The 52,373-nt window shown below is 71.6% G+C and carries 38 protein-coding genes and 1 tRNA gene; 20 read left to right on the forward strand and 19 right to left on the reverse strand.

The genetic code is table 11. The features are described 5' to 3' along the window. Positions 1 to 762 precede the first annotated feature (762 nt). Positions 763 to 1,524 carry a hypothetical protein gene (locus tag ACIBCT_RS37990; RefSeq protein WP_399196863.1) on the forward strand — a complete coding sequence of 254 codons (762 nt, stop codon included), beginning with the start codon at positions 763 to 765 and terminating at the stop codon, positions 1,522 to 1,524. Positions 1,525 to 2,303: 779 nt separating this feature from the next. After that, on the forward strand, positions 2,304 to 2,714 hold the full coding sequence (locus ACIBCT_RS37995) for a PASTA domain-containing protein (protein ID WP_399196864.1): 411 nt from the start codon (positions 2,304 to 2,306) through the stop codon (positions 2,712 to 2,714). 494 nt (positions 2,715 to 3,208) lie between these two features. Here the strand turns inward: ACIBCT_RS37995 and ACIBCT_RS38000 are convergent, their stop codons facing one another. The 6 genes from ACIBCT_RS38000 to ACIBCT_RS38025 form a co-directional block, all read right to left on the reverse strand. Continuing rightward, entirely contained in the window at positions 3,209 to 3,799 is a 591-nt protein-coding gene (locus tag ACIBCT_RS38000; RefSeq protein ID WP_399196865.1) for a hypothetical protein, read from the reverse strand. 322 nt (positions 3,800 to 4,121) lie between these two features. Then, positions 4,122 to 4,202 (reverse strand) — tRNA-Tyr (locus ACIBCT_RS38005). A 497-nt stretch (positions 4,203 to 4,699) separates the two neighbouring features. Next, positions 4,700 to 7,861, reverse strand: coding sequence for an ATP-binding protein (locus tag ACIBCT_RS38010; protein ID WP_399196899.1), 3,162 nt, complete (start codon positions 7,859 to 7,861; stop codon positions 4,700 to 4,702). Between the two features lie 2 nt (positions 7,862 to 7,863). Continuing rightward, on the reverse strand, positions 7,864 to 8,460 hold the full coding sequence (locus ACIBCT_RS38015; protein ID WP_399196866.1) for a hypothetical protein: 597 nt from the start codon (positions 8,458 to 8,460) through the stop codon (positions 7,864 to 7,866). 44 nt (positions 8,461 to 8,504) lie between these two features. Continuing rightward, positions 8,505 to 9,497: a DUF559 domain-containing protein gene (locus ACIBCT_RS38020; RefSeq protein ID WP_399196867.1), complete on the reverse strand. Its 993-nt coding sequence runs from the start codon at positions 9,495 to 9,497 to the stop codon at positions 8,505 to 8,507. Positions 9,498 to 9,935: 438 nt separating this feature from the next. Further along, a complete protein-coding gene (locus ACIBCT_RS38025; protein WP_399196868.1) occupies positions 9,936 to 12,047 on the reverse strand; it encodes a hypothetical protein in 2,112 nt (703 codons plus the stop codon). A gap of 382 nt (positions 12,048 to 12,429) precedes the next feature. On the opposite strand from ACIBCT_RS38025, the gene ACIBCT_RS38030 reads away from it, so the two are divergent. Together ACIBCT_RS38030 and ACIBCT_RS38035 are read left to right on the forward strand one after the other, a co-directional pair. Beyond that, entirely contained in the window at positions 12,430 to 13,377 is a 948-nt protein-coding gene (locus ACIBCT_RS38030; protein WP_399196870.1) for a TauD/TfdA dioxygenase family protein, read from the forward strand. A 255-nt stretch (positions 13,378 to 13,632) separates the two neighbouring features. Then, a complete protein-coding gene (locus tag ACIBCT_RS38035) occupies positions 13,633 to 14,595 on the forward strand; it encodes an NAD(P)H-dependent flavin oxidoreductase (protein ID WP_399196871.1) in 963 nt (320 codons plus the stop codon). Between the two features lie 32 nt (positions 14,596 to 14,627). Here ACIBCT_RS38035 and ACIBCT_RS38040 read toward each other — a convergent pair whose 3' ends face one another. Beyond that, positions 14,628 to 15,602 (reverse strand): GlxA family transcriptional regulator, encoded by a 975-nt coding sequence (locus tag ACIBCT_RS38040; RefSeq protein WP_399196872.1) that lies wholly within the window; start codon positions 15,600 to 15,602, stop codon positions 14,628 to 14,630. A 369-nt stretch (positions 15,603 to 15,971) separates the two neighbouring features. Between ACIBCT_RS38040 and ACIBCT_RS38045 the strand changes: the two genes are divergently transcribed. The 3 genes from ACIBCT_RS38045 to ACIBCT_RS38055 are packed head-to-tail and all read left to right on the forward strand — an operon-like array spanning position 15,972 to position 17,299. Next, positions 15,972 to 16,334: an ArsR/SmtB family transcription factor gene (locus ACIBCT_RS38045; RefSeq protein WP_399196873.1), complete on the forward strand. Its 363-nt coding sequence runs from the start codon at positions 15,972 to 15,974 to the stop codon at positions 16,332 to 16,334. Then, positions 16,331 to 16,885, forward strand: a complete 555-nt coding sequence (locus ACIBCT_RS38050; RefSeq protein ID WP_399196874.1) for an SRPBCC family protein — start codon at positions 16,331 to 16,333, stop codon at positions 16,883 to 16,885. The genes ACIBCT_RS38045 and ACIBCT_RS38050 overlap by 4 nt, the downstream gene beginning before the upstream one ends. Positions 16,886 to 16,891: 6 nt before the next feature. After that, positions 16,892 to 17,299, forward strand: a complete 408-nt coding sequence (locus tag ACIBCT_RS38055) for a VOC family protein (RefSeq protein WP_399196875.1) — start codon at positions 16,892 to 16,894, stop codon at positions 17,297 to 17,299. Positions 17,300 to 17,498: 199 nt separating this feature from the next. Here the strand turns inward: ACIBCT_RS38055 and ACIBCT_RS38060 are convergent, their stop codons facing one another. The 4 genes from ACIBCT_RS38060 to manA form a co-directional block, all read right to left on the reverse strand. Then, complete coding sequence (locus ACIBCT_RS38060; protein ID WP_399196876.1) at positions 17,499 to 17,711, reverse strand: hypothetical protein; 213 nt, start codon at positions 17,709 to 17,711, stop codon at positions 17,499 to 17,501. Between the two features lie 366 nt (positions 17,712 to 18,077). Further along, a complete protein-coding gene (locus tag ACIBCT_RS38065; RefSeq protein WP_399196877.1) occupies positions 18,078 to 20,234 on the reverse strand; it encodes an alpha-galactosidase in 2,157 nt (718 codons plus the stop codon). Between the two features lie 113 nt (positions 20,235 to 20,347). Then, the gene (locus ACIBCT_RS38070; protein WP_399196878.1) at positions 20,348 to 21,052 is read right to left on the reverse strand and encodes a hypothetical protein; all 705 of its coding nucleotides are present in this window, start codon (positions 21,050 to 21,052) and stop codon (positions 20,348 to 20,350) included. A 399-nt stretch (positions 21,053 to 21,451) separates the two neighbouring features. After that, positions 21,452 to 22,597: a mannose-6-phosphate isomerase, class I gene (manA, locus tag ACIBCT_RS38075; protein ID WP_399196879.1), complete on the reverse strand. Its 1,146-nt coding sequence runs from the start codon at positions 22,595 to 22,597 to the stop codon at positions 21,452 to 21,454. Between the two features lie 272 nt (positions 22,598 to 22,869). On the opposite strand from manA, the gene rfbC (ACIBCT_RS38080) reads away from it, so the two are divergent. Continuing rightward, positions 22,870 to 23,469, forward strand: a complete 600-nt coding sequence (rfbC, locus tag ACIBCT_RS38080; protein ID WP_399196881.1) for a dTDP-4-dehydrorhamnose 3,5-epimerase — start codon at positions 22,870 to 22,872, stop codon at positions 23,467 to 23,469. 195 nt (positions 23,470 to 23,664) lie between these two features. Here rfbC (ACIBCT_RS38080) and rfbB read toward each other — a convergent pair whose 3' ends face one another. Continuing rightward, complete coding sequence (gene rfbB / locus ACIBCT_RS38085; RefSeq protein ID WP_399196882.1) at positions 23,665 to 24,636, reverse strand: dTDP-glucose 4,6-dehydratase; 972 nt, start codon at positions 24,634 to 24,636, stop codon at positions 23,665 to 23,667. 358 nt (positions 24,637 to 24,994) lie between these two features. Between rfbB and rfbA the strand changes: the two genes are divergently transcribed. Together rfbA and ACIBCT_RS38095 are read left to right on the forward strand one after the other, a co-directional pair. After that, a complete protein-coding gene (gene rfbA, locus ACIBCT_RS38090; protein WP_399196901.1) occupies positions 24,995 to 25,867 on the forward strand; it encodes a glucose-1-phosphate thymidylyltransferase RfbA in 873 nt (290 codons plus the stop codon). A 91-nt stretch (positions 25,868 to 25,958) separates the two neighbouring features. Then, entirely contained in the window at positions 25,959 to 26,306 is a 348-nt protein-coding gene (locus ACIBCT_RS38095; RefSeq protein ID WP_399196883.1) for a DUF5988 family protein, read from the forward strand. Between the two features lie 100 nt (positions 26,307 to 26,406). Here the strand turns inward: ACIBCT_RS38095 and ACIBCT_RS38100 are convergent, their stop codons facing one another. Continuing rightward, positions 26,407 to 27,195, reverse strand: a complete 789-nt coding sequence (locus ACIBCT_RS38100) for a TetR/AcrR family transcriptional regulator (RefSeq protein ID WP_399196884.1) — start codon at positions 27,193 to 27,195, stop codon at positions 26,407 to 26,409. A 521-nt stretch (positions 27,196 to 27,716) separates the two neighbouring features. Here ACIBCT_RS38100 and ACIBCT_RS38105 point away from each other — a divergent pair. Next, positions 27,717 to 29,261: an MFS transporter gene (locus tag ACIBCT_RS38105; protein WP_399196885.1), complete on the forward strand. Its 1,545-nt coding sequence runs from the start codon at positions 27,717 to 27,719 to the stop codon at positions 29,259 to 29,261. 354 nt (positions 29,262 to 29,615) lie between these two features. Here the strand turns inward: ACIBCT_RS38105 and ACIBCT_RS38110 are convergent, their stop codons facing one another. Next, positions 29,616 to 32,378, reverse strand: coding sequence for an AAA family ATPase (locus tag ACIBCT_RS38110; RefSeq protein WP_399196886.1), 2,763 nt, complete (start codon positions 32,376 to 32,378; stop codon positions 29,616 to 29,618). 603 nt (positions 32,379 to 32,981) lie between these two features. Here ACIBCT_RS38110 and ACIBCT_RS38115 point away from each other — a divergent pair. Then, positions 32,982 to 33,830, forward strand: a complete 849-nt coding sequence (locus ACIBCT_RS38115) for a thioesterase II family protein (RefSeq protein ID WP_399196887.1) — start codon at positions 32,982 to 32,984, stop codon at positions 33,828 to 33,830. Positions 33,831 to 34,141: 311 nt separating this feature from the next. Here ACIBCT_RS38115 and ACIBCT_RS38120 read toward each other — a convergent pair whose 3' ends face one another. From ACIBCT_RS38120 to ACIBCT_RS38135, 4 genes are all read right to left on the reverse strand, one after another. Beyond that, the gene (locus tag ACIBCT_RS38120) at positions 34,142 to 35,029 is read right to left on the reverse strand and encodes a 3-hydroxybutyryl-CoA dehydrogenase (protein ID WP_344903816.1); all 888 of its coding nucleotides are present in this window, start codon (positions 35,027 to 35,029) and stop codon (positions 34,142 to 34,144) included. Next, a complete protein-coding gene (locus ACIBCT_RS38125; RefSeq protein WP_399196888.1) occupies positions 35,026 to 36,039 on the reverse strand; it encodes a 3-oxoacyl-ACP synthase III family protein in 1,014 nt (337 codons plus the stop codon). Before ACIBCT_RS38125 ends, ACIBCT_RS38120 begins: the two co-directional genes overlap by 4 nt. A 6-nt stretch (positions 36,040 to 36,045) precedes the next feature. Next, positions 36,046 to 37,419, reverse strand: a complete 1,374-nt coding sequence (gene ccrA, locus ACIBCT_RS38130) for a crotonyl-CoA carboxylase/reductase (protein WP_399196902.1) — start codon at positions 37,417 to 37,419, stop codon at positions 36,046 to 36,048. Positions 37,420 to 37,648: 229 nt separating this feature from the next. Further along, positions 37,649 to 39,070: an acyl-CoA carboxylase subunit beta gene (locus ACIBCT_RS38135; RefSeq protein ID WP_399196889.1), complete on the reverse strand. Its 1,422-nt coding sequence runs from the start codon at positions 39,068 to 39,070 to the stop codon at positions 37,649 to 37,651. A 932-nt stretch (positions 39,071 to 40,002) separates the two neighbouring features. On the opposite strand from ACIBCT_RS38135, the gene rfbC (ACIBCT_RS38140) reads away from it, so the two are divergent. Genes rfbC (ACIBCT_RS38140) through ACIBCT_RS38155 form a run of 4 tightly spaced genes read left to right on the forward strand, consistent with a single transcriptional unit; the run spans position 40,003 to position 43,758 of the window. Next, a complete protein-coding gene (gene rfbC / locus ACIBCT_RS38140) occupies positions 40,003 to 40,611 on the forward strand; it encodes a dTDP-4-dehydrorhamnose 3,5-epimerase (RefSeq protein ID WP_399196890.1) in 609 nt (202 codons plus the stop codon). Between the two features lie 31 nt (positions 40,612 to 40,642). Further along, entirely contained in the window at positions 40,643 to 41,764 is a 1,122-nt protein-coding gene (locus ACIBCT_RS38145; protein WP_399196891.1) for a DegT/DnrJ/EryC1/StrS family aminotransferase, read from the forward strand. Between the two features lie 9 nt (positions 41,765 to 41,773). Then, entirely contained in the window at positions 41,774 to 42,673 is a 900-nt protein-coding gene (locus tag ACIBCT_RS38150; protein ID WP_399196892.1) for a proline iminopeptidase-family hydrolase, read from the forward strand. 2 nt (positions 42,674 to 42,675) lie between these two features. Beyond that, on the forward strand, positions 42,676 to 43,758 hold the full coding sequence (locus tag ACIBCT_RS38155; RefSeq protein ID WP_399196893.1) for an ACP S-malonyltransferase: 1,083 nt from the start codon (positions 42,676 to 42,678) through the stop codon (positions 43,756 to 43,758). A gap of 40 nt (positions 43,759 to 43,798) precedes the next feature. Here ACIBCT_RS38155 and ACIBCT_RS38160 read toward each other — a convergent pair whose 3' ends face one another. Beyond that, a complete protein-coding gene (locus tag ACIBCT_RS38160) occupies positions 43,799 to 44,047 on the reverse strand; it encodes an acyl carrier protein (RefSeq protein WP_344903792.1) in 249 nt (82 codons plus the stop codon). Positions 44,048 to 44,309: 262 nt separating this feature from the next. Here ACIBCT_RS38160 and ACIBCT_RS38165 point away from each other — a divergent pair, with 262 nt between their 5' ends. The 4 genes from ACIBCT_RS38165 to ACIBCT_RS38180 all read left to right on the forward strand — a co-directional run. Then, complete coding sequence (locus tag ACIBCT_RS38165) at positions 44,310 to 45,953, forward strand: AMP-binding protein (protein WP_399196894.1); 1,644 nt, start codon at positions 44,310 to 44,312, stop codon at positions 45,951 to 45,953. Positions 45,954 to 46,085: 132 nt separating this feature from the next. Continuing rightward, positions 46,086 to 47,615, forward strand: coding sequence for an AMP-binding protein (locus tag ACIBCT_RS38170; RefSeq protein ID WP_399196896.1), 1,530 nt, complete (start codon positions 46,086 to 46,088; stop codon positions 47,613 to 47,615). Continuing rightward, positions 47,612 to 48,850 carry a type III PLP-dependent enzyme gene (locus ACIBCT_RS38175; RefSeq protein WP_399196897.1) on the forward strand — a complete coding sequence of 413 codons (1,239 nt, stop codon included), beginning with the start codon at positions 47,612 to 47,614 and terminating at the stop codon, positions 48,848 to 48,850. The genes ACIBCT_RS38170 and ACIBCT_RS38175 overlap by 4 nt, the downstream gene beginning before the upstream one ends. Positions 48,851 to 49,121: 271 nt before the next feature. Then, positions 49,122 to 52,373, forward strand: a 3,252-nt coding sequence (locus ACIBCT_RS38180; RefSeq protein ID WP_399196898.1) for a type I polyketide synthase, incomplete at its 3' end; no start/stop codon positions are given.

The following is a 52,373-nucleotide window of genomic DNA, read 5'->3' on the forward strand; positions in this document are numbered from 1 at the left end:
CCACCATCCCCCTTGTAAACCGCTCTGTAAGGGCATCTACCTGGGGAAATAGGCCGAATGATCTCCTACTTGGTACATCATAGACAGACTGGGGGTCAAGGGGTCGCAGGTTCAAATCCTGTCGTCCCGACGGTCGAGCAGCAGGTCAGGGCCTCGTATCACTTCGGTGAGACGGGGCCTTTCTGCTGTCCGTCTCACAATTTCTCACCTTCGCTCTTCGATCACCCGAACAGCTCGTCGAGCTGCTTCGTGGCCGCCCGCAGATGACTCGGGCCCGGGTGGATGCACCCGCTCGGCCGACGTGCCGCCGTCCGCGTGTCCGGCCCAGGCCGTGAGGATCACGTCCGGCACTCCGGCGCCGGTCGGGAAGGTCGGACAGGAGTGACGGCGGTCGGCCGGGGTTCGGGTGTCCTTCCCGCGACCGGCGCGAAGGAAGGCGACAGCACCAGGGGCGGCGTCGAGGTCTTCGTCGACGCCTGGTGAAAGGCGCCCAAGACGACTCCGAGGCGGCATCGATCTCCTTCATCGGCGAGGATACGGTCGCTGAGGTCTGGACTGAAGCCGGCCCACATCGCTCGCCACCGCCCGGCCCGCGTGCTGCGCGAGCCCGAGGCCGAGCCCGAGCCCGAGCCGAGGCCGAGTGAAATTGTCAACGGCCAAGTGCATCCTTCAGCTGGTCACCTCTGAGGACTTTTACGTGGTCACGGACAGGAGTCGGTGCTTAACGTTCTGCTCAAGTAACTTCTAACCGCAAGGAGTGGCATGAAATTACTCGCAGCCATCGCCGCCACGATGGTGCTCGGCTCCTCTCCTGCCGCGGCCGAACCCGAGGAGAGCGACAGGGAGATCCCTCTGGCGCACATCGAATACACCACCGGTCTCACCGTGAGCTTCTCCGACAGCCAGCCCTCCAACGAAGTGGGGATGTCCCAGCTCGGGATCATCGGCGGCGCGCCGCTCATCGACTGGGAGCGGAGCAACAGTTACCTGCAGACCTACCTGGAGATCACCCCGCCCGATGTGCCGGTGCCCCAGCGCCTCGTCGACGACCACGGCACCGACCTCCCCGCCGAACTGCGGGGGCGACGGATCACCAGCGAGCCGGTCACCGTACGTGGCCTGACCGCTCCGGCCGACGCCGTGCTCTCCGCCTCGTGCACCGCCGAACACTGGGGCTGGCACCAGTGGCACGACAACGCCCAGGCCGGCCTGGCTCCCAAGTCGTACACCACCCATGACTTCGGCGGTTTCAAGGAGCGTCGCGCGGAGAGCTTCATCTTCAACTGCCTGCCGCTGGGCTCGCCGAGTCATCTGTGGGCCCGGCACCGGCTGTACTACTGGAACGGCACCAGTTGGTGGAAGCATGCGGAGGTGAAGGTCGCCCCTGGGCTTCAGTCGGAAAAGGTCAAGGGCAGCCTTATCAAGCGCCACCGCAGGGTCACGTATGACGACGGCTGGGGATCCAGCCCTAACTGCCTCATGGGGACGTGCAAGTACACCCGTGAGGGACGTTTCACCAGCTGACGGGTGAGTGCGGGAGCTGCGAACCACCTGCACGCCGCCGGTCTGTACCGGGTCGCCCCTGACATGGTGGTGCTCGCCGTCTCCGCTGGGGGAGACCTGGCGGCGGCCCGGTGGGCGACCATGGACCGGGCGTCCGGATGCCGGTCATCGCCGACCCGGCTTCGCCAGCCGACCTCCCGGCCGAGGCGCCGACGCCGGTCATCGCCGCTCTGGCCGCGGCCGGGCCGCTGATGGAGCAGCCCGACCTCGTCGAGCACAGCACCGAACGCCCGGACACGTCAGTGCGCCGCGCCTACGGCAGGGCAGGGCAGGAAACCCGAGGTGACGGTGGTGGATTTGCGTCATCGGTACATGCCGACCGACCGGGAAGCAGGACGACGAGGCTCCGGGGCGCCGATACCGGCACGGTGGGTCGTGTCGGGGCACTGGAGGAATCAGGCACACGAACCGGACCGGTCACTGCACCGGCAGACCTGGATCCCCCGTACGTGAAAGGTCCGGATCGGGCACCGCTGCCGGTGACCGAGAAGGTCAACGTGTGGCGGCGACAGCCGTCCCCGGCTGGGTGAAGTGCTCGCCCGAAACGATAAGCCGTGTCTGCCTGCGGTCGATCACCGTCTCGGGTGAGCGAAGTAGCGGAATCGGTGGACGCCCCTGCCCTTCGGGGTGGGGGCGTCACCGTGTCCTGGCGCTCCAACAGAACGACGTTCATCGGCCAACCAGCCGCCGTCCTCGGCCGTCCCCACCTACCCGCCCACCACAGCCAGGAGCACCCCTGCATGAGGATCACCAGTCTTGCCGTCACCGCCGCGCTCATCGCCGCCCTCGCCGGATGCGGTGCGGGCGCCGACACTGCGGTGCCCGCCGTGACCGTCACCGCGCCAGCACCGACGGAGAAGACCCCCGAACCGGTCGAGGAGGACGACAAGGAGTCCGCGCCAACTGAGGAGCAGGAGGAGGCGGCAGAGAAGAAGACGCTGCCGGACGTTGTCGGCATGAACCTACAGGAGGGGCAGGACACCATGCAGGCCGCCGGGTTCCTCCTCCTGAACGACAAGGACGCCACTGGGCAGAACCGGCTCCAGGTGTACGACCGCAACTGGGTGATCACGAAGCAGTCGCCTGCCGCTGGGCGGAAGGTGCCGGTCGACACGCTGGTCACCCTGTACGCGAAGAAGAGCGGCGAGTAGGGGAAGATCTCGCTGCGCCCCTGCCCCTTCCGGGTGGGGGCGTTGCTGTGTGCAAGACCGATTCGCGTTCTGCCAACCAGCCGCCCCCTGCCAGCGCCTTACAGGGTGAAGCCCGTCGGCGTGCGGCTGGCCGGGCTGGCGTCTCCTCCTCCGGGTGGCCGCTTCCAGCGGAGAGCGGCCACCCGGAACCGCCTGCGGACGATCAGCGGCTGGGGTGAGCATGGGCGGTATGGATCCTGAGCTGAACGCCGCGGTCAGAGCCCTAGCCAGTCTCGACGCCGACGCCGACGCGGCCCGAGCGCGACTGGCGTGGGCGGCAGATGACACCTGAAAGGGTCCGATCATCATGAACCCGGAAAGGGAGGCAGAGTTTTTGATCTCGGTGGGGGACTCCCGCTGTGCTCCGGCATGGGGGGTTCTTCTGCGACTCCGCCGAATCCAGCCGGACCCTTGTGGCCTTTACGGCACCGGTCGTTCGCGGCTCACCGCCCTCCTCAGAGACCTGCCGGATGCGTGGACAGCCAGGTACGGTGTCGGTCCCTGAGGGCATCACGTTCGGCCCGCGTGGGCAGGATCACGTCGGCGCCGCCGTCGTAGGGGTGGTACAGCCAGCGGAGATCCGCAGGACCGAGGAGCACGTTGCCGATCTCGTCGTCTGCGACCGCTCGAAGCACGGCGTCGACGATGCCGGGCCGCCACGGTCGTGCCTCGGCGTAGAGCCGCGTCCAGGTACGGAACTCGGGCTCCTCGTCGGGCTCTTCGATGAGGGTCTGCCAGTGTTGTGCCGCCGGTGCCACCTCCGATCGTCTCGGCCACCGCTGAGGGGTGAGTGCTGGACTGTCCGTCCATTCGGTCGTGATGACCAGAAGATCCGAGCCTGGATTGAGCTCGGACAGCACGGTGTGGTGGCGATCGAGTACGACGGCGTACTCCGCCTCATCGTCCGGGTGGCGCTTCGACTCCGGCAAGCTGTGAAACCTGATCCAGCGATCCGGATGGTGGCCGCGCAGCCGATGGGCGACCGGCGGGCACTCGGGCCACTGCTGCTCCCAAAGGCGGCTCAGTGCTCGTGGATCGAGGGTCACCGTGCCTTCTGTCCGGTGGTCCGGTGGGCGGCCAAACGATTTTAACGAGAGCACTGACGGACCGATGAACGATCGTCCTCGACGAACACGTATCGACCGAGGCCCGGTCGTGCGGTCGCATGTCCGGACCCCCGTCGGCTCAGCGGGAGTTCGATCGGTTCGGCCCGGAGGCGCGGAAGCTGCTCGACCCGGTGGCCGGGAACGCGCAGAAGCCCTCGCCGTCCAAGACGAAGAGGCCTCCCAACGCACTCCCGACCGGATTCGAACCGGCGCCCGCCACCTCGAGAGGCGTGTGTCCTCGGCCGCTGGACGACGAGAGCGGTGCAGGAGGACGGAGTCGAACCGCCACAGCCGAAGCGTCCGGGTTACAACCGAATGAGCTCGCCACGTGCTCAGCCCCTGCGTGCCGAGACGAGACTACCGAGCGGGCCCCGGCGGTCTCATCCCGTTTTCACGCGTCTCCTCGCTCCCGGAACGTGGTGGGAGCAGGGAGATCACCGCGTGAGCCGGACGAGACGACGCACACGGCGTCGCGGACACCGGACATCTCCGCCGACCGCACCGTCCGGTGTGCCCGCGTGGCCCAGGCGCGGCTCACGCCCTACGCCGACGTCCCCGAGGTGAGAGCCGCTGACGCGCTGGCCCAGGAGTTCCTGCCGCCTCTGTCACAGCGGTCCCGCCGTACGTTGTGAGAGTTCGGGGGAATGCCGACGAGGGAGGCGAGGACGAGATCGTTCTCCACCCACCTCGTCCACGTCACCTCGTTCCCTGACGTGCCGGGCCCGGTGCTCCCGCAGGCCGGCATCGCCGTCACACGAGCGCCCGCACGAACGTCGTGACGGCACGCACGATCCTCTCCGCGAGGCAACAGGCTCCGGACGAGACGGCTGACCCACAGGGTCATCGGCTCGCCCGGGCGATGACCTCCTCGGTCGTCAGCGGCGCCCTGGGGTGACGGGTCAGGCACATAGGCGTACGCACCTTCGTGAACCTCGCGCCCTCAGGTGCGACGTAGAACTGACCGCTGCGAAGCGAACCGATGTCATCGGCCCTGCCGCCCTTGACGCGGGCCATCGCCTTCGCGGCCTCGATCTGCACATCCGCATTGAGCAGGCCGTAGAACTGTGTCGCGGCGTTGCCCGGGATCCGGTTGTGCAGGCCCTTGGGTGCCTGGGTCGCGAACACCAGCCCGAGCCCGTATTTCCGGGCCTGGGACGCCAACGCGAGTGTGCTCTGCGTGCACGCGGTCACGGCGCCCGAGGGGGCGAAGGTCTGCGCTTCGTCCATGACGAAGAGCCCACCGAGGGGCCGATCACCGGCGGGGTTCTTCTTGATCCAGGCGAACAGCGCCATCTGCAACTGGTTCACGAAGGACTGCCGCTCGGAGTCACCCTGCAGCCCCACGAAACTGATGACCGAAACCCGCGCCCGCTTTCCCGCGGCTGGAGTGAGGAGCCGCCCTGGATCGACCGGCTCGCCTTCTCCTCCGAACAGTGGATCGGTCACGGCAGCGGCCCGGAGCACCTGGGCGAGCCCATCCGCGATCTTCGCCGCCCCGCTGATCTGGCTGATGTCCTCGGGGAAGTCCGAGAGCAGATGTATCAGCCCGTCGAGGCCGCCGTTCTTGTACTTTCCGAAATGGACGACCGCCTCCATGAGCACCGCCCGGGCGACCTGGGACTTGCTGCTGCCGCCTTCCGCCTTCGCCCGTGGGGTGAGCGCCGCCATGGCGGCGTGAACGGCTTCGTTGAACTCGTCGACGTCGTCCCGGACGCTGGAGAAGTCGGGCAACGGCTGGAAGGCCAGCGGACGACCCTTCTCCCTGCGTGGTGTCCAGACCACGACATCGGTGTCCGCGATGTAGCGAGCCGCCCGGTCCTCATCCCCCGGGCCCCAGGCGGAAGGTGCTTCCGGCCATGCGTCACCGAGACGGGCGAGGTCGTTGTTCGGGTCGAGCACGATCGAGGACACGCCCTGAAGGGCACACTCCTCGATGATCCGCCTGATCAGGACGGTCTTCCCCGAGCCGGATCCCGCGAAGATCGCAACGTGCTTACGGAGCGCCTCCAACTCGACGGAGACCGGATGCCCGCCATCGTCCGAGCGTCCCACGGTCAGCGACGGCACCGCGGCCGGCCTGCTTTCCGGAGAGCCGTCCGAGGTGCCGGTCTCGTGAGCCGGAAGAGGCTTCGCCCGTGCGGGTGGCTCCTCGGGGGATTTCGGGGCCCGAGGCTCCTGCGGAGCGGTCGGATCCGGCCAGTCACCCAGGGCGTCCTTGAGGAACCTGAGGTCGCCGACGGGTTTCCTGCTGGCGATCCACTGGTCGAGGTGCGCGACACTCTCCGCGAAGAGATCCCGCAGGGCGCACAGCACCTTGAGGTCCTCTTCGTCGGCCGCGATCACCCGGCCACCCCTGGCGTGGAAGCCGGCGACCGCTTCCTGGGTGACCGGCCCGGAGTTCCACGGAATGTTCCGGACGATGATCAACCGGCGCTTGGGGTTCTCCTCCGCGAGACCGGCTTTGAGCACCGCCTTCCGGAGCCGGGTCAAGGCCGCGAGATGGTGCGTGGCGGCGATGCCGCGGAACGCCCAGTGGACCTCGTCCTCGGTCGCCTCGTTCAGGACCTGCCTGAGACCGGCGTGAAGAGAGGTCTTCCGGCCCATCGGCGGGTCGACCCGGTAGCGCGCGGACGTCCCGCGCTGCTCCACGATCCAGGCCCGGAGGCCCGCCGAGATCAGGCCGGGAAGAACCGTGTCCTCCCGTTCGGCGTCCAGCGCCCCACTGACGTCGGCCGAATCGGCCAGCATCGCGAACTTGATGTCGATCGCCTGAAGCGCTTGCTCATCGGGAGCATGCTTCACGGAACGATCGTGCACGGTCGAGGGCGCGTCGAGGCCGGCCAGCTCGGTGATCTCGCCGTCCTGGTACAGGCACTTCTGGATGTGCCTGTAGAGACATTCCAGGACCTCACGCGGGGTGTAGAACGGGGCTTGTGCGAAGGCCTCCGGCTTGATCGGCCACGTCGGGTACGGCCGGTCGAAGCCGATGTCCTCGAAGTGCTCAGCGAGTCGTACGGTGACGAGCTCCGCCCCGACCTCGGGGGTCGGGATGCGCCGAAGGAACGTGGCCTTCCGGAAGCGGTCCTTGAAACTTCTGACAGCCAGATCCTCGAGGATCATCCACGTCTCCGGCAGGCAGGAGAGAACCGTCAGGGTCCGGCTGGACACCTCGCGGAGGTTGGTCAGCCCGTGAACGAACCGGAGAACCGCCGAGGTCGCCGGACCGCTGGAGCCGCCGTCGGCGAAGAGGCTGCTCTGCGCGATGAACGCGTCGAGCTGGTCGAAGGCCATGACGCTCGGGCCGGTCAGCGCCAGCAGCCGCGAGATGTCACGGACGATCTCCTGCGGGGATTTGCGGACCTGCCGGAATCCCCACCCCTGCCGGTAGCTCTCGCCGTCCTCGATCGAGCAGATGTAGGACTCGCCGATGTCCATCAGGGCGTTGTCACTGGCCCCCAGGAGCACGAGGGCCCGGGCGACGTCCTGTGCCTCTCTGCCGACCCGGCGATCGATTCTGCCCAGGGCCTCGATGAACCGATCGAGGTCTTCGCGGGTGAGCGCCTGGTTACCGATGATCGTCTGCTGGGTCTTTCGCGGGAGCTGCATCAGGCCCGTCAGATTGCGCAGAAACCGCTTGAGCTGGGTCTCCTCGTCCGCGCCCACCCGGGCCAGCCCGTCCTGGATGGACACGACGGCGCTTTCCCAGAAGTTCCGGGCGTCGAGAACGCCCATGAGGAAGAAGTAACCGTCGCGCTGGACGGTCTGCTCGCGCAGCCAGCTCATCAGGTGCGTCTTCCCGCTTCCGGCGCCACCTTCGAGGACCACCCCGATCGGGCTGGTCACGGGAGAGTCGGCGGCGGCGTCCAGTCCCGAGCGAAGAGCGTGGGAAGCGGCCGGGTGCATCCCGGGCACGTGGAACGGAACCGGCTGCCAGACATCCTCGCTGGCGTTGACGGTCGAGAAGCTCTTGAGACTTTTCAGCGCGTACCATTCGGTGACCATCGTCACGCTCCGACGCGGAACTGATGGTTGGGCGTGCTGCCGATGACGATCGCGGCGGCGTGGTCCTCGGGCCTCAGGTCGCCCACGATCGCGACGGGCTCGATGTCCGCACGCCCCTCCAGCATCATGGTGCGCAGAACGTCGTCCTGGAGATCCCGATCGATGTCGGTCAGGAGGGCTCGCAGCTTGGTCATCGAGACCCACCGGCCGGCACCGGGTGTGATCTTCGCATAGGCCTTGCGAATCCGGCCCTCCACCTCCTCCGGCGACACCGGCGACACCGGCGACACCGTCGTCACCGGTGCCCGAACGGGTTCGTCGATGGCCGAGGTCGCTGTTTTGGACACCAAGAGGGACCGCAGGTACAGAAGGGCCAGCGCCTTGCCCGACCGGGAGGACACCGGGATTCCCTTGCGCACCTCCTCGACGGCGCGATCTTCACCGGCCGGGGTGATCGCGTACCACAGAGCTCGTGTTTTGGTCTCCGACTCGATCAGCTTGGCGTCGACGAGACCCGCACGGTTCTTGGCGTCGAGCTCCAGGCCCCATTCAGCCTTCAGCTCCTTGTGGGGCAACGCGGTTCCGAGCTCCCTCAGCACGAGCAGAGCTGCGACCTGCCGGTACGTGAGTCTTTCTTCGGACATCAGCCTGCTCTTTCGCTCATTCCGAGACGCCGTGCCCGGAGAAAATCGTTGATCTGGTGCAGAACTCCCCTTATGTCGCTCATCACCTGCTGGTTGGTGAATCGCAACACCGTGAACCCGTCACGCTCCAGGTGCCGGTCGCGAATCCGGTCACGCTCTCTCCGGGCGGACGTCGCGTGTTCCGGGCCGTCGAGTTCGACGACGCACTTCTCCCGGACCCATATCAGGTCCGTGCGGATCATGACGAACAAAGGGTCTTTGGATTTGTACGTCTGATTCCAGGTTCGGCCGTGAGCCCAGTCGCATTCCGCCAAGGCCGCCTCCAGCGCCTGTTCCACCGCACTGCCCGCGTGCGGCCTTCCGGCTATCGGCGGCACTCCCACCGTCGCGGTGGGTGGCGGTGCCGTCATCTCTTCGGCCAGTCTCCTGACCGCTGCGGGTACCTCCAGGTAGAGGGTTTCGACGCGGCGCAGTTCGAGGCCGACGAGCCAGACCCCCATGCCACTCCGGTGTGCCAGCCATTCGTATGCGGCAACCAGGATCGTCTCTCCATGGGAGGTCGGCTTCTCCGGCACGTAGACGACCAGCGCCGCCGATTCGCGGCCGAACGTGGAGGCGATGACCCGGGCCAGACCGGCGGCCCGCGACTCCGCGGGGAACGATCGTCCCTTCGGACCGGGCCGTCCGGGGACCAGCGGGCCGCGGTGCTGAATGGCCCGGGAGGCGAGATCGGCCAGGAACGGTCCGAAATGACGGGTGCCTGATGCGAGACGCATCGCGAGGATCCTCGCCGCCGCCACTCCGCCACCGCCGGGGCCGGGGCCGGAAAGCTTCTCCCCTCTGGGTAACCAGGCCGGGAAAAGCCCGATGGCCAGCGTTTCCAGATCGCAGAGAATGGAGTCCACCATCCCTGAGACGGAATGACCTTCGGTTGCGGTGTGGGTGATGACGGCGGGCCCGGTCTCGGGGAGCGGATTCAGCACCAATTCCATAACATTGATGTCGATGGTGGAATCGACTCCGGCGAGGCGGAGCAGGCTCCCGACCGGGAGATCACCCCACGACAATGGCACGCCGGCCCCCTTCGGACACTCCGCTGAAACGTGACTTTGCGAAGGGTATAGGGCACGCGAGATGACGGGCGAGAAATCCAAAGATGTCTTTTGTTTCGGAGGTTACAAAACCGTCTCAACGGTCACCCTGGGTGTGCGTGTCCCCGACGAGCGGCGGTGGAGCGGGGGCCGGTCGTGAGGAGGGCTCGAGAGCTGAGACACCACCAGTGGGCCCGTTCGGGCCCACCTGGAATCGAACCAGGTAGAAGGAAGCTCCCCAATGGCCTCACGACCGGGACGCGAGGAAGGCGGGAAGGCTGGATCTTTACCGGAAGAGTGAGAAGGAAGCCCTCCCATGGCCTCGCGACCGCCACGTTATCAGGCGGGGATCAGCTCGTGCAGCGTCCCGGGCGTGTACACCCGCGTGCCCGCAGGCAGGCCGGCGGGTGCCTGCAGGCCGATGTAGGTGGTGTGCCCGCCCCCCGGCCCCTTCCGTCGCAGCAGGCCGGCCAGGTACCGGACGCGCAGGTGGTCGCGTTCGACGATCGAGCGCACCAGCAGGGAGGTCGTGAGGCGGTTGCCCTCGACCTGGTTGAAGCGGGGAGCGCCCCTCAGGTAGAGGTGCAGCCACTTCACCCGCCAGGCGCCGTCGTCACCGCGCAGGAGGACGAACGGCAGGGCGACCCGTCCCGACCCGCGCAGGTCGGACTTCATCCGCACGGTGCGCGGCTCGAACGGCATCCCCTCCTGCCCGGCGTCCCTGGTCATGTAGCCGAAGAACGCCTCGGCTGCCTCGTCGAACGCCTCGCCGCTGTAGATGTGCACCTGCGGGATGACGATCGGCCGGGTCGCCCGCGCGAGGCGGACGTCGATGAACTCGCTCGCGCCGTCGGGGGCGTCGACGAGGTCGCCGGAGTAGTCGGCGAAGCCGTTGCCGTAGTTCGTCCACGAGATGTGCTCGGGATCGCCGTAGGAGGCGTCCAGCATCAGGGCCGACAGGTCGTAGTCGGTGCTCCGCTCGGCCTGCCGCCAGTGGACGAAGAACCGCAGCGACTCCCCGTCCACCGCCGACAGCGAGCCGCGCGGCAGCATGCCGAGCCCGGGCGCGACGGCCTTGCCGGACAGCGGCAGGGCGATGTCGAGCGCCTCGGGATCGACGATCAGCGTGCCGGGGTCGGGAAGGCGCCGGGTGATCTCCTCGTCCAGCAGGGTCACCGCCCGTGACACGACGTCCTCCTCGATCGGGGGGCGGGCGTCGTCCGTGGTCCACGCCCTGCCGTGCCGGTTGACGAAGACCCGTCCGGCCGCGGGGACGAGCCGGTTCTGCAGGTGCTCGCGCAGCGACAGCAGGACCCGGCCGGAGGCGCCCGCCGCGGCCCTCTCGGCGGCGTCCAGTACGGCCGAGGCCGGCGATCCGGTCCGCAGCAGGTGGTCGAGACGGCGCAGCAGCGCGCCGGGGCTCCTCTCCAGCAGGTCGACCGCCTCACCGGTGCGACCGGCCGACAGGGCCTCCTCCACCCGGCTGTCGAGACCGCGTGCCCGGCGCAGGCCTCTGGCGACCTCGAAGACGTGCGCGGCGCGCGGGAGGCGCGGGTACTCGCCGGGATGGAGCCGTTCGCCGAGCCGCTTCCACTGCTCCCGGTACCGGGGGACGTCGCCGAGCCTCGCGGGGGAGGCGACCGCGTCCAGGGCCTGCAGCAGAGCGCGGCGCTCGGCCCGGCGGAACGAGCGGAACCTGGTGGGGACGGCCAGTGTGACGTCACCGCCGGAGCAGCCGCAGGCGAGCCGGAGCACGTCGGTCACCGTGTCCACGAGCAGCGGGCGGCCCGCGGCCAGGCGCACCTCGTTGACGACGGCGCGGTTCTCGCGCACCGGGATGCGTTCGGGCTCGTCGTCGCAGAACGCGGCCAGCGACCGCAGCGCGGTCAGGTCCTCGGCCGCCGGCGGAACCTCCGAGCCCGCCAGCGAGTGGTAGAGCTCGCGCGCCTCCGCCTCCAGGCTCCCGCCGAGTTCCAGCACGGTCACCCGGTCGCCGGCCAGGGGGACGAGCTCGGCGTGCGCGGCCAGCAGGTCGGCGTAGGTGTGCCGGTAGCGGCCGTAGCCGGGCAGCGTGAGCAGGTCCAGCACCGGTGACGGGACGGGCGTGGCGGCGACCGGGTCGAGCATGGCCTGCCGCAGCAACCCGGCCCAGAACTCCAGGGTGTCGGGCACGTTCCTCGGGAAGTCGATGAAGTACGCGTTGTGCCGGACGTGGTCGCCGGCCAGGTGGCGGACGGCCGCCAGGACCCGCACGCCGAGATCGACCACCGTCTCCCCGGGCAGCCTGCCCAGGCGTTCGAGCAGGGCCGCCGAGCACGTGAAGCCGACGCTCAGCAGCGCGGCGTCGAGCTGGCGCGCGGCCACCTCTCCCCAGCCGGGGGTGGTGGCGGCGGGCGCGTCGACGGGAACTCGAAGCCGCCTGGTGATGACGAGGCCTTCCAGAGTGTCCACGGATGCACCTTATAGCCGGACACATCCGGGCCCCGCGGGTTTTCCGCGCGCGGACGGACGGCCGTCCGGTGCCGGCCGCGTACGCGAAGAGGGTCGGCGCGCCCCCGTCCTGCGGGGCGGGGGCGTGGCCGGGTCAGCGGTGCTGCCGCGCCCAGTGGCGCAGGACGAAGCCCACGACGACGAGGAACAGCAGGACCAGCGCGATGTCCAGGGGGTTCACCATGCCGGGCCCACTGCCCCGCCGCGGGGGGCCGTAACACGTCCGGTCCGTTCGGTCGCGAGAAATCCCTAGTAAATATGTAGGAATAGTTGGTATTCTCTTCTCAGCGGCACACGCTGCGATGCGGCCCACCCGCACACGCCCATCGAAAGGTGTCAGAAGATGACCCAGCTCCATGACCACGAGACGCCCGCCGTCACCGGCGACTCCTACCGGCACATCGACGTCACGCGGGTCGGCGGCGTGATCGGCGCGGTCGTCGGCGGCATCCGGGTGGGCGGCGACGTCGACGCGGCGGCGGTCGCCGAGCTGCGCACCGCGCTGCTGCGCCACCGTGTGGTCTTCCTGCGCGACCAGCGGCATGCCACCGACGCCGACCAGCACGCGTTCACCGCCCTCCTCGGCACCGTCACCAAGCCCCACCCGACGGTGACCGGCGACGGTGAGGCCGTGCTCCCGATCGACTCCCAGCGGGGCAAGGCCAACAGCTGGCACACGGACGTGACCTTCGTCGACCGGATCCCGGCGATCAGCGTGCTGCGCGCCGTCACGCTGCCGCCCTACGGCGGGAGCACGGTGTGGGCCAACACGGTGGAGGCGTACCGGCGGCTGCACCCCGGCCTGCAGGCGCTGGTGGGCCGGCTGCGCGCGGTCCACTCGAACCTGTACGACTACGCGGCGCAGACCCCGACGATCGGCGGCGTCGACGTCAGGGAGCAGGAGTACCGCGACCAGTTCCGCAGCAGCGAGTTCGAGACCGAGCACCCCGTCGTCCGCATCCACCCCGAGACCGGTGAGCCCTCGCTGCTGCTCGGCCACTTCGTCAGGTCGTTCACGGGCCTGAGCCGCACCGACTCCGACGACCTGTTCGCGCTGCTGCAGCGGCACGTCACCCGCCTGGAGAACACGGTGCGGTGGAACTGGCGCGACGGCGACATCGCCATCTGGGACAACCGGGCCACCCAGCACTACGCCGTCGCCGACTACGACGACCTGCCGCGACGTCTCCACCGCATCACGGTGGCCGGCGACGTCCCGATCGGCATCAACGGCGACACCAGCGTGGTCCGCAAGGGCGACGCCGGCGCCTTCTCGCCCGTCGCCGCCTGAGCGACGGCCCGTCCGGTCGTGCAGAAGGCCGAACGGGCCGCCGGTCGTACCGGTTCCTGAGACGTTCATCAGCGTCTCTCAGCCCGCTCACAGGCGGACCTGGGAACCTGGTGCCGACGAGACCCCCGCCGGGTCGTCGCCGCGACCGCCGCGACCGGTGCGGCCGGCGGGGCGCGCCCGGTGCGGGGCCTGGTCGCAGCGGTCCGTCCTCGCCGCCCACGCCTCGTCCGACGGTACGGAAGCGAGGGGGCGGCCATGGCGTTGCGGACGCGGTTCACGGAGCTGCTCGGGGTACGGCATCCGATCGTGCTGGCGCCGATGGGAGGGTCGGCCGGTGGCGCGCTGGCGGCGGCCGTCTCCCACGGGGGCGGGCTCGGGATGCTGGGCTCCGGGGACGGGGAGCGGGAGTGGCTGGAGCGCGAGTCGTCGATCCTGGCCTCGGGAACCGACCGGCCCTGGGGTGTCGGTTTCCTGACCTGGGCGATCGACGTCGGCGCGGTGGAACGTGCGCTGGAGTACGCCCCCCGGGCCGTCATGTTCTCCTTCGGCGACCCCGGCCCGTTCGTGGGACCCGTCCTGCGGTCGGGGGCGGTCCTGATCGTCCAGGTCACCGATGAGGAGGAGGCCCGGCGCGCCGTCGACCTGGGCGCCGACGTCGTCGTGGCGCAGGGGACCGAAGCCGGTGGCCACGGTGCCCGGCGCGGGCGTTCCACGCTGCCGTTCGTCCCCCTCGTGGTGGATCTCGTCGCGCCGGTGCCGGTGCTGGCGGCCGGTGGGATCGCCGACGGCCGCGGCGTGGCCGCGGCCCTGGCCCTGGGCGCCGCCGGTGCGCTGATCGGCACCCGCTTCCAGGCCACCGCCGAGGCCCTGGTCGATCCCGCGATCACCAGGGCGATCGTCGAGGGACGGGGGCGGGACACCGAGCGCGGCAGCGTGCTGGACATCGTCCGCGGCTCCGGGTGGCCGCCGGAGTACACCGCGCGCACCCTCGGCCACCCCTACCTCGATCGCTGGCGTGGCCGTGAGGCCGAGCTCGCCGCCGACCCCCGGGCCGGGCGGGACTACCGGGAGGACCTGGCCCGGGGGGTCATCCCCCCGCTGCCGGTCTGGGCCGGCGAGGCCGTCGACCTCGTCACCGACCGGCCCTGCGCGGCCGACCTCGTCGCCACCCTGGCCGCCCAGGCCGAGGACGCCCTCGGCCGGGCCGGAAGGCGCTGACCGGTCCGTTCCCCGCGCCGCACCCCCGGCGGTCAGCCGGCCGAGGGCCGGTTGTGGATCGCCCGGTAGCGCGACGGCGGGATCCCGTACCGGTCCACGAACGCCTGGCGGAGTGTCTCGGCCGTCCCGAACCCGCACCGTGCCGCCACGCGCGGCATCGGCAGGGACGTGCTGGACACCAGGTGGGCGGCCGCCTCGATGCGGGCATGCCGGACGAAGCGGCCCGGTGACTGCCCCAGATGCGTGATGAACAGCCGGGTGAGGTGCCGCGGGCTCACGCCGGCCGCGTCCGCCAGCGCGGTCGTGGTGAGATCGCCGGCGAGGTTCGCGCTGACATGGTCCATCACCTGGCGGACCAGGTCGTGGTCGGGGGGAGGGGCGCTGGTGAACATGCTCACCTGCGCCTGGTTGCCCGGACGCTGGAGATAGGTCACCAGGACGCGCGAGACCAGCCGGGCGAGCTCGGCGCCGTGGTCCTCCTCGATGAAGGACAGGGTCAGGTCCAGGGCGCTGGTGACGCCCGCCGACGTGATCACCGCGCCGTCGCGGATGTAGATGGGATCGGGGTCCACGCTGATCAGGGGATGGCGGGCGGCGAGCTCACCGGCGAACCACCAGTGGGTGGTGGCGCGCCTGCCGTCCAGCAGGCCCGCGGCCGCCAGGATGCTCGCCCCGGTGCACACCGACGCCACCCGGCGGCTCTCCCGCGCCAGCCGCCGGACGTGGGCGACGATCAGCGGATCGGCGGCGGCGCGCCGGTACCCCCAGCCTCCGGAGACGACCAGTGTGTCGATCGGCCCGGTGAGCCGTTCGAGCGACCGGTGGCTCTGCAGCGTCATGCCCCCGCTGCACACGACCGGTTGCCCTCCGGGGCTGGCCATCCTCGTCCGGTACGGGGGACGCACCTCCCCGACCATGTTCGCCATCGACAGGGTCGTGGTGACGCACGCGATGTCGAGGAGTTCCGCGTCGTCGTAACCGACCACCACGATCTGGCGCTCGTCCATCGTTCGAGCATAGATCGGAAGGACCGGTGTCCCAAGTGCCCGGATCCCGTGCGGTTCCGGGCGCGCGGACGGGCGGAACGGACCGGCGCGGCCGCCCCCGGGACCTGCCCCACCGGCGGCGCGGGCGGGTCGTGGCGCGCTCGTTCGCGGAGTGGTGCGGCGTCCTCGGCCTCCCGCCCGGGCCGTCGGTGCTCTTGCCGGCCCGAGACCCGTCCCGGTCCGGGAACCGGGTGGTTGTAGTGGGTGGCGTGGTGGATGACGGGGTGGGTGACGGGGGAGTCCACCGCGGCATGCGGCGAGGCGGCGGTTGACGGCCGGTCCGGGCCCCTGTATAAAACCACTTGGTTATTGAACGAAGGGGTTATGTACATGAGCCCGGACCTGCTCGATGCGACGTTCGCCGCGCTGGCCGATCCGACGCGGCGGGCCATCCTGGCCCGGCTGGCCTCGGGGGAGGCCACGGTGACGGAGCTGGCCGCGCCGTTCCGGATGAGCCAGCCGGCCGTCTCCAAGCACCTCAAGGTGCTGGAGCGGGCCGGCCTCGTCTCGCGCGGCCGCGACGCGCAGCGGCGGCCGTGCCGGCTGGAGGCGCGCTCGCTCAAGGCCGCGACCGACTGGCTGGAGAACTACCGCCGCTACTGGGAGGAGAGCTACCAGCGCCTGGACGCGCTGTTCGACGAGCTCAAGGCCGAGGAGGGCACCCGCGGGGGCAAACCGGAAGGGGCCTCGTGAACGGCGCCGGAGCCCTGGAGGTGACGACGCCGACCGACAGGGAGATCGTGCTGACCCGCGTCTTCGACGCCCCCCGGCGCATGGTGTTCGACGCGTGGACCAGGCCCGAACTGCTCGTGCGGTGGTACGGCGCCCGCGGCTGGAACCTGGTCGTCTGCGAGGTCGACCTCCGCGTCGGCGGCCGCTGGCGCTTCGTGTCCCGCGGCCCCGGCGGCGCGGAGATGGGACAGGGCGGCGTGTACCGGGTGGTCTCGCCCCCCGGCCGCCTGGTCCACACCGAGACGTTCGACGACCAGTCCTACCCCGGGGAGACGCTGGTCAGCCACGCGTTCACCGAGCGGGACGGCAGGACCACCCTGACCAGCACGGTGCTGTACGCCACCCGCGAGGGCCGCGACATCGTGCTCGGCTACCCGATGGCGCGCGGTGTCGCCGAGGGCTACGACCGGCTCGCCGGGCTGCTCGCCCGGACGCCCGGCCGGTCCGGGAACCCCCGGCCGGAACACGACCTCCTGGCCGGGACCGGCCAGGGGCACGCGACGAAAAGGTGAACGATCATGAATTGGACGCTGGAAGTGGTGGTGGTCCCCGTCTCGGACGTGGACCGCGCGAAGACCTTCTACGCCGAACGGCTCGGCTTCACCGTGGACCACGACACCAGGGTCGGTGACGAGGTGCGCATCGTGCAGCTGACCCCTCCGGGGTCGGGCTGCTCGGTCGTCATCGGGAAGGGGTTCGTCGAGGACATGCCGCCCGGCTCGCTGCGAGGGCTGCAGCTGGTGGTCCCGGACATCCACAAGGCGCATGCCGAGCTCGCCGGGCGCGGGGTGGAGGTCGGCGAGATCCAGGTCCTGGGCGAGAACCCGAGGCCCATGCCCGACCCCCTCGACAACGTCGGGTTCTTCTTCTTCAGCGACCCGGACGGCAACGGCTGGGCCGTGCAGCAGATCTCCGATCGCGGGTAGCGCGGGCCGGATCCGGGGAGGGGGCGCCGTACCGGCCGGGCATGGCCGGTGACCCCGCGGGCGGCCGGGACGATCCGATGATCGTCGGTCCCGGCTCCGGCGAGGGGAGCCGGGACCCCGCGCCCGGGTGGCGTGCACGGCGTGACGCAGCGGCTCCGGCCGGGGGAGACCCGCGGGCGGCGCCGGGACCCCGCGGGAGTCAGGCGTAGAGGAACCAGTAGCCGTGCTCGGGGTTGCAGGTGTACGAGGTCCACCAGCCGCTGGAGATGCCGAGGTTGCCCACCCGGTGGCAGTCCCAGTCGTAGTAGTAGACGTTCCTGAGGGTGGCGGCCTCGGCCGGTGCCGCCCCGAGGGCGACCGTCAGGCCACCGGCCAGAACCACCGAGGCGAGCAGGGCACGTGCTTTGGCCATGAGTCCTTCTTTCTCGTGCGCGACGGGCGTTCCACCGGAAGGCCCCGTCTCCCCCCGGGACGGCGGGCACCGGAAGTATCACATCGGCGATCATCCGGGTACAGGTCACGCCCGATCGTCCCGGCCGGTGGGGGGAGGCGCGCAGGTGGGGGCGGGGGTTGGGGTGCGGCGGGGTGAAACGTTCACCGCCCCGTCCCGGGGGAGCCGTCCTCGAGGAACCCCGCCCCGGGAACGGCCCCCGGAAGCCGCGTCCGGACGTCGAGCCCGGGGTCGTGTCCGGGTGCGGCCCGCGAGGGACGCCCGGGGGAGCCGCCCACGGGAGCCGCCTTCGGGAAAGCCGCCCCCCGGGAGCCGTCACGGGAGCCGTCAGGGTGTCCCCACGCGGCGCAGTTCCAGCAGCTCGCTGCGGTAGTCGGGGCCGTTGGGGAGCCAGGACGGCAGGATGAGCCCGTGGGCCGTCAGCGTGCGGCCGTGCCAGCGGGAGCCCACCGGTGCGGTCGTCGCCGCCTCGCTCGTCACGACCTCGTAGACGGCCTCGGGGTCGAGCCCGGCCAGGCGCAGCCGCCTCGGTGGCCGCCCGTCCAGCGTGAACGGGTTGTAGGCGAGCACCACGACCCGGTCGTCCAGGACGTACTGCACGGCCGAGGCGGTCAGGCCGGGCGTGCCCGCCAGGCGGTACAGGCGGCCGTGCTGCACGACCGGGCGGATCGCCTTGTAGGCCGCGACCAGGCCGGCGGCCTCGGCCAGCTCCTCGGCGCTCCACGCCGTCAGGTTCCCGCCGATGCCCAGGATCCCGGCCATCGCGACGTGGAAGCGGTAGCGCAGCGGCACCCGCCTGCGGGTGTGCGGGTTGGGGCTGTCGGTCACCCAGGCCGACATCGTCCCGGCCGGGTACAGGTACGAGAAGCCGTGCTGGATGGTCTGCCGGTCGCGGGCGTCGGTGTTGTCGGAGGTCCACACCAGGTCGGTGCGGCGCAGCACGGCCAGGTCGACCCGGCCGCCGCCCCCCGAGCACGACTCGATCCGCAGGCCGGGACGGCGCCGGCGCAGCTCGTCCATGACGGCGTGGACGCCGTCGGTGTGCTCGATCCAGAGCATGTCCGCGCGCTCCCCGGCCTCGGGCCAGCCCGCCTGGCTGAAGCTGCGGTTCATGTCCCACTTCAGGTAGGCCAGGTGGTACTCGCCCACCAGGCCGTCGAGCCAGCCGATCGCCCACTCGCGCACGTCGGTACGGGCGAAGTTGAGCACGAGCTGGTTGCGCATGGTGTCGCGGCGCCGCCCGGGGTGGTGCAGGACCCAGTCCGGGCGGGCGCGGTACAGGTCGCTGTCGGGGTTGACCATCTCCGGCTCGACCCAGAGCCCGGGGACCATGCCGAGGGCGCGGACCCCGTCGAAGAGGCGGGTGAGCCCGTCGGGGAAGCGGCCGGGGCTGGGCCACCAGTCCCCGAGGCCGCGCGAGTCGCGGTCGCGGGTGCCGAACCAGCCGTCGTCCACCACGAACAGCTCGGCGCCCAGTCCGGCGGCCCTGGCGGCCAGTTCGAGCTGACCCGCCTCGGAGACGTCGAAGCCGGTGGCCTCCCAGGAGTTGTAGAGGACCGGCCGCTCCTCGTCCGGCGCGGGCAGGACGTGGCCGCGGGTGTAGGCGTGCCAGGCCCGGCTCGCGGCACCGTACCCTCCGTCGGCGTACAGGCCGAGCGCGGACGGGGTGCGCAGGCGCTCGCCCGGCGCCAGGTGCGCGTGCGGCCCGTCGTGGCCGGAACCGCAGGTCACCGCGACGTCGCCCTCGGACCGGTGCTGCGCGGTGAGCCGCCAGGAGCCGCTCCAGGCCAGCGCCACGGTCCACACCTCGCCGCTCTCCTCGGTGGCGTCCCCGGCGTCGATCATGATCCACGGGTTGGCGCGGTGGCCGGTGGTGCCGGTCCTGCTGGTGAACGTCGTCTCCCCGACCGGCAGCCCGGTCCGCTGGAGCTGCGTCTCGCGTCCCCACGCCCCGAAGACCCCGGTACAGCGGTGGGCGGGCCGCTCGGGAAGGACCCAGCTGCCGGAGTCGAGCCTGCCGAACCGCACCGGGGCCGCGCCCTCGTTGGCCACCGTGACCCACCGCTCGACGACGTCGGTGTCCTCGGCGCAGCGCACGTGCAGGCCCACCCGCAGGCCGTACGCCTCGTCGCGCAGGACCAGCTCGATCTCGCCGGGCCCCGTGACGGCCTCCACGTAGGACAGCTCGACCGAACGCACCCCGCCCTCGTAGACGGCCTGCAGCGACGGCACCCCCCAGCGCCGCCCGCCGTCCACCGGCAGCAGCTCGTCGACGTCGCGCGGGTCGAGGAACCCCGTCTCCTGGCGCGGGATCGGGAACCGCGCGGCCTCGGCCAGTGCCGCCTCGGGCAGCCTCGGCCCCCAGTACCACTGCACGACGCGGACGTCGGTGCCGGCGTCGGCGCCGGTCTCCACGCCGAACAGGTACGTGGAGGCCGGGGTGACGGCCGCCCAGGTGCGTTCGGCCACCGGGGTGATGGGCATGCTCTGCTCCGCTCGTGAGGGGCCACCGCCGGCACCGGCGGGACGGCGGGACGCCGAGGAGGTCCTGGCCAGACACTAACGGGCCGGGAACGCGGTGGCCGGCGGCCGGGCGGTCAGGACGGCGGGGTCCCCTCGCGGCCCTCGCGGGAACCCGCGTACGCCCGCCGCCGGAACCGCGCCAGCCATCCGGGCATGCGGAGCTCGGGATGGGCGTTCAGGACCGGGTCGAAGGAGACGTCCGGCAGCGGGGGCCCGCCGTCGACCGTCAGCGTCGCCAGGGTCCACGGCCGCCCGCGCGAGGGCAGGGCCCGCAGGTGGAAGGTGAGGCGGCCACCGCTCAGCCGGGCGAGGTCCGGCGGCACCGGCGGGCCCGACGGGTCGGCCACCAGGCGGAGCCTTCCCTTGCGGTGCACGTAGGAGACGAGGGTGGAGTACCGCCCGGCCGTGAAACCGCCGCGCGGGAAGGGCAGCCGGTCCAGCGGCGGGAGCGGGGCGCAGGTGGACAGCAGCAGGTCGAGGTCGCGGCCGGGCCCGGCGCCGTCCGGGACGCGTACGGCCAGGCCGAGCACGTCGGGCAGGGCCCCCGGCGTCGAGGTCGACTTGGACAGGCGGACGGTGACCTCCGTCCGCCCCGGCCGGTCCAGGACGCCGATGCCCAGGGGCCTGGACGTCTCCGTCCCGACGGTCAGGACCCCGCTCAGGGTGACGCCCCCGGGGTGCAGCGCCCTTCGTCCCCGGCGCGCCCTGGCGACCGTGCGGGCGAGACGGTGGGTCACGCTGTCACCGTGCCTGAGCACGGCCGAGTTCGGTGATGACATCCGGGATCCGTGCCCGCCGGCGTGGCCGTGACACCTTCGGCCCCGGGCCGTCTCCCACGGGCCCGGCCGGGGCCCGGCTTCCCTCGTCCAAGCCGGGACCCGGCCGCTCAACCGGTGGCGAGCCGCTCGGCTTCGTGGTGCAGCACCTCGACCAGGATCAGTTCCAGACGAAGGTCCGGATCCGCGAGGATGTCCGACGGTGTCATCACATACCTCCAGCCTCGCAGGTGGGGACGCTCCGCCGGGCCGTGCGGTTACCCGTCATAGCGGGCCGGTATGAAGACGCCCGCCACCGCCCCGCCATCGCCCCGCCATCGCCCCGTCACCGCCCCGCCACCGCTCCGCCATCGCCCGGCCACCGCTCCGGCCCGCCCCACCGGCCCGCAGGCTCCAGGCGCGTCAGTTCGTGCCCGGCTCCGCCCAGAAGAGCGTCCCGGAACCGCTCAGCTCGATCGGCCCGTACGAGGCGGGCACGAACACCGACTCGCCGGGACGCAGGGTGTGCCCGCCGCCCTCGACCTCGCCGGCGGTGCAGAGCAGGATGCGCGGCGGCCCGCCCCGCAGGACGAGGCCGGGGCCGGGCACGGCCGTGCCGAGCCGGAACTCGGGCGCGGGGGTGCGGTAGAGGCCGTCCTGCGGCTCGATCCGCAGCGCCGGGACCGAGGGGTCGGTGACCCGCAGCAGTTCCTCCACGTCCATCGGCTTGCCGGTCAGCCCGGCGCGCAGCACGTTGTCCGAGCCGCCCATGATCTCCACGCCGAAGCCGCTGAGGTAGCAGTGCAGGACCCCCGCGCCGAGGAAGATCGCCTCACCCGGCCGCAGGTCGTGGCGCCGCAGGAACAGCGGTGCCAGGCAGGCCGGGTCCTCGGGATGGATCCCGGCCAGCCGGACGACCAGCTCGTGGTCGGGGCCGCCGTCGGCCGACGCGGCCCGCGCGATCGCGTCCAGCAGCTCGGCCCGGCCCTCCTTGGGCCACTCCACCAGCGCGCGCAGCGCGGCGGAGGTGTCCCCGGCCGCCAGCGGGGCGACGATCGGCTCCAGCGCCGGCAGGCCCAGCCCGCCGATGAGCGCGGCGGCCTCCCCGGGCGGCCGGAACCCGGCCAGCGCGGTGAACGGGGTCAGCGCGCAGATCAGTTCCGGCTTGGGGAACGGGTCGACGTAGGTGCCCCGGGCGAAGCCCTCCTCGGCCTGCTCCCGCGAGGGGTGCACCTGCAGCGACAGCGGCAGGTCCACCGCGATCAGCTTCAGCAGGTACGGCAGCCGGGAGCCGAACCGCTCGACGGTCTCCGGGCCCAGCTCGGCCACCGGGTCGGCGGCGACCGCGTCGGCGAGGGAGTGCCAGGTCCCGTCCCGCAGCACCGACGAGGACCCCGACGGGTGGGTGCCGAACCACATCTCCGCCTCGGGCCGCTCGGCCGGGGACGGCCGCCCGGTCAGCGTGGCGATGGCCGTGTGCGATCCCCAGTCGTAGTTCTTCACCGGGTTGCGCAGGAGGCCGATCGTGCCGGCCGTCGCGCGGGCGGCGGGGGTACGGGAGTCGTTCATGATCGTCTTGTGTCCCTGGGTCCGTGAGGGGAGGCCGAATGAGTAGCGCAGAACGCCGATGCTACGCGCCTCGCCTGCCCGGTTCCCCGGCGACCGCGATAGGGGGGCACGGGCGTCCCACCCCTGCCGTAGGTCCGAGATGAGGGGTTTTCAGGTGATACGGGGTCCTGGAGACTCCGCTGGGAAAGGGCCCTGACGCGTCCATGGCCTCACCGTTCCCGCCCCTGGCACGCCGTTTCGCGCGAGGGGCCACCCCGGAAGGAGACAGTGAGATGAGCATGCGCCCGCTCGGAATCGACGGTGCGTGGGTGTTCGAGCCGAAGGTGTACCCCGACGACCGGGGCAGCTTCCACGAGTGGTTCCGCGAGGGGGACCTGAGGGAGGCCGCCGGTCAGGGGATGTCCCTGGCGCAGGCGAACTGCTCGATCTCGCGGCGGGGCACCCTGCGCGGCGTCCACTTCGCCGACGTCCCGCCGAGCCAGGCCAAGTACGTCACGTGCGTCCGGGGCGAGGTCTTCGACGTGGTCGTCGACATCCGGGTGGGATCGCCCACCTTCGGGCGGTGGGAGGCGGTGCTCCTGGACGACGAGGAGCACCGCGCCGTCTACATCTCCGAGGGGCTCGGGCACGCCTTCATGGCGCTGTCCGACGACGCCACCGTGGTGTACCTCTGCTCCGAGGGGTACGCGCCCGGACGCGAGCACGGGATCGACCCGATGGACGCGGAGCTGGGGATCGAGTGGCCCGCGGGGGTGAGGCCCCTGCTGTCGCCCAAGGACGCCTCGGCCCCGACGCTCGCCGAGGCCCGCCGTTCGGGCCTGCTCCCGCGCTACGAGGAGTGCGACCTGCTGTACGCCAAGCTGCGCAGCTGAGACCGCACGCCCACCGGGCCCGCCCGTACACCGGAGCGGGCCCGTCGCCCGTGCATCGGACCGGGCGGGCCCGGACCGGATCGGGGCCGGGCCGTGGAGCGGATCCGTCCGTCGTCCTCGCCGCGCCGTCCCGCGCACCGGGCGGTGCGGGGCGGCGCGGACGGCACGGACGGCACGGACGGCACGGCGGCGGGGTCAGACGGCCCGCACACCCGCCTTGAGCGGCTCCCACCAGGCGCGGTTGTCCCGGTACCAGTCCACGGTCTCGGCCAGGCCGGTGGTGAAGTCCTTCGCCGGCCGGTAGCCGAGCTCTTTCTCGATCTTGCTCCAGTCGACCGAGTAGCGACGGTCGTGGCCCTTGCGGTCCTCCACGTAGGCGATGCTGCTCTCGTCCGCGCCCAGCGCCTCCAGCAGCAGGTCGGTGAGCTCCCTGTTGCTCAGCTCGGTGCCGCCGCCGATGTTGTAGACCTCGCCGGGACGGCCCGAGGTGCGGACCAGCTCGATGCCCCGGACGTGGTCGTCCACGTGCAGCCAGTCGCGCACGTTGAGGCCGTCGCCGTACAGCGGGACCTTCAGCCCGTCGAGCAGGTTGGTGATGAACAGCGGGATGACCTTCTCAGGGAAGTGGTGGGGCCCGTAGTTGTTGGAGCAGCGGGTCACCCGCACGTCCAGCCCGTGGGTGCGGTGGTAGGAGAGCGCCAGCAGGTCACCGGCCGCCTTGGAGGCCGCGTAGGGGGAGTTGGGGCTCAGCGGGTCGGTCTCCGGCCAGGACCCCTCCGCGATCGACCCGTACACCTCGTCGGTGGAGACGTACACGAACGTCGCCTCCCGGCGCAGCGCGGCGTCCAGCAGCGTCTGGGTCCCCACCACGTTGGTCCGCACGAACGCGTCGGCGCCGAGGATCGACCGGTCGACGTGGGACTCGGCGGCGAAGTGCACCACCTGGTCGTGCGCGGCGACGAGCTCGCCGACGAGCCCGGCGTCGCAGACGTCGCCCTGGACGAAGGCGAAACGATCGCTGTCGCGGACCGTGTCGAGGTTGGTGGGATTGCCGGCATAGGTGAGCTTGTCCAGAACCGTGATTGTTTCCGGGCCGTCCGTGCCGAGAAGGGTACGAACGTAGTGGGAGCCGATGAATCCGGCGCCCCCGGTGACGAGAATTCTCATCGGAGATGCACCTCGCTGTGATCGCTGACGGGAGACCTGGTTCCGGGACCGTAGGCGCCGCGGGGGCGACGCCCCTCTGTTCATGCGCGGGCGCCCGAATTACGGCACGTGTCCCGGAACGGCTTTCAGCCGCGTTTCATCGTCACGGAATTCACGGGCCGCGCCTTCGACTGTAGGGCGCGGGATGCGGGGTGAGAAGCCCTGACCGGGGAAAAACAAATCACCGGCCGGAAATAGGGGGGCGAGGGGAGAGGGTAGGGGGTTGATGCCCTCTAAGACCCGTGTGAGTCTTCCTCTACCGGCCGGATTCCCGTCTGATCGACCTTCACCGGCCGGATTCGTCATGAAGGGCTTTTCCATGAAAGGCATTATTCTCGCAGGCGGTCACGGCACGAGGTTATATCCTCTGACTCTCGCCGTATCGAAACAGCTGCTGCCGGTGAATGACAAACCGATGATCTATTATCCGTTGTCGGCGCTCATGCTCGCCGGCATCCGGGAGATCCTCGTCATTTCCACCCCGGGGGACCTGCCGCAACTGGCCCGTCTGCTGCGCGACGGCTCGCACCTCGGGCTCGACATCAGCTACGCCCAGCAGGACGAGCCCAAGGGCCTGGCCGACGCCTTCGTCATCGGCGCCGACCACATCGGCCAGGACCCGGTGGCGCTGGTGCTCGGCGACAACATCTTCCACGGCAACTCCTTCTTCGACATCCTGCAGACGGAGACCGCGAACGTGGACGGCTGCGTGCTGTTCGGCTACCCGGTCAGCGACCCCGAGCGGTACGGCATCGGTGAGACCGACGCCGAGGGACGGCTCGTCTCGATCGAGGAGAAGCCCGCCAGGCCCCGCTCCAACAGGGCGATCGTCGGCCTCTACCTCTACGACAACGACGTGATCGACATCGCCAAGAACCTGCGGCCCTCCGCGCGGGGCGAGCTGGAGATCACCGACGTCAACCTCACCTACCTGGAACAGGGCAGGGCGCGCCTGCGCGACCTGGGCAGGGGGTTCGCCTGGATCGACGCGGGCACGCCGGAGTCGATCGTGCAGGCCACCCAGTACGTGCAGGCGCTGGAGAACCGGCAGGGCGTGCGCATCGCCTGTGTCGAGGAGATCGCGCTGCGCATGGGGTTCATCGACGCCGAGGCCTGCGACCGGCTGGGGGCCGAGCTCTCCGCCTCGGCGTACGGCCGCTACGTGCGCCTCGTCGCCGCAGAGTTCCGCTGAGCCGGGCCTTCGCGCCCGGACGGCGCGGAAGGGATCCGCGCCGGGCCGGCGGGCCACGCCGGCCGAACACACCGACCGGGAGGTATTCCAGGTGAGCGTCTCTCTCGAACAGGGCGGGCAGGAAGGCGGGACGGACGTCCGCGTCCACGCCGCGGCCGTCGTGCCGCCGCCCGCGGGCGCGTACGTCGACATCACGCTCGAAGGCGGGCCCGCCGACATCCCGCGGACCGTGCGCGTCGACGACGCGACGGCCGCCTACGGCAAGATAAAGGTCCCGTGGGGGAACGGCTACGAGCACTTCGAGCGGCCCGTCGCGCCCCCCGCCGTCGCGCTGTCCCCCGTGCCCCCCGTGCCCCCCGTGTCCCCGATGTCCCCCGTCTCCGACGTCCCGGGTCCGGTGGTCTTCCGCTGGACGACCCGGACGAGAATCGCCGAGTAGCGCGGCCGTGGACCTCGCCGGCGCTCCCCGCCCGGACCGCGGGCCGTCCGGGGACGACCTTCCCGGACGGCCCGCGGCGGACGGCGTTCCGGCGGGATGGCTACGTCGTCAGGCCGCGCGCCGTGTCCGGCTCGGCCTGCTTCGCCCCGTTCACCGGCCCGGTCCCGCCGGCCTGCCTCGCCCCGTCCACCTGCTTCGTCCCGTCCACCCGTCCGGTCTCTCCCGCCGGTCCGGCCCCGCGCGACGGTCCCCTGTCCGTGCCCTCGATCAGCACGGCGAGACCGTCGAGAAGGTGCCGCAGGCTGAACTCGAACCACTTGTCGATGTCGATCGCGTCGCCCTGTTCCGCGTACAGCCTGGACAGCATGGGGAACTGCCCGGACTCCAGGATCTCCAGGAGCATCGGCGTCTTGGACGCACGCCACTGCCTGGTGGTGACGCCGGTGCGCCGCTCGGTCTCGAACTCGTTCACCAGCAGCAGCGCCGCCCCCTGCACCTGGGCGCTGACCATGATGGCGACCCAGTGCATCGTCGTGGGATCCAGGCCGAGCCCGTCCATGGCGCGCATCGCCCACTCCACGTCGGCCAGCACGTTCGGCCCGATCGGGGGCTGGGGGGTGGCGATGACCCGCAGCGCCCACGGATGCCGGGAGTACATCCCCCACTCCCGCCTGGCCGCGACCTCCAGCCGGGTGCGCCAGTTCCCCGGCAGGGTGGTGGGATAGGAGCTCTCCCCGAACACCGCGTCCACCATCAGCTCGACGAGCGCGTCCTTGCCCGACACGTAGCGGTACAGCGACATCGTGCCGGCCCCCAGCTCGGCCGCCACGCGGCGCATGGACAGCGCGTCCAGCCCCTCGCTGTCGGCGATCTGGATCGCGGTGCGCACGATCCGCTCCGTGCTCAGACCGGCCGGTGGCTCGTGGTGTTCCCCCACCTCCTCCCGGGCGCGGGGCGGCGGATGCTCGCCGACGGCCCCGCTCCTGTCCCACACGGCGGGAGAGGTGGCCCGCAGGGTGGGCGCCGCGGCCCGCTCCGCGCTCCGGGCCCGATAGGCCCGCGCCTGACAGGCGCGGGAGCAGTACCGCGGGCGTCTTCCCCGAGGTGGAGCCTGCAGTGGCTTCCCGCACTGTGCGCACGTCAACATGTGGTCCCCGTCCGGTTGCGGCATACCCATGGTGTGTGACGAAACTCTAACACATCGATTCTGTGACGTAATAAGCCTTCCCGGTGTGACGTTTCACGGTGGGACGTCCCTCCCATGAAGCAAGATTGTTACTCTTATACCGTTTGACCTGCAAATCGGAACGGGATCCGGCCGACAGAGGATTAGTCGTTGCATACGTCCGAAGAATGTGCGTACGATGTATGCGCCGATTCGACGTACAAAGTACCCGAGGAGTTGTGGCCGTGACACAGGGCGTAACCAGAGCCGGGCGGAAGGAGTGGCTCGGGCTCGCGGTGCTGGTCCTTCCCGTCCTGCTCATCTCCGTGACCGTGACCGTGCTGTACTTCGCGCTCCCCTTCCTGAGCGCGGACCTCGCGCCGACCGGTCCCCAGCTGCTGTGGATCGTCGACATCTACGCCTTCCTGCTGGCCGGCCTGCTGATCACGATGGGCGCGCTGGGGGACAGGATCGGCCGCAGGAAACTGCTGCTGCTCGGCGCGACCGCGTTCGGCATCACCTCCGTCGTCGCGGCCTACGCGCCCAACGCCGACCTGCTCATCGCGGCCCGTGCCCTGCAGGGCGCGGCGGCGGCGAGCCTGATGCCCCCCACCCTGGCGCTGATCCGCAACATGTTCCACGACGCGGGGCAGCGCAGGATGGCCATCGCCCTGTGGGCCGCGGGCTTCGCCGGGGGCAGCGTGCTGGGGCCGATCATCGGCGGCTGGCTGCTGGAGCGGTTCTGGTGGGGCTCGGTGTTCATGATCAATGTCCCGGTCATGGTCCTGCTGCTGATCCTGGGGCCGCTCCTGCTCCCCGAGTACCGCGATCCCGCCCCGGGGCCGTTCGACATCTTCAGCGCCGTGCTGTCGCTGGCGGCCGTGCTGCCGGTGGTCTACGGCGTCAAGCAGTTCGCCGCCGACGACTTCAGCGCCCAGGCGCTGCTCAGCGTCGCGGCCGGCGTGCTCGTCGGCATCGCGTTCCTGCGCAGGCAGCGCAGGCTGCCGCACCCGATGCTGGACCTGCGGCTGTTCTCCAACCGGGGCTTCACCATGTCCCTGGTCACGAGCACACTCGCGATCTTCGCCCTGGTGGGACTGTTCTACTTCATCGCGCAGTACCTGCAGATGGTGCTGGGGCTGCGGCCGTTCACCGCGGGACTGCTGACCCTGCCCGCGGCCGGCAGCGCCCTCGTCGGCTCCATGCTGGCCGCCGTGATCGCCCAGCGGGTACGCCCCGGGTACATCATGGGCGGCGGCATGATGCTCGCCGCCTGGGGGTTCGCGGTGATGAGCCAGATCGACGTCTCCTCCGAGCGGTGGTTCCTCATCGTCGGCCTGATCCTGCTGGGATCGGGGATCGGAGCGGTGCAGGCGGTCGCCTCCGACGTGATCGTCGCGCTCGCCCCGCCCGAGCGGGCCGGTTCGGCGTCCGCGGTGATGGAGGCCTCCACCGAGCTGGGCGGCGCGCTCGGCATCGCCATCCTGGGCAGCATAGGACTGGCCGTCTACAGCGAGCAGTTCGTCGAGGCCGGTGGCGCCGCCGGCCTGCCGCCCGAGCAGGCCCTGGTGGCGCGCGAGACCCTGGGCGGCGCGATAGGGGTGGCCGAGCGGCTGCCCGACCAGGCCGCGACGGTCCTGCTCGACGTCGCCCGGACGGCCTTCACCAGCGGCATGCAGGTGGCCGCCATCCTGGGAGCCGCCATCATGGCGCTGACGGCGGTCCTGGCCACGATCCTTCTCCGAGAGGTACGGATGGACGCCACCCCGGTGGACAGCCGTATCGAGTGAACCGGCTCGCCGTCCCCCGCCCCGGCGCCCCTCCGGCGGAGGCGGACGGCACCGGTTCCCGCGCGGGTCCCGGTCCCCGGCCACGCCCCCGAACCGGCGGGCCGGGACCCGTCCCGCCGCGGACCAGCCCGGGACGGAGACCACCCGGGACGAAGACCGTCCGGGACGAAGACCGTCCGGGACGAAGACCGCCCGGGACGAAGATCTGGAAGGACGGAGACCCCGGAGGCGGGCCCCGTCACAGGACGGGACCCGCCGGACCGTCGAAGGACGGAACCCACCGGGCCGGGCCCTCGCCGCCCGGCGGTGGGATGAGAAGGTGCGACGGGGGCGCGACGCCGGTGTCGCGCCGGCTCACATCATCTGGGAGAACTGCGCGGGCAGGTCCCTGCGGCCCTTGACGTTGAGCTTGCGGTAGATGCGCGTCAGGTGCTGCTCCACCGTGCTGACGGTGATGTAGATCTTCCTGGAGATCTCACGGTTGGTGTATCCCAGCGCGGCCAGCGACGCGACGCGCTGCTCGGCGTCGCTGAGCACGTTCATGCTCTCCCCGGCGCCGTTCTCGTAACCGTCGGTGCTGTGCCGTACGGCCTGCCGCAGCGGCTCGGCCCGGCACTCGCCGGCCACGCTGTCGGCGCGGTAGCCGATCATCCGCGCCTTGTTGGGCTCGCCCAGCTCGTTGAGGGTGTGGGTGAGGTCGACCAGCGCGTAGGCCATCTCCAGGCGGTCGCCCGCGGTCTGCAGCATGTCGATCGCCTCCCGCAGCAGGGGGGCGCGCTGCCGCAGGTCGCTGGTCGCGGCGAGCAGGCGGCGGGAGATGCCCCTGGCACGGAGCGAGTCGCCGCCGGGCAGCTCGTAGGGCTCCTCCAGCAGTGCCCGCGCCTGGTCCTGCTGGTCCATCTGCAGCAGGGCGGCGGCGGCGCCGTGCCGCCACGGCACCAGGGTGGGGGTGTCCAGCCCCCAGGCCCGCATCAGCCGCCCGCAGGTGGAGAAGTCGCTCAGCGCGGCGTGCGAGTGGCTGGTCGCCAGGTGGTAGTGGGCGCGCGCCTGCAGGTAGTAGAGCCCGAACCGGGTCTGCAGGATGCCGTCGGGGATGGGCTGCCTGAGCAGGTGCGCGGCCACCTCGTACTTGCCCATCTCGGTGGTGGCGCGGATCAGCACGGCCAGCGGCAGGCCGATGAGGACCCCGAGGCTGCGCGGGGGCAGGATGTCCAGCGCCCCGCGCGCGTACTCCTCGGCGGTCACCAGGTCGCCCTGGCGCAGGGCGATCACCGCGCGCAGCGAGGCGAGCGTCGCGCGCCAGGTCGGAGCGCGGCGCTGTACGGCCTCGGAGTACATCACGTCGCACCACGGCGCGGCCAGGTCGGCGCGGTCGGAGTAGACCAGGGCGAAGAGCGCCGACTCCACGGTCTCCAGGTTCGCGTCGTCCAGCGAGACGGAGTGCAGGACGCGCTCGGCGGTCCTGAGCGTGTCCGCGTCCGGGCCGTCCCGCAGGACGCCCGTCAGCAGCGTCGCCGCCTGCGCGTGCGGGCCGCTGCCGGCCGCCGTCCACGCCGTCGCCCCGGCGGCCGGAGCGGTGACGGCGACGGCGCGGGCCCGGGAGAGCACCGGCGGATGGGTGCACGACAACCGGTGGCGGACGATGTCGAGCCAGGCCGCCTCCTCGTCGGCGCCCGGCTCGGTGGCCAGCGCGTCCAGCCGTTCGAGCACCCGCGCGGCCTCGTCGTGCTGCCCGTTCCACAGCAGGAACCTCAGCAGCGTGTCCAGCTCCTGGAAGGAGAGCGCGTCCCCGCGGGCGGCCACGACGAGCCGGTCGACGTTCCGGCTGGCCGAGGCCGGGTTGATGCGCCACTCGGCGCGGGCGAGCGCCGTCGTGATCAGCGTGCGGTGCGGGTCGTCGCCGCACAGCTCCAGGGCGAGCTTCAGGCACCGGACCGCGAACTCGTGCCGGTCGTCGGTGAGCGCCTGCTCCGCGGCCTCGCGCAGCTCGGCCAGCGCCCAGGGTTCCCGGAACCGGGCGGAGCCCAGCAGGTGCTCGGCGACCACCGTGGCCGCCGCCCCCTCGGCGTGCAGAAGCCGCGCGGCACGACGGTGCATGTCCTGGCGCGCGTGCGGTTCGAGGTCGTCGAGCACGGCCGCCCGGGCGGTGGGATGTCGGAAACGCAGCTCGTCGACGATGCCGATGACCTCAAGACGATTCAGTGTCTGTTTCACATTCGACGCCGGCATGTCGAGCAATTCGGCCAGAAGGGACGGCAGTGCGAAATCTCCCAGGACGGCCAGCCCCTGGGCGACCGTCAGCATGGCCGGGTCACTGCGATAGAGAAGTGCGCGCACCGACCGGGAGAAAGCCTCCGAGACGACGAGCTCGCCCGCCTGGCCGCCCGCGTTCCCGGTGTCCTCCATCAATGCCCTGACCAGTAACGGGTTGCCCCCGCTGACCCCGTGAAAGGCCGGGCCGAATCTTACCGAGGCGGCATCCCCCATCAATTCGCGGGTCATCTTCATGACGCCCTGGTAAGAGAAGGGCAACAATGCGATCCGCTCGTAGTGAGGATGGCGCATGAGATCGACCTCAATATGCGAATCCATGTCCTGTGAGCCTTCCGTGGCGGTCAGGACGATGAGAACGTTGGCACTCTTGAGGCGGTGGACGAAGTTCAACAGGAGCTGCCACGACATGGAATCGGCATATTCGATGTCGTCCACGGTGATGAGGACCGTATTGGTCTTGGAAAGCTCCAGGACAATGGACCACAGACCCTGGGTGGCACGCAGCCGGTCGGACTCCCGCGGCCTTTCCGAGGGCGACCTCGACTCCGGCGCCGCGTCCTCGATCAGCCGTGCCGCCCGCGAGGAGTGGTCGATGGGCAGCGCCGCGCTGTGGAAGAGCTGGCTCACCACCCCGAACGGCACGTCCTGATCCGTCCGCGAGCAGGTCGCGCTCAACCAGATGGCCCCCGATTCCACGGCGCGCCGGCTGAAGGCGTACACCAGTTCGGTCTTGCCCGTCGCGGTGGGCCCGGTGATCGTCGCGACGCGGCCACGGCAGTGCGCACACTCCGTGAGTAGGTCGATGAGAAACGTGATTTCCTTGTCCCGCTCGATTAATATCATCGGGCTCCCCGTTCACCCCGGTGTCCCTAGATGAAAACAGACGATGGAACGATAACATCCGGCGTATAAAAGGCGGGACCTCGGCGGAACCCACCATCGCGTACCGACGGCGCCGAGTGCCACTCTTTTTTGGAGAAGTGCCGGATACGGGAAGGCGACAGTTCCTGATTTCATCACGCTGGGACGCGCAATTTCATCATCACCCCGCCCCCGGTTTCATCACGACGTTGTGTATATGAAGCCGGGAGTTACCGTCGTCTACCCAGCGGGATCATCCACGGATGGCGAGAAAAATGCAAACCCCCTATTTACCCTTATACGGGGATCTGATTTAGGGGGGACGCCGGGGTCGCCGGAGTGGATCGTCGCAGGTGGCTTTGGATATCATGACCCAGATGGAGACCTGATTCGCCGCAACGTGATCATCGCATCACTTTTGGTAGTGAATACCGGTCGGCGGGTAGAACGTGATATCGCTCACAGGTTCTTCGCGCATTCATCGGGGAACCGGCCCGTCGCGCCGTGCGCCGTGGTCCTCCGGCCGGAGGGGCGGCGGCACGGGCCGATCGTTTACGGACGGCGAGACCAAATGAAACGGATGTCATGAAAGAGATCGTGGGCGTCGACGACACCTGGATCCGGCGTTTTCATCTCGGCTCGCGCCAGAAGCCGGCCGAGCCGGCCGGGGCGGCCGGGGCGGCCGGGGCGGCCGGGGCGGCCGGGGCGTCGGTCTCGCTGGTCTGTTTTCCGCACGCCGGGGGTGCCGCGGGCTTCTACCTGCCAGTGGCCCGCGTGGCACCGCCCGGGGTCGAGGTGCTCGCCGTGCAGTATCCCGGCAGGCAGGACCGGCGGGCCGAGAAGTGCGTCGACGACGTCGAGGAGCTGGCCGACCGGATCGCCGAGGCGCTGCGTCCCGGGACCGGCCGCCCGATGGCCCTTTTCGGGCACAGCATGGGCGCCCTGGTGGCCTTCGAGGTGGCCCGCAGGCTGGAGGGACAGGGCACCGTGCCCGTGGGGCTGTTCGCCTCCGGGCGCCGCGCCCCGTCGGTCCACCGCGAGGACCGAATGCACCTGCGGCCGGACGAGAGCCTCCTGGCCGAGCTGCGTGGCCTGGGCGGCACGGCGGCGAGGGTGCTCGGTGACGACGAGTTCATGCGGGCGGTGCTGCCCATGGTGCGCAGCGACTACCGGGCCGTCGAGACCTACCGTCACCGGCCGGGCCCGAAGCTGTCGTGCCCGATCACGGCCCTGTCGGGCACGGACGACCCCAAGGCCCGGCCGGGCGACGTGAGGTTGTGGCGCGAGCACACCGAGGCGGAGTTCGAGATGCGGCTCTTCCCCGGCGGCCATTTCTACCTCGTCGACCACGTCGAGGAGATCGTCGGCATCGTCGGGGACCGCATCGCGTCGGCCCTGACCGGCGCGGGCCGAGGCTCCGGGAACGGTTCCTGAGCGCGTTCCCCCGCACGCCGCCCCGCGTACCGCGTCCCGTGTGGAAAAGCGACGTCCGTCATTCCGTACAGCGTCGTCCCCGTGACGAAACACCGGCCGGGCGCGTCGTAAAGATCACGGCTCGCGTCGAAACCTCCGGTGCCCTGCCGCGCCGGGACCGGCGCGGGGACGGCCCGGCATCCGGTTGTGCAGACCACATAGGGACATGTGCGGATATATACGTAGACGCGAGAACGGCGCCGGAGCGGGTCCGGCGCCGTTCTGGGAGGGGTCACGGGCGCGTCGTGCGACACCCCCGGCCACGCGTGTCGCTACGGGTAGACGTGGAACCCGCGGCCGGTCTTCTTGCCGAGCAGGCCACCCTCGACCATCCGTAGCAGCATCGGCGGCGGCGAGTACTGCGGGTCCTTGAACTCCTCGTACAGCGCGTCGGCGATCGAGGCCACCGTGTCCAGCCCGATCAGGTCGGCGAGCTTCAGCGGGCCCATCGGGTGCGAGCAGCCGAGCACCATCCCCTTGTCGATGACGTCGGCGGTCGCGAAGCCCGTCTCCACCATCCGGACGGCCGCCAGCAGGTAGGGGATGAGCAGGGCGTTGACCACGAAACCCGCCCGGTCGGGGGAGCGGATCACCTGCTTGCCGAGCGTCCCGACGACGAACGCCTCGGCCCGCGCGCGGGTCTCCTCCTCGGTGAGCAGCGACCCGATCAGCTCCACCAGTGGCAGCACCGGGACGGGGTTGAAGAAGTGCACGCCGATGACCTGGCCGGGCCGGTCGGTCGCCCTGGCCATCCTGATGATCGGGATGGAGGACGTGTTCGACGCCAGGATCGCGCCGGGATCCTCCACGATCTTGTCCAGCGCGCCGAACAGGTCGAGCTTGATCGACTCGCTCTCCGGGGCCGTCTCGAAGACGATCTGCCGGTCGCCCAGGTCGTTGAGGTCGGTGGTGAAGGTGACCCGCTCCACCGCCTCGCTCCGCTCGGCCTCGGTGATCGTCGCCTTGCGCAGGCCGCGGTCCAGGGAGCTCAGCAGCCGCTGCCGCCCCCGGGCCATGGAGGCGCCGCTGGAGACCACCACCCGCACGTCGAGCCCGGCGCGGGCGCAGACGTCGGCGATGCCCGAGCCCATGACCCCGCAGCCGACGATGCCGACCCTGTCGATGCCCGCGGTCCTGTCGATGCCGTTCGCGTCGCTCATGCCGTCTCCCCGGACGTCCCCGCCGACCAGCGCAGCAGGCTCAGGCCCATCGACATGCCGCCGCCGAAACCGGCGAGCAGCACCAGGTCACCGTCGGCGATCATGCCCGACCGGGCGGCGTCGTCGAGGGCCACCGGCACCGACGCGCTGCCCATGTTCCCGTAACGCTCCACCGTGCTCGGCGAGCGCGCGCCGGTCAGCCCCGACCTGCGGGTCAGCTCGTCCAGCAGCACCCCGTTGGCCTGGTGCGGTACGAAGACGTCGATGTCGTCCAGCCGGTGCCCGGCGCCGTGCACCAGGTCCTCCAGCGCGGGCGGTACGTTCTCCATCACGAAGTTCCTCACTCCGCGGCCGTCCATCCTGAAGTAGTGGTCGCCGGCCGCGACGGTCTCGTGGGAGGCCGGGAGCCTGCTGCCCCCGGCCCTGACGCTGATGAGCCCGCTCGCCTCGCCGCGGCTGGACAGGTCGCTGGCGATGATCCCGTACGGCTCGGGCACCATGCCGACGAGGGCGGCGCCTGCGCCGTCCCCGAACAGCACCGCGGTGCGGCGGTCGGTGGCGTCGAGGATGCGCGAGTAGACGTCCGCGCCCACCACGAGCGCGTAGGTCTCCGGCCGGAGCGTGACCAGGGCCCTGGCCAGGTCCAGGGCGTAGACGAAGCCGCTGCACACGACGTTGACGTCGAAGCAGGCGGCGCCGTACGCGCCGATCGCGTCCTGCACCAGGTAGGAGGTGGGCGGCTGGGGGTGGTCACCGGTCGAGGTGGCCACGATGACGTACCCGATGCGGTCGACGCCGACGCCGGATCCCTCGATCGCGTTCAGCGCGGCCAGGGCCGCCAGGTCGGAGGTCGCCTCGTCCGGTGCGGCGTTCCGGCGGAAGGAGATCCGGGTCTTGCCCAGGATCCATTCGGGGGTGACGCCGGCAGGACCCGCCACCCGCTCGTTGCCGACCTCCTCCTTGGGCACGTACGAGCCGGTCGACAGGATTCCGGCGGTTCGCCTGGTCACGGCCGCCTACACCCTTCCGGCCAGGAGCGCCTCGGGGCGGACCGCGGCCTCGGTGCCCGGCATGACGCGGAGCGGGTTCAGCCGGTGCTCGCCGATCCTGGCGCGCAGCCCGGGGTCGGTGACGCCCAGCCCCGGCTCGGGGGCCATGCACAGCACGCCCACCTTGCCCAGGTGGGCGTTGGTCTGCACCAGCCGGGTGGCCTCGCCCACGTCGTCGAGCGAGTACACCGTCGACAGGGTCGGCATCAACCTGCCCAGCTCGAACAGCCGCAGGCACTCCCAGAGCTCCTGCAGGTTGGCGGCGTGGCTGCCGATGATGCGCTTGAGGTTCATCCACAGGTAGCGGTTGTCGTAGTGGTGCTGGTAGCCGGTGCTGGAGCCGCAGGTGACGACCACGCCGCCGCGCCGGGCCAGGAAGACCGAGATCCCGAACGTGGCCCTGCCGATGTAGTCGAAGACGATGTGCGGGTCGCCGCCCGCCCGCTCCCGGATGATCTTCCCGAGGCGCCTGCCCAGCTCGATCGTCCGCTCCGGCCCAGGGGGCTCGTCGCCGCCCATGCCGATCTCACTGCGGTCGATGACGATGTCGCACCCCAGCCGTTCCAGGGCCGCGGCCTTGGCCGCGGAGCCGACCACCCCGACCGGGATGCCGCCGCCGTTCTTCACCATCTGCACGGCGTACGCGCCCAGCCCGCCGGTCGCGCCCCAGATGAGGACGATGTCGCCCTGCTTCATGTCCGCGCCCTGGCGGCTGACCAGCATGCGGTAGGCCGTGCCCGCGCACAGCGTGATGGAGGCGGCCTCCTCCCAGGTCAGGTGGGCGGGCTTGCGGACCAGCTGGCTCGCGCGGACCACCGTGTAGTGGGCCAGCCCGCCGAAGTTCGTCTCGAACCCCCACACGCGCTGGTCGGCGCCGAGCATGCCGTCGCCGTGGGTGGCCGGCTCCTGGTCGTCGACCTGGACCGGGCTCATCACCACGTGGTCGCCCACCTGCCAGCGGCGCACGCCGCCGCCGACCCGGACGATCACCCCGGCGCCGTCGGAGCCCAGGACGTGGTAGGGCAGGTCGTGCCGGGCGGCGAACCCGCCGGTGGCGCCGAACCGCTTGAGGAAGCTGAACGTCGGCAGCGGCTCGAAGATCGCCGACCAGACGGTGTTGTAGTTGACGGAGCTGGCCATCACCGCGACCAGGACCTCGTCCGGAGCCAGCTCGGGCATGGGCACCCGGCCGACGCGCAGCGACTTGCGCACGTCCTTGTCGTCGGTGCCGCCGAACATGTCGACGTCCTCGACCCGCAGGTGGGCGGCGACGTACTCCTGCGGCAGCGCGGTCCGCGCGAGCTCGGCCGAGGTCGCCCCGCCCAGCAGGGCGTCGGCCATCGGGTCCGCGGGGAGGGGCGCCGGGTTCGCCCGGCGGTGGAAGGGCATGACGGGGGAAACGGCGTTCATCGGAATCCACCGGCTCCTTTCGGTGTGGTGGGCTTGCCTGCGGTGACGGCCGCCGGAGGGCGGGCCCGCCGCGGAGGTGAGGCGGTCCGTTCGGACCCGGGACGGGCCGGCGGGAGGATGCGCGGGGTCGGGGAGCCGGGGACGGCTCACGTGCTGCGGGTCAGAGGGGGATGTTGCCGTGCTCACCGCGCCCGGCCGGGGCGGCGGCGAGGGCCTCGGCGATCCTGCGGCGGGTGTGCGCCGGCTCGATCACCTCGTCCACCACGCCGATGGACATGGCGCGGGCCACGCCCCCGGCGGTGCGGACGTGCTCGTCGACGAGGCGGAGCCGCAGCGCCTCGCGCTCGTCGTCGGCGGCCGCGGCCAGCCGCCTGCGGTGCAGCACGCCGACCGCGGCCTCCGCGCTCATCACCGCGACCTTCGCCTCCGGCCAGGCGAACACCGCGCTGGCGCCCAGCGACCGGGAGTTCATCGCGATGTACGCGCCGCCGTAGGACTGGCGGGTGACCAGGGTCACCCTGGGGACGACGGCCTCGGCGAAGGCGTGCAGGAGCTTGGCCCCGCGCCGGATCACCCCGCCCCACTCCTGCCCGACCCCGGGCAGGTAGCCGGGCACGTCGACGATCACCACCAGCGGCACCCCGAACGCGTCGCACATGCGCACGAACCTGGAGGCCTTCTCCGCGCTCAGCGAGTCGAGGCAGCCGCCCTTGCGCAGCGGGTTGTTGGCGACCACGCCCACCGACGCCCCGGCCAGCCGGCCCAGGCCGACGACCACGTTGGCCGCCCAGCGCGGCTGCATCTCCACGAAGGGCGCGCCGGCGTCGAGGATCTCCAGCACCAGCGGGTGCACGTCGTAGGCCCGGCGGGGGTTGTCCGGCAGCAGCGCCCTCAGGTCCGCGCCGTCGGGGACCGACCCGGGGTCGACCGAGCCCCGGCGGGCCAGGAGCTCGGTCGTCCAGCGGGCCCGCAGGTAGGCCTCGTCCTCGGTCCCGGCCACCACGTGCGCCACGCCCGACGTGCGGCCGTGCGCCACGGGCCCGCCCAGGGACTCCATGTCGATCTGCTCGCCGGTGACGGCGCGCACCACGTCGGGGCCGGTCACGAACATCCGGCCGGCCTCCGACATGATCACCACGTTGGTCAGCGCGGGCCCGTAGGCGGCGGCGCCCGCCGCGGGCCCCAGGACGACCGAGATCTGCGGCACCCTGCCCGACGCCCTGGTCATCGCGGCGAACACCCGGCCGACACCGTCCATCGACTCGACGCCGTCGGCGAGCCTGGCGCCACCGGAGTGCCACAGGCCGATCACCGGCACCCCCTCGGCCAGGGCGGTGTCGACGGCGTCCACGATCCTGAGGCTGCCCGCGGCGCCCATCGCCCCGCCCATGTTCGTGGCGTCGGTGCAGTAGGCGATCACGTCGATGCCCGCGACACGGCCCCGTACGGCCGACACGCCGCTGGTGTCCTCCTCGTGCAACGGGAGCAGGGAGCCGGCGTCGAGCAGCCGCGCCAGCCGGACGGCCGGCGCGCGCTGGTCGAGCTCGGGCTCCTGCCGGGTGCCCGGATATCCGACGGTCAACGCGATCATCCATTCTCGGCGAAAGTCGATACGGTGAAGGGCGGGTTTCCTTGCACGTGGGACACCCCCGTTGAAATCGGGTACGGGCTCGATCCGCCGCCGGCGGCCGAAGAATGTTCACGACCACGGGAACATGAATCCGCCGTGTTCTATCCGGCCCGTGCACGAAACGCTATATGCACGCCACGTGGGCACCAACCCTTATCGCACCCCTAGAGGAAGGCCCCCTCGAAAGGCCGTGCCGGGCCCTGCGCGCGCCACCGCGTCCGCGCGGCCGTCCGGTCCCGCGTCCGCGCCGGGGAGGACGCCGGCCGGACGCCTCACGGAGCCCGCGCCCGGCCCCGCGCCCGGCGCCACCGGATGCCCGGCGTCGCCCGGCCCCAGCTCGCCGGGGGGTCCGACGCCGGTGGCGCGGGGCCCGACGGGCGCGGACGGCGTGGCCGGAGCGGCCCGCGCCACGATCGTTAAGGGGCGGGTAGGGGTTGTCCGGCACCGCGCCGCTGACGACCATGAACGGTATCGGTGGAGAACGGCGCCGGGCACGCAAGGCCGGGCGCGGAACCGGGTCGGCGGGCCCCGAACGGACGCCCGCGCCTTCACCGGAGGCATGCGGGAAAAGCCGGAGAACGTCCGGGAAAAGCGCTTCCGCCGACGGCGGTGGCATTTTCACGAACGTTCTCGTGAATCGTCGGACCCTCATTGTCTCCGGCCGGGCGTCGTTTCCCCGTGTGCTTTCCGGCGGTGATCGGGGAACCCCGGCGCCGCCGTTCGGCACGGGGTCGTCCGGTGCGTCCCGCGACGGTCCCGCCGCCCGGCCCTCCGGCGCGTCCCCTTCCCGGGCGCGTGGCCACCGGCCCCGCGTCACGCCGGCGCGGGTTCGGGGAACTCGCGCGGTCGCCGGCACACGGCGGCTCCTTAGAAAGGTTTCGAACATGAAGATCCACCAGCTCGAGGTGGAGGACTCGTTCCTGATCACCCCCGAGGTCTTCGCGGACCGGCGGGGGACGTTCCTGGAGATGTTCAACCAGCCCGCGTTCCGCGAGGCGATCGGCCACCCCCTCTCGGTCGCCCAGGTCAACTGCTCGGTCTCCCGGCGCGGGACGATCCGCGGCGTGCACGCGACCGCCCTTCCCGGGCAGGCCCGCTACGTGGCCTGCGCCCAGGGCGCCATCGTCGACATCGTGGTGGACATCCGGGTCGGCTCGCCCACCTACGGCCGTCATGTCGCGGTCCAGCTCAGCGCCGACAACCGGCACGCCCTCTACCTGGCCGAGGGCCTGGCGCACGGCTTCGCCCCGCTGACCGAGCACGCCACCGTCGTCTACCTGTGCTCCAGCAACTGGTCGCCCGGCACGGAGATCCAGATCGACCCGCTGGACGCGGAGCTGGCGCTGCCCTGGCCGCGCGAGCACGAGCTGCTGCTGTCGGACAAGGACCGCGACGCCCCCTCGCTGCGCGAGTGCGCCGAACGCGGCCTGCTGCCGGCCTACGCCGACTGCAAGGCCCGCTACGCCGAGCTCAACGACTACGCCCTGACCTGATGACGTCCCCGCGGAACACCTGGAGCCAACGATGATCCCCTTGTTCGGTGTGGCGATGTCGCCGGCCGCCCCCGCCGCGGCCGCCGAGGTCCTGGGCAGCGGCCGGATCGGCCAGGGCGCCAAGGTCGACGAGTTCGAGGCGGCCCTGGCCGCCAGGATCGGCAACCCCCGGGTCGCCACCCTCAACAGCGCCACCGCCGGTCTGCAGCTGGCCCTGCACCTGGTCGCCGGGGGCACCGGCGACGACGGCGACGACGGCGAGGTGCTGTCCACGCCGCTGACCATGGAGGCCACCAACTGGGCGATCCTCGCCAACCGGCTGCGCATCCGCTGGGTCGACATCGACCCGGCCACCCTCAACGTCGACCTGGACGACCTCGCCCGCAAGATCTCACCCCGGACGCGCGCCGTCATGGTGGTGCACTTCGCCGGCTACGCGGTCGACCTCGACCGGCTCGGCCAGATCCTCGACGAGGCCGAGGCCAGGTTCGGGTTCCGCCCCGTGGTGATCGAGGACTCCGCGCACGCCTGGGGCGCCACCTACCGGGGCAGGCCGCTGGGCACCCACGGCAACGTCTCGGTCTTCAGCTTCCAGGCCATCAAGCACCTGACCTCCGGGGACGGCGGGGCGATCGTGCTGCCCACCGACGAGCTGTACCGGCGGGCCCGGCTGCTGCGCTGGTTCGGCATCGACCGCACCGCCGACCGGCTGCGCAACCCCCCGGACGTGCCCGAGTGGGGCTTCAAGTTCCACATGAACGACATCAACGCCGCGGTCGGCCTGGCCAACCTGGCCGGCGTCGACGAGGTCCTGGCCAGGCACCGCGACAACGCCGCCTTCTACGACCGCGAGCTCGCCGGCACCCCCGGCCTGGAGCTGACCGAGCGGGCCGGGGACCGGGAGTCCTCCTTCTGGATCTACCCCATGAAGGTGGAGGACCGGGAGTCGTTCATGAAGCGCATGGACGACGCCGGGATCATGGTCAGCAACGTGCACGAGCGCAACGACCTGCACACCTGCGTGCGCGAGTACGCCGCGCTCCTTCCCAACCTGGAGAGGGTCGCCCCGCAGATCGTGTGCGTGCCCGTGGGTTCGTGGGTGACCGACGAGCAGCGCGAGCACATCGCCGCCTCCATCAAGAAGGGCTGGTGAGGACTCCCCATGCCCGTCGCGCCCAGCGCCAAGGGGACCGTGCCGTTCGGTGAGCACCGGACCTGGTACCGGGTGACCGGCACCCCCGGCTCCGGCCTGCCCACGCTGGTCGCGGTGCACGGCGGTCCCGGCAGCACCCACGACTACCTGGTGGGCCTGGCCGTGCTCGCCGAGGCCGGCTGGCCCGTCGTCCACTACGACCAGCTCGGCAACGGCGGCTCCACCCACCTGCCGGACGCGGACCCGGGCTTCTGGACGCCCGCCCTCTTCCTCGACGAGCTGGACAACCTGCTGCGGCACCTGGGCGTGGACGACGACTACGTCCTGTTCGGCCAGTCGTGGGGCGGGCTGCTGGTCGCCGAGCACGCCTCGCGCGGGCCGGCCGGGCTGCGCGGCCTGGTGGTCGCCAACGCCCCGGCGTCGTACCCGCTCTGGCTGAGCGAGATGCGGGTGCTGCGCGAGCGGCTGCCCCCCGGCGTGGACGACACGCTGCGCGCGCACGAGGAGGCCGGCACGACGGACTCCCAGGAGTACTTCGACGCCATGATGGTCTTCTACAACAGGCACGTCTGCACGCTGCAGCCGTGGCCGCGCGAGTTCCTCGCCACGTTCATGGAGATCTACAACGACCCCACCGTCTACTACGCGATGAACGGGCCGAGCGAGTTCCACGTGATCGGCTCGCTGCGCGACTGGGGGGTGATCGACGGCCTTCCCGACATCGACGTGCCCACGCTGGTCATCTCCGGGCGCCACGACGAGGCCACCCCCGCCACGGTACGGCCCTACGTCGACCTCATCCCCGACGTCCGCTGGGAGATCTTCGAGAACTCCAGCCACACGCCGCACCTGGAGGAGCCCGAGCGCTTCATCGCGGTCATGACCGAGTTCCTCAAGAGTTTGGAATAGCGATGAACAGCGATACAGACACCGGCGCCAAGGCCGGGACGGCGATCGTCTTCCCCGGCATGGGGCCCACCAGGTTCGCCGACGTCGCCGCGTTCATGCTCGGGGACCCCGGGGCGCGGCGGTTGTTCGAGCGCGCCGGCGACGCGCTCGGCTACTCGCCCGTCGAGCGCTTCCGCGACTCGGGGGACGACTACACCGAGGCGGCACAGGTGGCGTTCATGGTGAACTGCCTGGCCCTGGCGGAGTGGGCGGAGCGGGAACTGGGCGTCGAGCCCGAGGTGTGCGCGGGCCCCAGCTTCGGCGGCAAGGCCGCCACCGCCTACTCGGGCGCGCTCTCCTTCGAGGACGCCGTGCGGACGACCGCGGCGCTGGCACGCTGCACCGCCGGGTACTTCGCCCGCGAGCACACCGACATCGTCACCCACTCCTTCGTCCGCGTCCCCGAGCCCCGGCTGAAGGAACTGCTGGCGGAGCTGGACGAGCACGACGAGTGGTACGACCTGTCGTGCCGCGTCGACCACGATTTCCACATGCTCTCGCTGCGCGAGCGGCGGGTCGAGTGGCTCCAGGGGAGGGTGCGCTCGATGGGCGGGCTCTCGCTCTACACGATGCGGCCCCCGATGCACTCGGCCGCGTTCGAGCCGCTGCGGCGCCTGGCGGCCCGGGAGGTCCTCGACGGGCTGGACTTCGCCGACCCGCGCCTGCCGGTCGTCGACGACCACGACGGGACCGTGCTGACCACCGGGGACGGCGTGCGGACGATGCTGCTGGACGGCTTCGTGCGGGCGCTGCGCTGGCCGGACGTGGTGGACACGCTGCGCGGCCTCGGCGTGGCGCGGGTCTGCGTCGCCGGTCAGGACAGCCTGTTCGGCCGGGTGCCGGTCACCACGAGGAACTTCACCGTCGTGCCGGTCAACCCGAGGGTGGTGGCGGCGCCCCGGCCGGGGTCGCGGCCCGCGTCGTCCTCACCGTCGCGACCGGTGCCGCAGTCGGGGTCACAGTCGGTGCCGCAGTCGGGGTCACAGTCGGGGTCACAGCCGGGGTCACAGCCGGGGTCGCGGCCGGTACGGCCGTCCGGTGCGTGACGGGACCGGCGGGTCCGCCCGCCGGTCCCGCGCCGCCCGGTCAGCCCACCGGACGGAACATCCCCGACAGGACCTTCCAGAGCGTGCCCGGTGTGCGGAAGGTCTCCATGCTGAGGGCGTCGTCCTGGAAGTGCACCCCGTACTCCTCCTCCAGGGCGGACAGCAGCTCGACGATGCCGAGCGAGTCGAGACCGAGGTCGGTCAGGGGGGTGTCCTGCTCGATCTTCTCTTCCGGCGGCAGGAAGGGGAGCTGCCGGCGCAGGAGCTCCTCGAAACGATCGTCCCACATGGTGGTCGACTTCCCTTCTCAGTGGAGGGCGTGCTGGGGTGTGAACGCGAAAAGAAAGATGAGGGGAGTCGCGGTCCGCGACATTCACCCGAGGGGCGGCACCACTGCCGGGCGTCATTCTCACCTCGCCCCTCCGAAGTGAACCTAGCGCGCGCGGGCGCCGATGTCCATCGCTCTCGCGGTGATTCTTCGAATTGATTCCGGGCCTTTTGCCGGGCGTATCGGAATAACCACGCGCACCCATCGACATTCAAGGACGGAAATGACCGTGGAAACCTCCCACGCCCTCTACTCGCGTTTCCTGCGCGGCCTGGAGACCTCCCCGGAACGGCCGGCCTTCCGCGTCGCCGGCTCCGGCAGCGGCTCCGGCAGCGGCGCCGGTACGGCCTCCTACGCCGAGGTCCACCGCGCGGCCCTGCTCTGGGCCGGGGCGCTGCCCGTCCCGGCCCCGCCCGGGGCCGCAGGCGCCGCGTCCCGCCCCTCCGGGGCCGTCGGGGTGCTCGCCGCCAAGGGGGCCGTCGCCTACACCGGGATCCTGGCCGGCCTGTACGCCGGGGCGACCGTCGTGCCGCTGCACCCGGACTTCCCCGCGGCCCGTACCCGACAGATGATCGAGGCCGCAGGGGTGTCCACGCTGGTCGTGGACGACCGGGGCCGGGCACGGGCCGCCGAGCTCGCCGCGGACGGGCTCGACCTCGCGGTCCTGGACCCGGCGGCGGCCCCGCCAGGCCCGGAGCGCGCGCTGGAGCGCCCGCGCCCGGTCGAGCCCGGCGACATCGCCTACGTGCTGTTCACCTCCGGCTCCACCGGCCGCCCCAAGGGGGTGCCGATCACCCACGCCAACACCGCCCACTACTTCGCCCTGCTGGACCGGCGCTACGACTTCACCCCCGGCGACGTCTTCTCGCAGACCTTCGACCTGACCTTCGACTGCGCGATGTTCGACCTGTTCTGCGCCTGGGGGGCCGGGGCCGTCGCGGTCCCCGTACCGCCGCACGCCTACCGGGACCTGCCCGCGTTCCTCGCCGAGCAGGGCGTCACCGTGTGGTTCTCCACGCCCAGCGCCATCTCCATGGCCCGCAGGACGGGCGGCCTGCGACCGGGCTCCATGCCCGGCCTGCGCTGGAGCCTGTTCGCCGGTGAGGCGCTGAAGTGCGCCGACGCCACCGACTGGCAGCGGGCCGCGCCCGCCTCCACGCTGGAGAACCTCTACGGGCCGACCGAGCTGACCATCACCGTCACCGCCCACCGCTGGGACCAGGAGGTCTCCCCGGGCCTGGGCGTCAACGGCATGGCGCCGATCGGCGAGGTCAACGACGGGCACGAGCACGTGCTGCTGGACGCCGAGGGCAGGCCCGACGCCACCGAGGGCGAGCTGTGGATCACCGGGCCGCAGACCACCCCCGGCTACCTCGACCCCGCCGACGACGGCGGCCGGTTCGTCGAACGCGACGGGCGGACCTGGTACAACACCGGCGACCGGATCCGCAGGGCCGCAGGCGGCGAGCTGGTCTACCTGGGCAGGGCCGACGCCCAGGTCCAGGTGCGCGGCTGGCGGGTGGAGCTCGCCGAGATCGACCACGCCCTGCGCGGGTGCGACGGGGTCGACGACGCGGTGACCGTCAGCGGGGGCGCCGACGGCGACGTCGAGCTCGTGGTGTTCTACACCGGGACGCCGTCACGCCCGGCCGACCTCGCCGCGAGGCTCCGCCGGACCCTGCCCCCGGGCATCATCCCCCGCCACTACCGGCACCTGGACGAGCTGCCGCTGAACCCCAACCGCAAGGTGGACCGGGCCGGTCTCGCGGCGTGGGCCGCCCGCATCCTCACCGGCACCGAACAGGCGCCTCCGGCGACCCCCGAAAAGGCGTCCCCCGTCGGCGCGGCGTCCCGGGAGATTCTTTAGGGGGGCGTAGGGGTGTGGCCGCCGGGGAGGGGCGAGGTAGCGTTTCCATGGATTTATCTGGGCCCTGTCCCATGAAAAAGCGCATGGGCCGCCGGAGGAAATTCTTTTTTCATTCGGGGACGGGAGACTAATGTGGAGAAATTGATTTCCGAGGTGCCGTCCCTGCGGTCGGATCTCGTGCACCGCCTGCTGGACGACGCGGCCGCGGCCGCGCCTTCCGACCCCGCGGTCCGCGACGCGCGGGGCGGGTGGAACTACCGGCGGGTCGCCGAGCTGAGCCACGCCTTCGAGGCGTGGCTGGACGAGCAGGGAGTCGGCCCGGGAGACCGGGTGATCGTCCAGCTCCCCAACCGGCGCGAGATGGTCCCCATCGTCTACGGCGTCCTGCGCCGCGGCGCCGTCCTGGTGCCGCTGAACCCCGGCATGAAGCCGTTCCACCTGAGCTCGGTCCTGAAGGACTGCGAGCCGTCGCTCGTCGTCGGGTCGGGGGAGGCCGCCGCGACCGTGCGGACGCTCGGGGACGTCCCCGTGCACGACCTCGACGAGATCTGGGCCGGGATCGAGGAGCGGGCCGACCGGCCCGTCACCCGCGAGCCGGTCGAGATCCCGGCCGAGTACGTCGCCGTCCTCATCTACACCTCGGGCAGCACGGCCGCGCCCAAGGCGGTGGTCTGCCCGCACGAGCGGGTGAGCTACGCCGCCTCCGCCATCAACGCGGTGCTCGGCTACCGGCCGGGCGACGTGGTCTTCTGCCGGCCGCCGATGTCCTTCGACTACGGCCTCTACCAGATCTTCCTGTCCGCGCTGGGCCGCGCCGAGCTGGTGCTGGCCGGGGACGGGCCGGACGTGGCGCTGCTCGGGCAGATCCGCGACTGCGGCGCGACCGTCGTCCCGATCGTGCCGTCCCTCGGCGCGATGATCTCGACGCTGGCCAGGCGCGCCCCCGGCTCCGCGCCGTCGGTGCGGATGTTCACCAACACCGGGGCGGCCCTGCCGTCCGCGACCATCGACGGGCTGCGCGCGTCGTTCCCGGGCGCCCGGGTGGTCAGGATGTACGGCATCACCGAGTGCAAGCGCGTCACCATCATGGAGCCGGAACTCGACGGGGAACGTCCCGGCGCGTCCGGCAGGGCACTGCCCGGCACCCGCGTGCTGATCCTCGACGGCGAGGGCCGCCCGCTGCCCGCCGGCGAGGTCGGCGAGATCGTCGTGGACGGGCCGAACGTGATGGCCGGCTACTGGCGCGACCCCGTGCTGACCGCGCGGGCCTACCGCCCCGACCCCGAGACCGGCAGGGCGCGCCTGCACACCGGTGACTACGGCAGCCTCGACGAGGACGGCTACCTGTACTTCCAGGGCCGCCGGGACGACATGTTCAAGCGCAAGGGCACCCGGATGAGCACCGTCGAGATCGAGGCGGCCGCCATGGACATCCCCGGCGTCACCGCGGCCGTGGTCCTTCCCCCCGCCGACGGCCGCGACCTGGTGGTGTTCGTCGAGGGCGAGCTGACCCCGCACGCGGTCCTGCGCGAGCTGGCCGAGCGGCTGGAACCGCCGAAGGTGCCCGCGGCCTGCCACGTGCTGGAGAGGTTCCCGCTGACCCTGAACGGCAAGAACGAGCGCAAGCAGCTGGCGCTGCTGCTCGAGGGGAGCTCCGCATGAGCCGCACCACCGACCTCGTCGCCAGGTACGGCTCCCCGCTGTACGTCTACGACCTCGACCGCGTCACGGACGCCCGCGACGCCCTGCTGTCCTCGCTGCCGGAGACGTTCGAGCTGTTCTTCTCCTTCAAGGCCAACCCGCACCCCGAGATCGCCCGTGCGCTGCGCGGCGGGGACGGACGCGGCTGCCTGGCCGAGATCAGCTCGACCGGCGAGCTGAGCGCCGCCCTGGAGGCCGGCTTCGACGGCTCGGAGATCCTCTACACCGGGCCGGGCAAGACCCGCGAGGAGCTGACGGCCGCGATCGCCGCCGGGGTCGTCTCCTTCTCGGTGGAGTCACCGGGCGACCTGCGGCGCGTGGGGGAGGTGGCGAGCGCCCACGGCGTGGTCGCCGACTGCCTGCTCCGCGTCAACAGCGCCACCTCCAGTGCGGCGACCAGCATCAGGATGACCGGCACCCCCTCCCAGTTCGGCATCGACAGCGAGACGCTGGCGGACCTGATGCCCGAGCTGCGCGCGGTGCCCGGCACCCGGCTGGCCGGGGCCCACCTGTTCTCGCTGAGCAACGCCAAGGACGAGGAGAGCCTGATCGGGGAGTTCCGCCACACCATCTCGGTGGCGGCGGGCCTGCGGCGGGAGGTGGACCTGCCGGTGCGCCTGCTGGACATCGGCGGGGGCTTCGCCGCCCCCTACCTCACCCCCGGGGAGCGGCCCGTCTACCCGGGCCTGCGGGCCGCGCTGGAGGAGATCCTCGACGAGCACTTCCCCGACTGGCGGGCCGGGACGCCGCGGATCGCCTGCGAGTCCGGGCGCCACCTGGTCGGCGGCGCCGGGGAGCTGCTGTGCACCGTGGTCAACATCAAGGAGAGCCGCGGGCGCAAGTTCGTCATCCTCGACGCGGGCATCAACACCCTGGGGGGCATGTCGGGCCTGGGACGGCTGCTGCCGGTCTCGGTGGGGCTCGGCGACGACCCGTCGCGGGACGGCGACCCGGCCGGGGAGGAGGTCGCCACCCTGGCCGGCCCGCTCTGCACCCCGGGCGACGTCCTGGGCAAGAACGTGCGGCTCCCCGCACTCTCGGTGGGCGACGTCGTCACCATCCCCAACGCGGGCGCGTACGGGATGACCGCGAGCCTGCTGATGTTCCTGGGACGTCCCGCCCCCACCGAGGTCGTCGTGCGCGGCGGTGAGGTCGTGTCGGCGTCCCGTATCCAGTTCGTCCGGAAATACGACTGAGTTCCGGCGTCGCGGGGCCCCGGGTGAGGGTCCCGCGGTGTCCACGCGGTGTTCCACGGTGTCCCCGCGGTGTCCCCGGGGTGTCCCCGGGGAGCCCCGCGGGGTCTCGCAGGGCTCCCCGACGCGGCACGGTCGCGTGCCACGGCGGGACCCCGGCGGTGCCGGGACGTCCGGGAGCGGCCGGCCCGCTCTCCCGGAGCCCCGAATGCTTCAGCGCCTCTGGCGATTCGTACGGCCTTCATACGGTTTTTCAAAGACGTGGAGTGGACGGATGAGCGAGTCCGAGCAGTTCGTTTCTGGCACCTCCGGCGCGGCGGACGGCGGGCGGGTGGCGCCCTCGGCGTTCACGTTCCCCTCGGAGGACCTGACCGCCGAGCGCCGGCTCGCCTTCCTGGTCGAGCTCGTGCACGACCTGACGGTCGAGATCCTGCGCACCGTGCTGCCGTACGCCCCCGACACGATCGACCCGTACCAGGCGTTCCAGGAGCTGGGCTTCGACTCGCTGGCCGCGGTCGAGCTGCACGACCGGCTCGCCGAGCGGATGGGCGCGGAACTGCCGATGACCCTCGCCTTCGACCACCCCACCCCCGCCGCCGTGGCCGCCTACCTGTTCGAGGAGGTCCTCGGCCTGGCCGACGGCGAGACCTCCGAGGTACGCGCGATCGTCGGCTCCGACGAGCCGATCGCCATCGTCGGCATCGGCTGCCGCTACCCGGGCGGCATCGCCACCCCCGAGGAGCTGTGGCGGCTGGTCGCCGAGGGCGGCGAGACCGTCACCGGCTTCCCCGTCGACCGCGGATGGGACCTGGAGCGGCTGTTCGACGACGACCCGTCGACGGCCAACACCAGCTACGCGCGCGTCGGGCACTTCCTGCACGACGCCGCCGAGTTCGACTCCGACTTCTTCGGGATCAACCCGCGCGAGGCCGTGGCGATGGACCCGCAGCAGCGGCTGCTGCTGGAGACCGCCTGGGAGGCGTTCGAGCGGGCCGGCATCGACCCGCGCTCGCTGCGCGGCAGCCAGACCGGCGTGTTCATCGGCGCCGAACCGCAGGACTACGGCCCCCGGCTCGACAAGGCGCCCGGCGAGGTCGAGGGGTACCTGGTCACCGGCAACGCCACCAGCGTGGTCTCCGGCCGCATCGCCTACACCTTCGGGCTGGAGGGGCCGACCCTCACCGTCGACACCGCCTGCTCGGCCTCGCTGGTCGCGATCCACCTGGCCTGCCAGTCCCTGCGCACCGGCGAGACCTCGCTGGCGCTGGCCGGTGGCGTGACCGTGATGTCCACCCCCGGCACCTACACCGCGTTCAGCCGCCAGCAGGTGATCGCCGCCGACGGCCGCTGCAAGGCGTTCTCCTCCTCCGCCAACGGCACCGGCTTCTCCGAGGGCGTCGGCGTCATCGTGGTCGAGCGCCTGTCGGACGCGCTCCGCCGGGGACACCCGGTGCTGGCGGTCATCCGCGGCTCGGCGATCAACCAGGACGGCGCCAGCAGCGGCCTGACCGCGCCCAACGGCCCCTCGCAGGAGCGGGTCATCCGCCAGGCCATGGCCAACGCCGGGCTCTCCAGCGGCGACGTCGACGTGGTCGAGGCGCACGGCACCGGCACCAAACTGGGCGACCCGATCGAGGCCCACGCCCTGCTGGCCACCTACGGCCGCGACCGGGGCGACGCCGCGCCGCTCCGGCTGGGCTCGATCAAGTCGAACATCGGGCACACCCAGGCGGCGGCCGGCTCCGCGGGTGTGATCAAGATGGTGATGGCCATGCGGCACGGCGTGCTGCCCCGGACCCTGCACGTGGACGAGCCGTCCCCGTACGTCAACTGGTCCATGGGAGAGGTCGAGCTGCTGACCGAGGACCTGCCGTGGGAGAAGTCCGGCGCCCCGCGCCGGGCCGCGGTGTCCTCCTTCGGCGTCAGCGGCACCAACGCGCACGTGATCCTGGAGGAGCCCCCCGCGGCCGACACCGTGGCCGCGGACGGTTCCGCGGACGACCTCGCGAGCGCCGGGAGCGCCGACAGCGCCGATGGTGTCGCGGAGGAGACGCTCCGGCCCGTCGCGGTGCCGGTGCCGCTGTCGGCCAGGAGCGGGCAGGCGCTGCGGGCGCAGGCGGCCCGCCTGGCCGCCCACCTCCGGGACCGCCGACAGGCCGGGGAGGACCTCGACCCGGTCGACGTCGGCCACTCCCTGGTGACCACCCGGTCGCTGTGGGACCACCGTGCGGTCGTCGTCGCGGGCGACCGCGAGGAACTCCTCGCCGGCCTGGCCGCGCTGGCCGAGGGGGAGTCGGTGCCGAACGTGCTCCAGGGCGTCGCCTCCGCCCAGGAGCGCCCGGTCTTCGTCTTCCCCGGCCAGGGGTCCCAGTGGGCCGGGATGGCCGTGGAACTGCTCGACTCCTCGCCGGTCTTCGCGCGCAGCATGCGCGAGTGCGCCGCGGAGATCGAGACCCACGTGGACTGGAGCCTGCTCGACGCGCTGCGCGGCACCCCGGGCGCGCCCTCCCTGGACCGGCTCGAGGTCGTCCAGCCGGTGCTGTTCGCGGTGATGGTCTCCCTGGCCGAGCTGTGGAAGTCCCACGGCGTCCTGCCGGCCGCCGTCGTCGGACACTCCCAGGGCGAGGTCGCGGCCGCCTACGTGGCCGGAGGACTGTCGCTGGCCGACGCGGTACGGGTGATCGTGCTGCGCAGCCGCCTGTTCGCCGAGACCCTGATCGGCAAGGGCGGGGTCGCCGCGGTCGCGCTGCCCGCCTCCGAGGTCGAGCGGCGCCTCGCCCGCTGGCACGGCAAGCTGTCCGTCGGCGGCAAGAACGGCCCCTTCTCCTCCACCGTGGTCGGCGACGCCGACGCCCTGGCCGAGCTGGTCGCCGGCTGCGAGGCCGAGGGCGTGCGCGCCCGCGTCGTGGCCTCCTCGGTCGCCTCGCACTGCGCCCAGGTCGACCCGCTGCGCGAGCGCCTGCTGGACATGCTCGCCCCGGTCACCCCCCGCAGCGGAGACATCCCGTTCTACTCGACCGTGACCGGCGGCCTGCTCGACACCGCCGAGCTGACCGCGGAGTACTGGTTCGGCAACGCCCGCTACCCGGTGGAGTTCCACCAGGTCGTCCAGACGCTGCTGGCCGAGGGACAGCGCGTGTTCCTGGAGTCCAGCCCGCACCCGGTGCTCGCGATGAGCGTCCAGGACGCGATCGACGAGGCCGGCCTGGAGGCCGCCGCGTTCGGCTCCCTGCGCCGCGGCGAGGGAGGCCCGCGCCGCTTCCTGACCTCGCTGGCCGAGGCCCACGTCCACGGCCTGCGCGTCGACTGGGAGCCGGCCCTCGCCCCGTACGGGCCGCGCCGGGTCGACCTGCCCACCTACGCCTTCCAGCACCGTCGCTTCTGGCTGGAGGCCGGCGCCTCCGGCGGCGACCTCACCTCGGTCGGTCTGAGTTCGGTGGATCATCCGTTGCTGGGTGCGGTGGTGGTGGTGGCCGATTCGCAGGGGGTGTTGTTCTCGGGGCGGTTGTCGCTGGGGTTGCATGGG

Origin of the sequence: Streptosporangium sp. NPDC050855, from assembly GCF_044456585.1 — a bacterium.
GTDB classification, from domain to species: Bacteria; Actinomycetota; Actinomycetes; order Streptosporangiales; family Streptosporangiaceae; genus Streptosporangium; species Streptosporangium longisporum.

Coding starts and splice junctions, on each gene's coding strand:
- rfbC (WP_399196881.1), top strand. CDS start 22,870: ATGAGCATGCGCCCGCTCGGAATCGACGGTGCGTGGGTGTTCGAGCCG.
- rfbC (WP_399196890.1), top strand. CDS start 40,003: ATGAAGATCCACCAGCTCGAGGTGGAGGACTCGTTCCTGATCACCCCC.
- ccrA (WP_399196902.1), bottom strand. CDS start 37,419: ATGGCCGACGCCCTGCTGGGCGGGGCGACCTCGGCCGAGCTCGCGCGG.
- ACIBCT_RS38055 (WP_399196875.1), top strand. CDS start 16,892: ATGAATTGGACGCTGGAAGTGGTGGTGGTCCCCGTCTCGGACGTGGAC.
- ACIBCT_RS38040 (WP_399196872.1), bottom strand. CDS start 15,602: ATGGACGAGCGCCAGATCGTGGTGGTCGGTTACGACGACGCGGAACTC.
- ACIBCT_RS38045 (WP_399196873.1), top strand. CDS start 15,972: ATGAGCCCGGACCTGCTCGATGCGACGTTCGCCGCGCTGGCCGATCCG.
- ACIBCT_RS38065 (WP_399196877.1), bottom strand. CDS start 20,234: ATGCCCATCACCCCGGTGGCCGAACGCACCTGGGCGGCCGTCACCCCG.
- ACIBCT_RS38115 (WP_399196887.1), top strand. CDS start 32,982: ATGAAAGAGATCGTGGGCGTCGACGACACCTGGATCCGGCGTTTTCAT.
- ACIBCT_RS38030 (WP_399196870.1), top strand. CDS start 12,430: ATGACCCAGCTCCATGACCACGAGACGCCCGCCGTCACCGGCGACTCC.
- ACIBCT_RS38175 (WP_399196897.1), top strand. CDS start 47,612: ATGAGCCGCACCACCGACCTCGTCGCCAGGTACGGCTCCCCGCTGTAC.
- rfbA (WP_399196901.1), top strand. CDS start 24,995: ATGAAAGGCATTATTCTCGCAGGCGGTCACGGCACGAGGTTATATCCT.
- ACIBCT_RS38020 (WP_399196867.1), bottom strand. CDS start 9,497: ATGGAATTGGTGCTGAATCCGCTCCCCGAGACCGGGCCCGCCGTCATC.
- manA (WP_399196879.1), bottom strand. CDS start 22,597: ATGAACGACTCCCGTACCCCCGCCGCCCGCGCGACGGCCGGCACGATC.
- ACIBCT_RS38010 (WP_399196899.1), bottom strand. CDS start 7,861: ATGGTCACCGAATGGTACGCGCTGAAAAGTCTCAAGAGCTTCTCGACC.
- rfbB (WP_399196882.1), bottom strand. CDS start 24,636: ATGAGAATTCTCGTCACCGGGGGCGCCGGATTCATCGGCTCCCACTAC.
- ACIBCT_RS37990 (WP_399196863.1), top strand. CDS start 763: ATGAAATTACTCGCAGCCATCGCCGCCACGATGGTGCTCGGCTCCTCT.
- ACIBCT_RS38060 (WP_399196876.1), bottom strand. CDS start 17,711: ATGGCCAAAGCACGTGCCCTGCTCGCCTCGGTGGTTCTGGCCGGTGGC.
- ACIBCT_RS38120 (WP_344903816.1), bottom strand. CDS start 35,029: ATGAGCGACGCGAACGGCATCGACAGGACCGCGGGCATCGACAGGGTC.
- ACIBCT_RS38110 (WP_399196886.1), bottom strand. CDS start 32,378: ATGATATTAATCGAGCGGGACAAGGAAATCACGTTTCTCATCGACCTA.
- ACIBCT_RS38035 (WP_399196871.1), top strand. CDS start 13,633: ATGGCGTTGCGGACGCGGTTCACGGAGCTGCTCGGGGTACGGCATCCG.
- ACIBCT_RS38160 (WP_344903792.1), bottom strand. CDS start 44,047: ATGTGGGACGATCGTTTCGAGGAGCTCCTGCGCCGGCAGCTCCCCTTC.
- ACIBCT_RS38155 (WP_399196893.1), top strand. CDS start 42,676: ATGAACAGCGATACAGACACCGGCGCCAAGGCCGGGACGGCGATCGTC.
- ACIBCT_RS37995 (WP_399196864.1), top strand. CDS start 2,304: ATGAGGATCACCAGTCTTGCCGTCACCGCCGCGCTCATCGCCGCCCTC.
- ACIBCT_RS38165 (WP_399196894.1), top strand. CDS start 44,310: ATGACCGTGGAAACCTCCCACGCCCTCTACTCGCGTTTCCTGCGCGGC.
- ACIBCT_RS38070 (WP_399196878.1), bottom strand. CDS start 21,052: ATGTCATCACCGAACTCGGCCGTGCTCAGGCACGGTGACAGCGTGACC.
- ACIBCT_RS38150 (WP_399196892.1), top strand. CDS start 41,774: ATGCCCGTCGCGCCCAGCGCCAAGGGGACCGTGCCGTTCGGTGAGCAC.
- ACIBCT_RS38145 (WP_399196891.1), top strand. CDS start 40,643: ATGATCCCCTTGTTCGGTGTGGCGATGTCGCCGGCCGCCCCCGCCGCG.